Origin of the sequence: Paraburkholderia sp. A1RI_3L (assembly GCF_048957895.1) — a bacterium.
Taxonomy (GTDB): domain Bacteria; phylum Pseudomonadota; class Gammaproteobacteria; order Burkholderiales; family Burkholderiaceae; genus Paraburkholderia; species Paraburkholderia kururiensis.
The window spans coordinates 1,251,220-1,306,923 of record NZ_JARCHA010000001.1; the positions used below are offsets into that span (position 1 = coordinate 1,251,220).

The 55,704-nt window shown below is 67.4% G+C and carries 55 protein-coding genes (2 of these 55 cut by a window edge); 31 read left to right on the forward strand and 24 right to left on the reverse strand.

Features of this window, described 5'->3' with window-relative positions; genetic code table 11:
• The 4 genes from PXJ20_RS05780 to PXJ20_RS05795 all read left to right on the forward strand — a co-directional run.
• Positions 1–176 carry the 3' portion of a DUF2946 domain-containing protein gene (locus PXJ20_RS05780; protein ID WP_421030391.1) on the forward strand. It extends 421 nt beyond the left edge of the window, so only the last 176 of its 597 coding nucleotides appear in the window; its start codon lies off the left edge, out of view; the stop codon is at positions 174–176.
• 136 nt (positions 177–312) lie between these two features.
• Positions 313–885, forward strand: a complete 573-nt coding sequence (locus tag PXJ20_RS05785; protein ID WP_421030392.1) for a YcnI family protein — start codon at positions 313–315, stop codon at positions 883–885.
• A gap of 37 nt (positions 886–922) precedes the next feature.
• The gene (locus PXJ20_RS05790) at positions 923–3,064 is read left to right on the forward strand and encodes a TonB-dependent receptor family protein (protein WP_421030981.1); all 2,142 of its coding nucleotides are present in this window, start codon (positions 923–925) and stop codon (positions 3,062–3,064) included.
• Positions 3,065–3,193: 129 nt separating this feature from the next.
• Positions 3,194–3,622 carry a copper chaperone PCu(A)C gene (locus tag PXJ20_RS05795; RefSeq protein ID WP_421030982.1) on the forward strand — a complete coding sequence of 143 codons (429 nt, stop codon included), beginning with the start codon at positions 3,194–3,196 and terminating at the stop codon, positions 3,620–3,622.
• 89 nt (positions 3,623–3,711) lie between these two features.
• Here the strand turns inward: PXJ20_RS05795 and PXJ20_RS05800 are convergent, their stop codons facing one another.
• Together PXJ20_RS05800 and PXJ20_RS05805 are read right to left on the reverse strand one after the other, a co-directional pair.
• On the reverse strand, positions 3,712–4,188 hold the full coding sequence (locus PXJ20_RS05800; RefSeq protein WP_421030393.1) for a VOC family protein: 477 nt from the start codon (positions 4,186–4,188) through the stop codon (positions 3,712–3,714).
• Between the two features lie 170 nt (positions 4,189–4,358).
• Positions 4,359–4,823 (reverse strand): VOC family protein, encoded by a 465-nt coding sequence (locus tag PXJ20_RS05805; protein WP_277597410.1) that lies wholly within the window; start codon positions 4,821–4,823, stop codon positions 4,359–4,361.
• A 410-nt stretch (positions 4,824–5,233) separates the two neighbouring features.
• Between PXJ20_RS05805 and PXJ20_RS05810 the strand changes: the two genes are divergently transcribed.
• The gene (locus PXJ20_RS05810) at positions 5,234–5,614 is read left to right on the forward strand and encodes a DUF5594 family protein (RefSeq protein ID WP_126876850.1); all 381 of its coding nucleotides are present in this window, start codon (positions 5,234–5,236) and stop codon (positions 5,612–5,614) included.
• A gap of 240 nt (positions 5,615–5,854) precedes the next feature.
• Positions 5,855–6,487 (forward strand): hypothetical protein, encoded by a 633-nt coding sequence (locus PXJ20_RS05815; protein ID WP_421030394.1) that lies wholly within the window; start codon positions 5,855–5,857, stop codon positions 6,485–6,487.
• 125 nt (positions 6,488–6,612) lie between these two features.
• On the opposite strand, the gene PXJ20_RS05820 is transcribed toward PXJ20_RS05815, so the two are convergent.
• Complete coding sequence (locus PXJ20_RS05820) at positions 6,613–7,050, reverse strand: carboxymuconolactone decarboxylase family protein (RefSeq protein WP_126876852.1); 438 nt, start codon at positions 7,048–7,050, stop codon at positions 6,613–6,615.
• 353 nt (positions 7,051–7,403) lie between these two features.
• Here PXJ20_RS05820 and PXJ20_RS05825 point away from each other — a divergent pair, with 353 nt between their 5' ends.
• A complete protein-coding gene (locus PXJ20_RS05825) occupies positions 7,404–7,670 on the forward strand; it encodes a hypothetical protein (protein WP_017772951.1) in 267 nt (88 codons plus the stop codon).
• A 34-nt stretch (positions 7,671–7,704) separates the two neighbouring features.
• Positions 7,705–10,410: a penicillin acylase family protein gene (locus PXJ20_RS05830; protein ID WP_421030395.1), complete on the forward strand. Its 2,706-nt coding sequence runs from the start codon at positions 7,705–7,707 to the stop codon at positions 10,408–10,410.
• Positions 10,411–10,519: 109 nt separating this feature from the next.
• Here the strand turns inward: PXJ20_RS05830 and PXJ20_RS05835 are convergent, their stop codons facing one another.
• The 3 genes from PXJ20_RS05835 to PXJ20_RS05845 form a co-directional block, all read right to left on the reverse strand.
• Positions 10,520–10,714: a YXWGXW repeat-containing protein gene (locus PXJ20_RS05835; protein WP_421030983.1), complete on the reverse strand. Its 195-nt coding sequence runs from the start codon at positions 10,712–10,714 to the stop codon at positions 10,520–10,522.
• A 169-nt stretch (positions 10,715–10,883) separates the two neighbouring features.
• Positions 10,884–12,056, reverse strand: a complete 1,173-nt coding sequence (locus tag PXJ20_RS05840) for a DUF1501 domain-containing protein (RefSeq protein ID WP_421030396.1) — start codon at positions 12,054–12,056, stop codon at positions 10,884–10,886.
• A 5-nt stretch (positions 12,057–12,061) separates the two neighbouring features.
• Complete coding sequence (locus PXJ20_RS05845; RefSeq protein ID WP_421030397.1) at positions 12,062–13,603, reverse strand: DUF1800 domain-containing protein; 1,542 nt, start codon at positions 13,601–13,603, stop codon at positions 12,062–12,064.
• 263 nt (positions 13,604–13,866) lie between these two features.
• Between PXJ20_RS05845 and PXJ20_RS05850 the strand changes: the two genes are divergently transcribed.
• Complete coding sequence (locus tag PXJ20_RS05850; RefSeq protein WP_421030398.1) at positions 13,867–14,268, forward strand: GFA family protein; 402 nt, start codon at positions 13,867–13,869, stop codon at positions 14,266–14,268.
• 132 nt (positions 14,269–14,400) lie between these two features.
• Complete coding sequence (locus PXJ20_RS05855) at positions 14,401–17,058, forward strand: penicillin-binding protein 1A (protein ID WP_421030399.1); 2,658 nt, start codon at positions 14,401–14,403, stop codon at positions 17,056–17,058.
• Between the two features lie 96 nt (positions 17,059–17,154).
• Here PXJ20_RS05855 and PXJ20_RS05860 read toward each other — a convergent pair whose 3' ends face one another.
• The 5 genes from PXJ20_RS05860 to PXJ20_RS05880 form a co-directional block, all read right to left on the reverse strand.
• Complete coding sequence (locus PXJ20_RS05860; protein WP_421030400.1) at positions 17,155–17,700, reverse strand: periplasmic heavy metal sensor; 546 nt, start codon at positions 17,698–17,700, stop codon at positions 17,155–17,157.
• A complete protein-coding gene (locus tag PXJ20_RS05865; protein ID WP_421030401.1) occupies positions 17,697–18,143 on the reverse strand; it encodes a hypothetical protein in 447 nt (148 codons plus the stop codon). Before PXJ20_RS05865 ends, PXJ20_RS05860 begins: the two co-directional genes overlap by 4 nt.
• A 9-nt stretch (positions 18,144–18,152) precedes the next feature.
• Complete coding sequence (locus tag PXJ20_RS05870; RefSeq protein WP_413213833.1) at positions 18,153–18,737, reverse strand: RNA polymerase sigma factor; 585 nt, start codon at positions 18,735–18,737, stop codon at positions 18,153–18,155.
• A gap of 439 nt (positions 18,738–19,176) precedes the next feature.
• Positions 19,177–19,587 carry a YXWGXW repeat-containing protein gene (locus tag PXJ20_RS05875; RefSeq protein ID WP_421030402.1) on the reverse strand — a complete coding sequence of 137 codons (411 nt, stop codon included), beginning with the start codon at positions 19,585–19,587 and terminating at the stop codon, positions 19,177–19,179.
• A gap of 94 nt (positions 19,588–19,681) precedes the next feature.
• Positions 19,682–20,752, reverse strand: coding sequence for a LacI family DNA-binding transcriptional regulator (locus tag PXJ20_RS05880; RefSeq protein ID WP_421030403.1), 1,071 nt, complete (start codon positions 20,750–20,752; stop codon positions 19,682–19,684).
• 191 nt (positions 20,753–20,943) lie between these two features.
• On the opposite strand from PXJ20_RS05880, the gene PXJ20_RS05885 reads away from it, so the two are divergent.
• The 13 genes from PXJ20_RS05885 (at position 20,944) to PXJ20_RS05945 (ending at position 33,905) form a co-directional block, all read left to right on the forward strand.
• Positions 20,944–22,119 (forward strand): ABC transporter ATP-binding protein, encoded by a 1,176-nt coding sequence (locus tag PXJ20_RS05885; RefSeq protein WP_421030404.1) that lies wholly within the window; start codon positions 20,944–20,946, stop codon positions 22,117–22,119.
• Positions 22,120–22,208: 89 nt separating this feature from the next.
• Positions 22,209–24,215, forward strand: coding sequence for a beta-galactosidase (locus tag PXJ20_RS05890; RefSeq protein ID WP_421030405.1), 2,007 nt, complete (start codon positions 22,209–22,211; stop codon positions 24,213–24,215).
• A 100-nt stretch (positions 24,216–24,315) separates the two neighbouring features.
• Entirely contained in the window at positions 24,316–25,572 is a 1,257-nt protein-coding gene (locus PXJ20_RS05895) for an ABC transporter substrate-binding protein (protein ID WP_413213834.1), read from the forward strand.
• Positions 25,573–25,699: 127 nt separating this feature from the next.
• A complete protein-coding gene (locus PXJ20_RS05900) occupies positions 25,700–26,683 on the forward strand; it encodes a carbohydrate ABC transporter permease (RefSeq protein WP_421030406.1) in 984 nt (327 codons plus the stop codon).
• Positions 26,684–26,693: 10 nt separating this feature from the next.
• The gene (locus PXJ20_RS05905; RefSeq protein WP_114809064.1) at positions 26,694–27,545 is read left to right on the forward strand and encodes a carbohydrate ABC transporter permease; all 852 of its coding nucleotides are present in this window, start codon (positions 26,694–26,696) and stop codon (positions 27,543–27,545) included.
• 98 nt (positions 27,546–27,643) lie between these two features.
• Complete coding sequence (locus tag PXJ20_RS05910; RefSeq protein WP_421030407.1) at positions 27,644–28,936, forward strand: type II toxin-antitoxin system HipA family toxin; 1,293 nt, start codon at positions 27,644–27,646, stop codon at positions 28,934–28,936.
• Entirely contained in the window at positions 28,923–29,216 is a 294-nt protein-coding gene (locus PXJ20_RS05915) for a helix-turn-helix domain-containing protein (protein ID WP_017772969.1), read from the forward strand. Before PXJ20_RS05910 ends, PXJ20_RS05915 begins: the two co-directional genes overlap by 14 nt.
• 120 nt (positions 29,217–29,336) lie before the next feature.
• Positions 29,337–29,774 carry a DUF1924 domain-containing protein gene (locus PXJ20_RS05920; RefSeq protein WP_421030984.1) on the forward strand — a complete coding sequence of 146 codons (438 nt, stop codon included), beginning with the start codon at positions 29,337–29,339 and terminating at the stop codon, positions 29,772–29,774.
• A 44-nt stretch (positions 29,775–29,818) separates the two neighbouring features.
• Positions 29,819–30,331, forward strand: coding sequence for a diheme cytochrome c (locus tag PXJ20_RS05925; protein WP_126876865.1), 513 nt, complete (start codon positions 29,819–29,821; stop codon positions 30,329–30,331).
• Complete coding sequence (locus tag PXJ20_RS05930) at positions 30,297–31,079, forward strand: cytochrome b/b6 domain-containing protein (RefSeq protein ID WP_411828981.1); 783 nt, start codon at positions 30,297–30,299, stop codon at positions 31,077–31,079. The genes PXJ20_RS05925 and PXJ20_RS05930 overlap by 35 nt, the downstream gene beginning before the upstream one ends.
• 122 nt (positions 31,080–31,201) lie before the next feature.
• The gene (locus tag PXJ20_RS05935; protein ID WP_421030985.1) at positions 31,202–31,876 is read left to right on the forward strand and encodes a response regulator; all 675 of its coding nucleotides are present in this window, start codon (positions 31,202–31,204) and stop codon (positions 31,874–31,876) included.
• Positions 31,873–33,258 (forward strand): ATP-binding protein, encoded by a 1,386-nt coding sequence (locus PXJ20_RS05940; protein WP_421030408.1) that lies wholly within the window; start codon positions 31,873–31,875, stop codon positions 33,256–33,258. The genes PXJ20_RS05935 and PXJ20_RS05940 overlap by 4 nt, the downstream gene beginning before the upstream one ends.
• A 170-nt stretch (positions 33,259–33,428) precedes the next feature.
• Positions 33,429–33,905, forward strand: a complete 477-nt coding sequence (locus PXJ20_RS05945; RefSeq protein ID WP_017772976.1) for a hypothetical protein — start codon at positions 33,429–33,431, stop codon at positions 33,903–33,905.
• A 126-nt stretch (positions 33,906–34,031) separates the two neighbouring features.
• Here the strand turns inward: PXJ20_RS05945 and PXJ20_RS05950 are convergent, their stop codons facing one another.
• Together PXJ20_RS05950 and PXJ20_RS05955 are read right to left on the reverse strand one after the other, a co-directional pair.
• Positions 34,032–34,988: a cation diffusion facilitator family transporter gene (locus PXJ20_RS05950; RefSeq protein ID WP_421030409.1), complete on the reverse strand. Its 957-nt coding sequence runs from the start codon at positions 34,986–34,988 to the stop codon at positions 34,032–34,034.
• A 77-nt stretch (positions 34,989–35,065) separates the two neighbouring features.
• Positions 35,066–35,707, reverse strand: a complete 642-nt coding sequence (locus PXJ20_RS05955) for a hypothetical protein (RefSeq protein WP_199541581.1) — start codon at positions 35,705–35,707, stop codon at positions 35,066–35,068.
• A 248-nt stretch (positions 35,708–35,955) separates the two neighbouring features.
• Between PXJ20_RS05955 and PXJ20_RS05960 the strand changes: the two genes are divergently transcribed.
• Entirely contained in the window at positions 35,956–38,235 is a 2,280-nt protein-coding gene (locus tag PXJ20_RS05960; protein ID WP_421030410.1) for a heavy metal translocating P-type ATPase, read from the forward strand.
• 112 nt (positions 38,236–38,347) lie between these two features.
• Here PXJ20_RS05960 and PXJ20_RS05965 read toward each other — a convergent pair whose 3' ends face one another.
• Positions 38,348–38,827, reverse strand: a complete 480-nt coding sequence (locus PXJ20_RS05965; protein ID WP_421030411.1) for a ferritin family protein — start codon at positions 38,825–38,827, stop codon at positions 38,348–38,350.
• A gap of 220 nt (positions 38,828–39,047) precedes the next feature.
• Here PXJ20_RS05965 and PXJ20_RS05970 point away from each other — a divergent pair, with 220 nt between their 5' ends.
• Genes PXJ20_RS05970 through PXJ20_RS05985 form a run of 4 tightly spaced genes read left to right on the forward strand, consistent with a single transcriptional unit; the run spans position 39,048 to position 42,006 of the window.
• On the forward strand, positions 39,048–39,332 hold the full coding sequence (locus tag PXJ20_RS05970; RefSeq protein ID WP_017772981.1) for a PepSY domain-containing protein: 285 nt from the start codon (positions 39,048–39,050) through the stop codon (positions 39,330–39,332).
• Between the two features lie 2 nt (positions 39,333–39,334).
• Positions 39,335–39,958, forward strand: a complete 624-nt coding sequence (locus PXJ20_RS05975; RefSeq protein ID WP_421030412.1) for a cytochrome b/b6 domain-containing protein — start codon at positions 39,335–39,337, stop codon at positions 39,956–39,958.
• Positions 39,933–40,646: a response regulator transcription factor gene (locus PXJ20_RS05980; RefSeq protein ID WP_017772983.1), complete on the forward strand. Its 714-nt coding sequence runs from the start codon at positions 39,933–39,935 to the stop codon at positions 40,644–40,646. Before PXJ20_RS05975 ends, PXJ20_RS05980 begins: the two co-directional genes overlap by 26 nt.
• A 10-nt stretch (positions 40,647–40,656) precedes the next feature.
• Positions 40,657–42,006 carry an ATP-binding protein gene (locus PXJ20_RS05985; protein ID WP_017772984.1) on the forward strand — a complete coding sequence of 450 codons (1,350 nt, stop codon included), beginning with the start codon at positions 40,657–40,659 and terminating at the stop codon, positions 42,004–42,006.
• Between the two features lie 65 nt (positions 42,007–42,071).
• On the opposite strand, the gene PXJ20_RS05990 is transcribed toward PXJ20_RS05985, so the two are convergent.
• The 3 genes from PXJ20_RS05990 to PXJ20_RS06000 form a co-directional block, all read right to left on the reverse strand.
• Positions 42,072–43,022: a universal stress protein gene (locus tag PXJ20_RS05990; RefSeq protein ID WP_421030413.1), complete on the reverse strand. Its 951-nt coding sequence runs from the start codon at positions 43,020–43,022 to the stop codon at positions 42,072–42,074.
• Positions 43,023–43,447: 425 nt separating this feature from the next.
• A complete protein-coding gene (locus PXJ20_RS05995) occupies positions 43,448–43,831 on the reverse strand; it encodes an RcnB family protein (protein ID WP_017772986.1) in 384 nt (127 codons plus the stop codon).
• Positions 43,832–43,987: 156 nt separating this feature from the next.
• On the reverse strand, positions 43,988–44,122 hold the full coding sequence (locus PXJ20_RS06000; RefSeq protein WP_017772987.1) for a hypothetical protein: 135 nt from the start codon (positions 44,120–44,122) through the stop codon (positions 43,988–43,990).
• A 431-nt stretch (positions 44,123–44,553) separates the two neighbouring features.
• On the opposite strand from PXJ20_RS06000, the gene PXJ20_RS06005 reads away from it, so the two are divergent.
• Positions 44,554–45,135, forward strand: coding sequence for a hemerythrin domain-containing protein (locus tag PXJ20_RS06005; protein WP_421030414.1), 582 nt, complete (start codon positions 44,554–44,556; stop codon positions 45,133–45,135).
• A gap of 90 nt (positions 45,136–45,225) precedes the next feature.
• On the opposite strand, the gene adh is transcribed toward PXJ20_RS06005, so the two are convergent.
• Entirely contained in the window at positions 45,226–46,746 is a 1,521-nt protein-coding gene (adh, locus tag PXJ20_RS06010; RefSeq protein ID WP_421030415.1) for an aldehyde dehydrogenase, read from the reverse strand.
• A 514-nt stretch (positions 46,747–47,260) separates the two neighbouring features.
• Between adh and PXJ20_RS06015 the strand changes: the two genes are divergently transcribed.
• A complete protein-coding gene (locus tag PXJ20_RS06015) occupies positions 47,261–49,000 on the forward strand; it encodes a methanol/ethanol family PQQ-dependent dehydrogenase (protein WP_421030416.1) in 1,740 nt (579 codons plus the stop codon).
• An 80-nt stretch (positions 49,001–49,080) separates the two neighbouring features.
• Positions 49,081–50,379, forward strand: a complete 1,299-nt coding sequence (locus PXJ20_RS06020) for a c-type cytochrome (RefSeq protein ID WP_421030417.1) — start codon at positions 49,081–49,083, stop codon at positions 50,377–50,379.
• A gap of 255 nt (positions 50,380–50,634) precedes the next feature.
• Here PXJ20_RS06020 and pqqE read toward each other — a convergent pair whose 3' ends face one another.
• From pqqE to PXJ20_RS06050, 6 genes are all read right to left on the reverse strand, one after another.
• Entirely contained in the window at positions 50,635–51,831 is a 1,197-nt protein-coding gene (gene pqqE, locus PXJ20_RS06025) for a pyrroloquinoline quinone biosynthesis protein PqqE (RefSeq protein ID WP_421030418.1), read from the reverse strand.
• A 4-nt stretch (positions 51,832–51,835) separates the two neighbouring features.
• The gene (pqqD, locus tag PXJ20_RS06030) at positions 51,836–52,117 is read right to left on the reverse strand and encodes a pyrroloquinoline quinone biosynthesis peptide chaperone PqqD (protein WP_017772992.1); all 282 of its coding nucleotides are present in this window, start codon (positions 52,115–52,117) and stop codon (positions 51,836–51,838) included.
• On the reverse strand, positions 52,114–52,863 hold the full coding sequence (gene pqqC, locus PXJ20_RS06035) for a pyrroloquinoline-quinone synthase PqqC (protein ID WP_421030419.1): 750 nt from the start codon (positions 52,861–52,863) through the stop codon (positions 52,114–52,116). The genes pqqD and pqqC overlap by 4 nt, the downstream gene beginning before the upstream one ends.
• 2 nt (positions 52,864–52,865) lie before the next feature.
• Complete coding sequence (gene pqqB, locus PXJ20_RS06040; RefSeq protein WP_421030420.1) at positions 52,866–53,789, reverse strand: pyrroloquinoline quinone biosynthesis protein PqqB; 924 nt, start codon at positions 53,787–53,789, stop codon at positions 52,866–52,868.
• 74 nt (positions 53,790–53,863) lie between these two features.
• Entirely contained in the window at positions 53,864–53,938 is a 75-nt protein-coding gene (pqqA, locus tag PXJ20_RS06045; RefSeq protein ID WP_006410019.1) for a pyrroloquinoline quinone precursor peptide PqqA, read from the reverse strand.
• A 391-nt stretch (positions 53,939–54,329) separates the two neighbouring features.
• On the reverse strand, positions 54,330–55,704 hold the 3' portion of the coding sequence (locus PXJ20_RS06050) for a sigma-54-dependent Fis family transcriptional regulator (RefSeq protein WP_421030421.1). The gene runs 704 nt beyond the window's last position; the window shows 1,375 of its 2,079 coding nt (coding positions 705–2,079); its start codon lies off the right edge, out of view; its stop codon occupies positions 54,330–54,332.

Sequence of the window (55,704 nt, forward strand, 5' to 3'; positions counted from 1 at the left end):
CGTGCGGCTACTGCAATCTGCTCGCGCACGCGCCGCCCATCGGCGGCGCGGTCTTTGTCGCCGTCGTATCGCTCGTCGCTTCGCAGCGCGTCCTCGCACTTCGCGTGCGGCACGTGCTGCCCTTGCCGCGCTTCGCGCTTGCCACGCCGCGCGGCCCTCCGCAGACGGTTGCCTGAACGGCACTGAACACGCCGAACCCGATTTAGCGGCCTGCTTCGTCCTTCGACGCTTCCCTGCGCTCACGTTCACGCGCAACGCGCCGCGACGAACGCCGGCCACGTCATTCGACTTCGTTCTTCAAGGACAACCGTCATGCTCATCGCTTTCAACGGCCGTGCGCCGCGCCGTCGCGCGCTCGCCGTTTCCCTTCTCGTCGCACTCGCGTCCGTCGCCGGGCGCGCCGCTGCCCACATCACCACCGCGCCCAACGAAGGCGTGGCCGGCTCGTACTTCGAAACATCGCTCAAGGTGCCGCACGGTTGCGACGGCGCTGCCACCGTCGCCATCCGCGTGACGATTCCGGAGGGCGTGACCTCCGTGAAGCCACAGATGAAACCAGGCTGGACCGTGCGCATCGCGACGCGTCCCGTCGATCCGCCGCTTGCGGGCGAGAACGGCGCCGTCATCACGACCACGGTGCAGTCCGTGGAGTGGCGCGGCGGCCCGCTGCCCGATGCCTTCTATGACCGCTTCGGCCTCGTCATGAAACTGCCCGCCACGCCGGGCCGCACGTTGTTCTTCCCTGTCGAGCAGACCTGCGAGCGCGGCAACCGCGCATGGACCGAGATTCCTGCAGAAGGCGCGGACCCGCATGCGCTGCGCAGCCCCGCGCCGTTCGTGCGCGTGACGGCGCCCGAACCCGCTGCGCACGTGCACGAGCACTGAGGCACTGGCAACCAAAGAACAACCGTACAAAGAGACCATCATGGGCTACACATTCCAACCTCGGCGCCTCTTGCCGGGCCTTGCGGCCATGCTCGCGAGCCACGCCTTCGCGCAAGCCGCGCAGCCTCTGGCCACCACGACTGCCACGACTGCCACGACGGACGCGCCTGCCACAAACGTCTTGCCGGCCATCGTCGTGCGCGACAGCGCCTCGAAATCGCTCACTTCGTCCACCGTCGAAGAGCAACGCCGCACGCTCTTCGAGACGGCCGGCTCAGTCGGCTTCGTCGATAGCAGCACGTACGCGAACACCTACGCCTTCACGCTGCGCGACGTGCTGAAAGACGTGCCCGGCGTGTTCGTGCAGAACCGCTACGGACAGGAGCTGAGGCTCTCCATTCGCGGCTCGGGCATCGCGCGTTCGTATCACACGCGCGGACTCGAAATTCTTCAGGATGGCATACCGACCAATCTCGCAGACGGCAGCGGCGACTACTACCAGATCGATCCGCTCGCGTTGCAGTCGGTGGAGGTCTACAAGGGCGGCAACGGGCTTGCGTATGGCTCGTCCACGCTGGGCGGCGCCATCGACTTTCTCACGCCCACCGCCTACACCGCGCTTGCGCCGAACATCGTGCGGCTCGAAGGCGGCAGCTACGGCACGCTGCGCACGAGCGCGCAGTTCTCGCGCGTGATGGGGCCGCTCGATTTCCTCGCGACGTTTTCGGTGAATCACGCCGACGGTTTTCGCGCTCACGAGCGCGGCCAGTACGAGCAGTTCAATGCGAACGTGGGCTACCGCTTCAGCCCGCGCGTGGAGACGCGCTTCTATCTGGGCGCCTATGTCGTGGACCAGAAGCTGCCCGGCACGCTCTCGCTCACGGACGCATTGAACAATCCCACGAAGGCCGCCGCGAGCGCTATTTCCGGCGACCAGGCGCGCAACACGCGCACCGAACGCATTGCGAACCGCACGACGGTGAAGCTCGATGTGGGGCAGCTCGACTTCGATACGTGGGCTATCCACAAGAGCCTGTATCACCCCATCTTCCAGGTGATCGACCAGGACGGCTGGACCTACGGCTTCGCGCCGCGCTACACGGCCACGCTGGAGGTGGCCGGCATGCGCGACGACGTGATCGCGGGGGCGCGCGTGTTCGGCGGCAATACGCAGGCGAAGCAGTACGTGAACGTGAACGGCAATCGCGGCACGCAGACGCTCGATTCCACGCAGCGCGCGTACAACTACGAGGCTTACGTCGAGAACCGGCTGTTCTTCCTGCCCACGCTTGCGCTCATGACGGGCGTGAAGTTCTTGCACGACGTGCGCCAGTACATCGACCACGGCGGGCTCGCGGCTGATCCCACTTACAAGTCGGCGAGCCAGAGCTATAGCGGCGCGAATCCGAAGCTGGGTCTGCTCTGGCAACCGCGGCGCGACATTCAGGCGTTCGTCGATATCACGCGCAGCCAGGACGTGCCCGACTTCACCGACCTCACGCAGACGTTCAGCCGCACCACGCAATTCACGCCGCTCGCGGCGCAGCACGCGTGGACGCTCGAGATCGGTACGCGCGGCAGCAGCGGACGCGTGAGCTGGGACCTCACGGCGTACCGGTCGATGGTGCGCGATCAACTGCTGCAGTACACGACGAACCCCGACATTCCCGCGTCCACCTTCAACGCGAATCGCACCGTGCTGCAAGGCGTGGAGGCGGCGGCGTCCGTGGATTTGCTGCGCGATATCGTGCGGTCCGGCGCGGGCGATCGCATCACGCTCTCGGGGCTCTGGAATTACAGCGACTTCCGTTTCAGGAACGACCCGCAGTACGGCTCGAACCGCATCGCGGGCGTGCCGGTGAACGTGCTGCGCGCATCGCTCGGCTACGCACGGCCCGATGGTTTTCACATGGCCGCCACGGTGGACTGGGTGCCCGCCGGCGCGTGGGCCGACGACGCCAACACGCTGCGCGTGCCGGGCTACACGCTCGTGGGCCTCAACGCGGGCTACGACTTTCGCAATGGCGTGTCCGTGTTCGTCGACGCACGCAACCTCACGAACAAGCGCTACGTGAGCGACATCAGCACGGTGGCCGACGCCCGCACGGCATCGAGTCTTGCGATCTTTTATCCCGGCGAAGGACGCAGTGTCTTCGCCGGCATGCGCTACGCGTTTTGACGCGTTTTTTCATGGGTTCCATCACTTCAATCGTGAACGAGGAGGGCAGGTATGAAGGCTTCAAAGAGGAAGAGCAGCGGCGCGGTGTTCGCGCGCAAGGTGGCGCTCGCATGCTGTCTGGCAGGCGCAATGACAGGTGCAACGACAGGCGCACAGGCCGCGGGGCAGGCCGCCTCGCATGTCGAGGTGAGCGGCTGCTGGGTTCGCGCGATGCCGGCCTCGGTGCCGTCGTCGGGCTACTTCACGCTGAAGAACAGCGGCGACGCGGCCGCGTCTCTGACCGGCGTGGCCACGCCCGCGTTCGGCATGGCGATGCTGCACCGGACGGAATCGAACGGCAGCACGTCGACGATGGTGGCCATCGACTCCGCCGAGGTGCCCGCGCACGGCGAACTCGTGTTCGCGCCGAAGGGGTACCACGTGATGCTCGAACAGCCGGTGAAGCCGCCTGTGCCCGGCAGCCGCATCCCGATGACGTTCAACTTCGCCGACGGTTCGCACGCGAGCGCCACGTGTGACGTGAAGCCGGCTTCGTATGCAGGGCAGCCGGCGCGGTAGCCTTAGGCAGCTTCCGGAGCTTCCGGAGCTTCTGTCGCTTCTGAGGAGCGGATGAAACGGGGCGCTGCGCCGTGCGAAACGTGCGGCGTTCAGCGCCCTTCGTACGCCGCTTCCAATGCGGCGATGTCGAGCTTCACCATCTTCAGCATCGCCTGCATGACGCGCTTCGACTTCCCGGCATCTTTGTCGCGCAGCATTCTGCCGAGCGCTGTGGGCACGATCTGCCACGTCACGCCGAAGCGGTCGCTGATCCAGCCGCACTGCCGGGGCTCTCCGCCGCCTTCGCCGAGCTTTGTCCATAGCGCGTCGACTTCGTCCTGCGTCTCGCAGTGCACGAAGAACGAGATGGCCGGCGAGAACGTGAACGCCGGCCCGCCGTTGAGCGCAATGAACGCCTGACCTTCCAGTTCGAACGACACGGACATCACCGATCCCGTTTCGCCCGGTCCCGCTTCGCCGTAGCGCTGTATTTCCGTGATGCGCGAATTCCTGAAGATCGAGGTGTAGAGATTCGCGGCCTCTTCGGCCTGACCGTTGAACCACAGGAACGGGGCGATCTTTTGCATGGTGGATCCCTTCGTGAAGGGCCTGCGGGCAGGCGCGAGGGCGCCTTGCCGCGCGAGGCGCGTGGCTGGAGGGCGAAGCACGCGGCGCGGTGCCGTGTACCGGGTGTCGGTTACCGGTCAGGGGCAGGCGCGCGTGCGGCGATGCGTTTGCGTCGATTGACCGGCTGTCTTCAGCCGAACGCTTTCATCATCCCTTCGCGGATCTGGTCGGGCGTGAGGTCGCGCTTGTGCGTCGCAACGGACCATTGGTGTCCGAACGGATCTTCGAGCCGGCCGTAGCGGTCGCCCCAGAACATGTCGGCCGCGGGCATGGTCACTTTCGCGCCCGCGGCGGCGGCGCGGTCCATCACGGCGTCCGCGTCTTCCACGTACAGATGGATCGTGACGGGCGACCCCTTGAGCGAAACCGGGCTGTCAGAGCAGCCGGGCTGCGTATCCACCAGCATGACCGACGAGTCGCCGATGCGGATGCACGCGTGCGCGATCTTGCCGTTCGGCCCGTCGAGCCGGAACGCCTCCACGGCGCCGAACGCCTTCTTGTAGAACTCGATGGCCTCGGCGGCGCCCTCGCAGATGAGGTGCGGCGTGACGGTGTGCATGCCGGGCGGGATGGGATTCACAGCAGAACTGGACATGGTGGGCTCCTTGGGAAGGTTCGCGCGGGCGAGCGGCATAGAGGACGTATCGGACGTATTGCACGTCTTGCAGCCGTCTCGTAGCGACGACGAACGGGCTGGCGCGGAATCGACAACTGCAGCGGGATTTTTTCGCGTCGCGGGTGGTTTGGCGGGCGGCAGCTTCGTATCGGCTTGCATGGCTTCGTGCCGGAGCGGCGGAGCGTTGGAGCGGCCGCGATGACTCGCGGCGCTGTTCGCACATACCGACGCCGCGCCGGCACATGGCGGTGTACATTGCGTTTCTCTTCCTGCGTGCGACATGGGCACCGTGCTTGCGGGGCGCCGCTGCCGGCACCATCCTCGCACCACGCGGCACCATTAAGCATTTCCAACATCAGGACAGCGACATTCGACGGAGCAGTTCACGCATGGACAACGAAGCGGCGGACCGGTTCGAGCGGGCCTTTGTCCCGCGTATCGTGGAACGGCTGGGGCATCTTGTGGGCGACGCGGTGACGATCGAGGTCATTCCTCGCGAGGGCCGCGGGCACCCCACGCGCGTGCGGCTCACGGGCCATCCGGGGGAGCATCGGCATGTGTACGCGCATCCGCTCGACCTTTCGCTGACGTGGGACAGCGACGAAATTCTCCGTCTCATGGAGTCCGACGGCGAAGCCCGCTTCGACTGCTATCTGGATGCCATCCCGCGCAAGATGCACGCGTGGGAAGCCGCGCGCGAGGTCGATCTTTCGTCGCGTAGCCAGGGCGAACCGCACATTCTGATTGGCGGGCTCGACTTCGAGCCTTGACGCGCCGCGTGTGGTAGCGGTTCTGCGCGGCGACTCGCGCTGCGTTGGGGCGACCGCCGTTGCGCCGCAGTTGGCAGTCTCTTTCCGGTCCCTTTCCCGATTCTTCCCGCGCGTTACCGGCCGTCAAGCCCGCGCGCGAGCGGTCGATATAGCAACTGCCCGGCTCGTGATGGCGCCTGCGCCGGGCGCGCTGCGGCGTTCTGCGGGAGAGCGCATCAACGACGATGGGAGGACTCAGTCATGCAGGTTTCCGGTTCGGGCGGCGAGGCCGTCGATCCGGCGTTCTATCGCGCGGCGTCGGCGAAGCAGGGCGGTGGACAGCAGACGGATGCGGCGGCGCGTGTCAGCTCGGCTAACGCGGCGAACACGGGCGCATCCGGTGCCGATGCGCCCGCTTCCTCCGAAACCGGCGTGAAAGTGCGGCTGGGCGAACCGGCGCGGCGCACCGACGATTCGCCGTTGTACGGCGCGTCCGGGCGCCTCGCCAGCGAGACCCCGGCAGCCAGTACGCAAGACGCGAACGCACAGGTTGGTGGTCCACACGCAAGCGGCGAGGCAGGCAATGAAGCGGGCAATGCAGCGGGCAACGGAGCCGGCAACGAAGCCACAGCGGACCCGCAAAGCGGTGACGCACAGACCACCCGCGCGGCGTCCAACCACGACCTCCCGGCGAGCCAGTCCACCGATCCATCGACCGATGCATCCACGGGCAAGCCGGCCCAATCGTCATCGCCGATCAAGTCGTTCACCTACGGCACGCTGGGGCTCGAAAGCCCCGAGCAGCAATCCGAGCAGAAGGACAGCTACTACAGCGCGGGCCGGTGGCTGGCCGCGGCCGTCACCGTCGGCGGGATCATTTCGCTTCTTATCTGAGCGGGTTCGCTCCCGCATCAACAGGCGTTGAATCCCTCAGCCCGAAGCAGGCGGCCCGAATCAGTCCGCCGCGCCGGATAGACAGACGCTTATCGGCGCATTCGGGCCCGGCTCGGCCCGCCGCCTCATTCGGGCATCTTGCGAAACGCGATAGCGAAGCGGTTCCAGCCGTTGATGGCCGTGACGAGCAAGGTGAGGTCGGTCAGTTCTTCCTCCGTGAAGTGCGGCTTCACGGCCTCCCACACCGCGTCGGGCACGCGGTCGTGCGAGACGAGGGTGAGCGCTTCGGTCCATTCGAGCGCCGCGCGTTCGCGTTCGGTGAAGAACGGCGTCTCGCGCCACGCCACCACCGTGGCGAGCCGGCGTTCGGATTCGCCGCCTTTGCGCGCGTCCGTGGTGTGCATGTCTACGCAGAAGGCGCAGCCGTTGATCTGCGAAGCGCGCAGGCGCACGAGTTCGGCCAGCGGCTTTTCCAGCGACGAGCGCGCGATACGCTCTTCGAGTCCGAGCATGGCTTTGACGGCGTTGGGGCTGGCTTTGTAGAAGTCGAGACGAGCTTGCATGACGATTCTCCGTGAGTGCGCATCGGGTTGAGGTTTGAGACTGCGGTTCGGCCTGACGGCGAGCCTCGATGTGGACTGCCGGTAGCGCGACAGAGCCAAGGTTAGGCGCCGGAGTGGCTTCGGTGAATATCCGATTTTTGGTATTTTCAGGTAACCACTTTGGACCATGCCGTCCGCTGCGCAGAGATTCGAAAACCTGCCGGGCGAACCGGAAATCGCTGCGTCGCCGCAAGGCCGCGCCGCCGCGCGTCTGCTTTTGTCATCTCATTGTGCGAGACTGCGCGCGGGATCTTTCCCGCCGTGCCACCTTTCGGCCATTTCGCCACCCGTTCCCGCTACAACAGGTCAACGCTATGAACACGCCTTCCTGCACCGACGTCACGTTGCCCATCCTCTCCGACAACGCCACCGTGTGGTTCTCCGCCTACGGCTTCGGCTGGGGCTACCAGGCGTTCGCGTTGCCGGTGGAGACGGTCTGCGGGCAACTGGGCGCGCGCAACGAAAGCGATCACCAGCTCAAGCTCGCCTTCGAATTGAACCGGCCGCGCATTCTGCGCGCCGTGCAGAGCCGCGCGACGGTGCCAGGCGCACGCATCACGCTTTCGCCCGCGGATCTTTGACGGCTGCTTCGGTGCGCTCACTGCGCGCTCGCCGATGACCGATCTCGACACGTCCTCGCAGCGGCGCGATGCGTCGCCGGTGCGGTGTCGGCGTCGGTCGCGCTGGCGCACGACGCTCGTGGCTGCAGTCGTGCTCATTGCCGCCCTCGTAGCGAGCGTCGCGGTGGCGGGCTGGCTCGTGCTGCGCGCGAGCTTGCCGCAGCTTGACGGCGCCTGGCAGGCCAATCGCACGGCAGCGCTCACCGCGCCCGTCACCATCGAGCGCGACGCACTCGGCGTGCCCACCATCACAGGCCGTAACCGTGGCGACGTGGCTTACGCGACCGGCTTCGTGCAAGCGCAGGATCGCTTCTTCCAGATGGATCTGCTGCGTCGCGTGGCGGCCGGTGAAATGAGTGCGCTCGTGGGACCCGCCGCGCTCGATCTCGATCGGCGCAACCGGCTTCATCGGTTTCGCGAGCATGCACGCAGACTGGTGGAAGCGGCGCCGCTTGCGGAACGCGAACTGATCGACCGCTACACCGCGGGCGTGAACGACGGCCTCTCGTCGCTCGCGTCGCGGCCGCCCGAATACTGGCTGCTCGGCACGCGGCCCGCGGCGTGGCGGCCCGAAGACACGGCGCTCGTCGTCTACGCGATGTACCTCGATCTGCAGGTGCACGAGGCGCGCCGCATTCTCGCGCGCGCCGCGTTGCGCGAGCGCGTGCCGCCCGACCTGTTCGCGTTCCTGCTGCCCGAGGCGAGCCAGTGGGACGCGCCTTTCGATGCGGCGTCGGCGCCGACGCCGGCTGCGGATTCTCTCGCAGCGCCCGCTGTGCCATCCACGCGGCCGGACTGGCTGCGGTCTGCGCAGACCGCGAAAGCCTCGCAGGCTTCGCAGACCTCGCAGGTCTCGCAGACTTCGAAAGTCTCCCAGGCCTCCCAGGCGTCGCAGGCACCGCAGACCTCGCAGTCTTCGCATGCCTCGCAGGCTTCGCAGACCTCGACGACCATCTCGCCCTCCAACGCGCGAGCGTTGGCCTCGTTCGACGATCCGCTCGTAGCGGAAAGCGGCGCGGTGGGCAGCAACGGCTGGGTGGTCGATGGTGCACACAGTGCGGCGAGCACACACGGCGGCGCGATTCTCGCGAGCGACATGCACCTTGGCCTTTCGCTGCCGAACATCTGGTACCGCGTGGCGCTGCAATGGCCGGCTGCAAAGGAGGCCAACGCCGCGAAGAGCAGCAAAGGCGCGCTGCACCGCGTCGTCGGCGTGAGCCTGCCGGGCGCGCCGCTCGTGATTGCGGGCAGCAACGGGTACGTCGCGTGGGGCTTCACGAATAGCTACGGACGTTTCATCGACCTCATCGATCTCGAACGCGATCCGGCCGACCCGCTGCGTTACCGCGTGCCCGGCGGCTGGGCGCGCGCGACGGTGGTCCACGAACGTATCGACGTGAAGGGCGGCGCGCCCGTCGATCTGCCGGTTATCGAAACGCGCTGGGGACCGGAGTGGGTAGTCGGCACGCACGCATACGCGCTGCGCTGGGTCGCGCACGACCGCGAGGCGGTCAACCTGCACCTGCAAGCACTCGAAGACGCGCAGAACGTGGCCGACGCGCTGCACGTCGCGCAAACCAGCGGTATTCCCACACAGAACATCATGGTGGCGGATGCGCACGGCAGCATCGGCTGGACGCTTGCGGGACCGCTGCCGCGGCATGAAGCGACGTCGTCCGGCGCCGCGGCAAGCGACCTGCCGTTCAAGTCGTCCACCTACGTGGGCTGGCAGGGCTACCTGCCGCCCGACGCGTATCCCGCGCGAATCGATCCGCCGCTCGGGCGGTTATGGACGGCCAACAATCGCGCGCTGCCGCTCGACGAGCAGCGCCGCATTGGCGACGCGGGCGCGGACCCCGGCGCGCGTGCCGCGCAGATTCGCGACGACCTGCTCGCGCTGCCGCACGCCACGGAGCGCGACCTGCTCGCCATCCAGACCGACGACCGCGCACGGTGGACCGAACGCTGGCGCCGCGTGGCGCTCGACGCGCTGGATACCGATGCGTTGAAGGACCATCCGCAGCGCGCCGCTTTTCGTCGCCAGCTCGAACAGTGGAACGGCCGCGCCGATGCCGACGCCGTCGGCTACCGGCTCGTGCGCGGGTTTTTCTTTTCGATGTACGAAGGCTGGTTCGGCAAGCTCGATGCGAGTCTTGCCGCGAGTTTCGCCGACAGACTGCCAGGCGCCGCGCCGCAATGGAGCTACCGCATGGCGAGTTCGCGCTACGCGCCCGTGATGGAGACGCTCGCCGCGAACCACGCCTGGGTGCCCGACGGCGAGGCGAACTGGCGCGCGTTCGTGCTGGATCGCATCGACCACGCGATCGGCGAACTGCCGAAAGGCACCACCGTCGATCACGCCCGCTGGGGCGAGCGCAATCGCGCGTCCATCGAGCATCCGTTCGCGCGGCTCGTTCCCGCGTGGTTGCCGTGGGTGCGCGGCGCGCTTGGCGCGCCACACGATCCGCTGCCCGGCGACATCAACATGCCGCGCGTGCAGGCGCCGTCGTTCGGGGCATCGGAGCGCATGATCGTCTCGCCGGGACACGAGCAGGACGGCATCTTCGAGATGCCGGGCGGGCAGTCGGGGCACCCGCTGTCGCCGTACTTTCTGGCGGGGCATGAGGCGTGGGTGCGGGGGGAGGCGGTGCCGTTCTTGCCGGGGGAGACGGTGCATCGGTTGGTGTTGACGGGGCCGTGATCCGCGCTGAGAGCCAGGGCCGCGAGCCAGCTTGTGAGGCCGGGCTTTAAGCCCAGGCTATGACCCCAGGCTTGAGTTCAAGCCGTAATTCACGGCCGGCTCGCTCCCCTCAATACGTTCCCACCCAATGCCCCGGCACCCACTGCCAGTGGTTGCCTTCCCACCGGTAGTGTCCTTTGACCCAGTGATACGCCGGCCCCGGCGCAGCGGGCACCACTTCGACCATCGGCTCGGGCCGCGGCGGTCGCGCCGGTTCCACGATGCATGCGGAAAGCAGCGCAGCGCACGCCAACCCGACCGACATCGTCTGAAGACCGCCAAGGCCGAACGTTCCGAAGGTTCTTTTCATCATGAGCTCCCTTTGTTTGAGGTTGTGGTGAATCGAGTTACCGACACGGCACAAGCGCGGCACAGACACGACATGAGCCGCCAAAAAAACGGCAAAGCAACGCCAAAGCAACGCGGCAGACGCATCACGCACGAATCAATCCCGTCATCGGCCGCTGCGCGAGCGAACCCGCACCGCTCTGCGCGAACAGCGTGCGCGCCGTCCGCTCGGGGTCGAGCCGCAGACTTTCGCTCGCCGCGCCCACAATCAGCGCATCGAGCGATGCGGTCGGTTTAAGGTCGCGTGCTTCGTAGAGATCGTTCGGACGCAGCCCGGGCCAGTCGGCCACGACGCGGCCGCCCGCCACGGCGCCGCCGATCAGCATCGCCACCGACGCCGTGCCGTGGTCCGTGCCCGCCGTGCCGTTGGTTGCGGCGGTGCGGCCGAACTCGGTGGCCACCACCACGGTGGTCTTCGCCCACTGCGCACCGAGCCCGTCGCGCAGCGCGGCGAGCATCGTGTCGAGCGCCTTCAGCTGATTGGCGAGGCGCGGGTTCTGCGCGCTGTGCGTGTCCCAGCCGCCGGTCTCGATCATCGCGATGCGCGGGCCGTCGTCGCGGCCCAGAAAACTCGCTGCGAGCTTGCCGAGGCTCGCCGGGTCCTGGCGGGCGCTCGCGTCGCCTGCGAGTCCGCGCGCGGTCATGGCTTCCTGCCACAGCGGGTGGAGTTGCGCATCGCGTTCGTAAAGCTGCGAGACGCGTGTGAGCAGATCGTCGGGCGCGGGCGGCAAGGCCGAAGGCGCGTAGGACGTCACGTCGGCCTTGCCGCGCAGCGCCGCGGGCACGGTGGGCGCAAACGCAATCGCGCTCGCGTGTCCGGTCGCCTGTGAAGGCGGCAGCAGGCCGACGAGCCGGTTGAGCCAGCCGTCCTTCACCTGGTACGGCGCGCTGCCGCCCGTTTCCAGCACGTTCTGTCCGTCGAAGTGCGAGCGGTCGCGATAGGGCGAGGCCACGGCGTGCACGAAGAGCGCTTCCTTCGCGGCATACATCTGCGCGGTCTGCACGAGCGACGGATGCAGCGCGAATGTGCCGTCGAGCTTCGTGGCCGTGGACGCATCCACGGCGAGCGCGCCGCGCAGCGCGGCATACGCGGGGTCGGCGTAGGGCACGACGATGTGCAGGCCGTCGGCGGCGCCGCGCTGGATCACGAACACGAAGCGGCGGTCGGTTTCCACGCTCGCGAACGCGATGCGCGGCGCGACGAGGACCGCGCCCGCGCCGGCGGCGGCAAGGCGCATGAAGCGGCGGCGAGTGAGCATGGCGTTCATCTCCGTTGGAAGTCGGGTGAGACGAGCAGCAGTGCGATCGCCGTGGACGTGCTTTCCGCACGCGAGACGGCGAGCGCCGTGGGTTCGCTCAACGTGCCCGCGAAAAGCTGCTGGCCGAGCGTGCGCGGGTCAAGGTCAAGGTCGGGGCTCGCGTGCGCCGCGAACCGTTGCGCGGCTTCGACGCGGCGCACGAGCGCGTCGGGCGCGGCCCAGCTTGCCGCGATGTCGTCGTAGCCCGCGGGCGAGCCGGGCCGCCAGACAGGCTCGCCGAGTTGCGTGAGCAGCGGCGCGGCCTGGAAGGCGCCGAGGTCTTGCCAGCCGAGTCCGCGCATGGCCGAAACGGTCCACTCCCACGGCGACTTGAATTTCGCGGCATGGCGCGACCAGGCCTCGGGCGAGTCGATTAGCGCGCGGTAGACCGTGGGCAAGTCGCCGCCGCTTTGCATGAACGCATTCGCGAGGCGATCGACGACGGCGGGCGGCGGGTTGTCGGCCACGAAGTGGCGCGCGAGTTTTCCCGCGATGTGCCGCGCGGTGGCGGGCGATGCGGCGAGGTCGTGCAGGATCGCGAGCGCCTGCTGCTCGCCGGGTTCGCTGTAGCTGCGGCCCATCACGGTGCGTGTGCCGGGCTCGTGCAGCGCGGTGCGAAACACGAACGTGCCCGGCTGGGCGGGCGCCATGCGCGGGTTCTGGCGTGCGCCCGCCACGCTCCAGCCCGTGAGCGCGCGGGCGAACTCGGTCACGTCCTGCTGCGTGTAGCCGCTGCGCACGCCGAGCGTGTGCAGTTCCATGATCTCGCGCGCCAGGTTCTCGTTGAGGCCGCGCTTGTGCGTGGGGTCGCGCGCGTCGGCGCGCATCGCGGCGAGGCTGTCGGGACCCACCGAGCGCGTCTGGTCGAGAAAAACCTGCATCGCGGGATGCCGCTCGACGGCGACCAGCATGTCTTCGAAGCGGCCTAGCACATGCGGGCGGATCGCTTCGGCCTCGAAAGCGCCGGCGAGCACGGCGACCGCGGGCTTTTCCGTCGACACCGCGAAGTGGTTGGCCCAGAAGTGCACGAGCCGTTCGACGAAGGGCGTGGGCGTGACGAGCGCGCTCGTCACGCGCGCGTTGACGGCGGCGCGGTAAGTGCTCACCACGTCGGCGCGCAGGGCCTTTTCGGCTTGCTGTCTGTCGGCGAGCGGGGCAGTGGCGGGTGGGTTCGTTGCGTCGGTGGCGTTGGTTCCGTTGCGAGCGAGGCTTTGTTGAATTGCTGCGGTGCCGGCACGCGAGCTCGATGCGCCGGCGACAGGCGCGGCCTTGCGCGCCGCGGCCACCTGCTCGCGCCGCTGTGCGAAGTCCGTCGCGAGCGCCACGGATGACGGCAGCCCCGACCACGCGGCCGGCATCGGCTGATAAGCGCTCAGCTGTTCGACGAGCCACGCCTTCGGCTCGCGCGGCGGCGCGTCGCCGGGCCGCGCGCCCAGTCCGAAGCGGTTGAGCGCGATGGCGGCGGCATCCGTGGCGGGGGTGGCATTGAAGGCGGAGGACGTGACCATGCGGAGTCCCTCGTGCGATGACTGCGATGTCTCTTGAACGGCGCTCGCGGTGGGAATCCGTCGCTCGTCGGCGCGGTCGGCCCAAAAAAAGCGGATCGGGCGCAGCCGCCCGTGCCTGCCAACCAGGCCTAACCACACCAATCGGGCCTAACCGCACCCGATGGGCCCCAATCGGCCCCCCAGCAAGCGTTTCTATAATGCAAGGCACGCGCGCTGAGCCACACGGCGCGGGGCGCTCTTCAACGCGAAAGCCAGGAGGAACCATGCTGCTCAGAGGCGGTTGCCATTGCGGACAGGTCCGCTACGAAGTGCACGGCGAGCCCTTCGATTCCACTGTCTGCCATTGCGCCGATTGCCGGCGCGTGGCGGCGGCGCCCGTCGTCGCCTGGTTCAGCGTGCCGCGCACGGCGTTCCGTTTCGCGAGCGGCGAGCCGAAGCGCTATGCGTCGAGCGAGCCGGTGCTGCGCACCTTCTGCCCCGAATGCGGCACGTCGCTCACCTACCAGCACCGCGACTTTCCCGATGAAATCGACGTCGCCACCTGCAGCCTCGATGCGCCTGCGCGGGTGCCGCCGATGCATCACACGTGGACGTCGGACAGCTTGCCGTGGGTCGTGGTGGCCGATGGCCTGCCGCGCTATCCGCAGGACGCCACAGACGCCTGAGCGCGGTCTGGCGCGAGCATGCCGCGCGCCACCGGCTCCCGCCGCGCATCCAGCCGCACGTCCAGCCGCACGTCCCGTTGCGTTTGACACTTTTGGTACGATGCACGCTTTTCCAGCCGCTCCCCTTTCCGCGTGAACCGCCGATTCGTTTCCCTTGTCCGCGAGCGCTGCGCTCGCTGGTTGGCCCACGCCAAGCCTGCCGTGGCGAAGACGAGGTCCATTGCGGCGCCGCTCGCCGCCCGTGCACTCGCCACGGTGCGCTTTCTGGCCGGTGCCGCGTGGTTCCATCTGCGGCATCCCACGCGTCGCGGTGTCGCGCTCACGGTGGCCGCCGTGCCCGCGCTCTTCGCGCTCTACGTGCTCGTGCTGATTCCATTCACGCCGAGCATCAGCGACATCCGCAAGGCGCGCGTGGACCAGCCCGCGCAGATTCTTTCCGCCGACGGCAAGCTGCTCGCCGAGTTCAAGCCCTCCAACCGCGAGTGGGTGCCGCTCGCCGAGATTTCGCCGCACATGGTGGATGCGCTCATTTCGACCGAGGACCATCGCTTCTACGAGCACCACGGGCTCGACTGGCGGCGCACGGCGTCCGCGGCGCTGCACACGTTTTCGGGCGACCGCCAGGGGGGCTCCACCATCACGCAGCAGCTTGCGCGCAATCTCTATCCCGACCAGATCGGCCGCGCGCCCACGCTCACGCGCAAGCTCAAGGAAGCCATCACTGCGTTCAAGATCGAAGCGGTCTACAGCAAGAGCCAGATTCTCGAAACCTATCTGAACACGGTGCCGTTCCTCTACAACGCCTACGGCGTGGAGATGGCCGCGCGCACCTACTTCAACAAATCGGCGAGCGAACTGGACGTGCTCGACGCCGCCACGCTCACGGGCATGCTCAAGGGCAACAGCTACTACAACCCTGTGCTCAACCCCGAGCGCGCGCTGGAGCGGCGCAACACCGTGCTCGCGCAGATGGTGAAGTACGGCAAGCTGAGCCCCGCCGCGTTCCAGAGCCTGAAACGCAAGCCGCTGCGTGTCGACTTCGAGCGGCAGACCGAGCCGCCCGGGCCCGCGCCGCATTTCGCGCAGCAGTTGCGCAAGTGGCTGATCGCGTGGGCCGATCGCAACGACTACAACGTTTATTCGGACGGCCTCGTGGTGCGCACCACGATCGATTCGCGCCTGCAGGCCATGGCGACCCAGGCGCTCGCGCGGCAAGGCAACCAGTTGCAGGGCATCGCGAACGGCGCATGGAGCGGACGCGACGGCTGCTCGGCCGGCAGCGACCCGTTCCGCGCCTTCATGCGCGAGAGCCCTGACTATCGCGCCGCGCGCGACGCCGGGCAGGCCGACGAAGCGGCGCTCAAGCAACTCGCCGCGGACCGCTCGTTCATGCGCGGTCTGTGCAAGGACAAGACGCGTATCGAAGCGGCCTTTCTCGCCATCGACCCGCGCAACGGCCAGATCAAGGCGTGGGTGGGCAGCCGCGACTTCACCGACGAGCCCTTCGATCACGTGCAGCAGGCGCGCCGTCAGCCGGGTTCCACGTTCAAGCCGTTCGTCTACGGCGCCGCGTTCGAACAGGGCGCAAAACCGACCGACACCTTCATCGACCAGCCCGTCGAGATCCCGCTGGCAGGCGGCGAGGTCTGGCGCCCCGACGACGACGTGCCGCCAACCGGCCGTCCCATGACGCTGCGCGACGCGATCGCGTACTCGCGCAACCGCATCACCGCGCAGTTGATGCAGACGGTGGGGCCGGAGCGCGTGGCGCGTCTCGCACGCGCCATGGGCGTGCGCGACAGCCGGCTCGAAACGGTGCCGTCGCTCGCGCTCGGCACGAGCCCGGTCACGCTCAAGGAGATGGTCTCGGCCTACGCGACCATCGCCGACGACGGTGCCTATCACGAGCCGCGCATGGTCACGCGCATCGAAGATCACGACGGCAACGTGCTGGCCGAATTCGAGCCGGCCTCGCCGGAGCAGGCGCTGCCCGAGGCCGCGGACAAGACGCTCATCGACGTGATGCGCGACGTGGTGAACCGCGGCACGGGCGCGGCGATTCGCACGCGCTTCGGCATTCGCGCCGACGTGGCGGGCAAGACCGGCACGACGCAGGGCAACACGGACGGCTGGTTCATCTTGATGCATCCGCAACTGGTGGCGGGCGCGTGGGTAGGCTTCGACGACGGACGCGTGACGCTGCGCAGCGACTACTGGGGGCAGGGCGCCCACAGCGCGTTGCCGATTGTCGGCGACTTCTTTTCGCGGGCGCTGTCCACCCGCATCGTCGATACGCGTGCGAAGTTCACGACCGAGGTGCAGCCAGGCTGGTTCGACGTGTTCCGCGAGAAGCTGCGCGCGTGGATCGAGCATCTGTTCCCGTCGACGAAGAAGACGGAAGTGGTGGCGCCGGTGAAGCGGACGCCGCCGCGGGCGGTGCCGGCGTCGGAGGTGTCCGGGGCATCCGGGGCTTCTGGCGCGATGGCCGCTTCGGCTGCCTCGGCTGCACCCGCTGCTTCGACATCGGTTGCTTCGGGTGTGCCGGCTTCGGGGGCTGTTGCGGCTTCCGGCGCCGTGGCTGCGTCGGGTGCGGGCGCACCGACGTTCCCGTTCGGCGTGCCGCCCATCATTCGTGCGCCGGGCGCGTTGCCGTCGGAGCAGCCGCCGTCGTCGCCGACACCTACGCCCGATGTGACGGAGCCTGGCGCCGGAGCAGGCACGAGCACAGGCACGAGCTCAGGCTCGAGTTCAGGCACAAGCGGCGAAGCGGCGCAGGGGCAGAGTCAGTAGGGGCACTGAGTCTCGCGAGCGCGCCTGCCCTGGCTTGGGGCTGGCCAATACGCAGCGGTAGTCAGAAGCAAGAGGCCCAAGGGCTGAAAGGCCACTTCACTCGCTGGCCGCCAGCCCTTCCTGCGCCTTGCCTTGTTCGCTGCCTTGTTCACTCTCCTGCTGCTTTTTCTGCTGCTGCAACGGTAGCCGCCATTGCCCACGGCGCTTGAGTCCTTCGGCGAACTTCGCGCGCTCGTCGGGCGTGAGCGTCGCGGCGAAGTCGGCCACGCCCTGCTCGATGTGGGTGCGCAGCGCAGTGTCCGCGGCGCGCGTGCGGGCGAGGGCGGCGTCGAGTGCCGGCCGATCCAGTTGCGGTGCCGCGAGCAGTTCCAGCACCTGATGCCGCGCTTCGCGGCCTTCGAGTGCGAAGTCGCGGCCTTCGCGCCGCGCACGCTTCAACGCATCGAGAAACTGCTGCTGACGCTCGGGCGACAATTCGCTGGCGGCAAAGCGCAGCGCCGTCGGCGGTTGCACGCGTGCTGCCGCGTGGGTTTCTCCGCGCGTGCTGAACCATTGAATCGCGCCGCCGCCAATCGCGCCCAGCAGGAACGCGTTGAGCACGAGCGAGCCCACCAGCGCCAATTTCCAGGACCGCTCGCTCATTCGCCGCTCCAGTCCGCGGACGATCCGCCGAAACTCGTCGTCATGGAAGGCCCGCTCGCTTCGTGCATCGGCTCGCCAGTCACGAGGAAGAACGACACGGCGAACGCGCCGGCCAGCCCGCCCGCGAGCCCCACGCCCGCAATCGCGGCGCCCGACCACCAGAGCGGCGAGCGCTGCCAGAAGAAGCGCGGCCGCCCGCGTTTTCGATTGCCCGCAGCCGTAGGCGCGGAGGCCATCACGCGTTCGTAAAGCGCGTGGTCCGGCGGCGCGACGAGGTGGCTTTCGAGCCACGTGTCGAGGCTCGACTGCTTCGCGAGCAGCGCATCCGCTTCGGCACGGTGTCTGTCGGCCCAGGCTTGCGCGTCGGCGCGTTCGCTGGCGGGCCAGCGGCGCGGCTCGGCGCCGTATGCCTCGACGATGGCCCGGAATCTCTCAGGTGTCATGGCATGTCCTCACGTTGTTTCGGGGCCGCTGCCGGCCAGTTGTGCGCGCAGGTTGCGCCGTGCGCGCGCCAGCAGGCTCTCCAGCGCATCGACCGAAATGCCCATCACGGCCGCTGCCTCGATGTTCGAGAGTTCCTGGTAGTAGTTGAGCACGAGCGCCTCGCGCTGGCGCGGCGGCAGCGCCGCCAGCGCGGCCTGCACGCGCGCGTCGCGCGCACGCGCTTCGAGCCGCGCGTCGGGCAGCGGAGCGGGGTCGGGCTCGTCCGGTATCTCGTCCACGGGGTCCTCGCGATGGCCGCGCAGCCGGTCGTAGCAGAGGTTCATCGCGACGCGGTGCAGCCACGTGTCGAAGCGCGCCTCGCCTTCGCGCCAGCGCGGCGCCTGCTTCCAGATGCGCACGAACGCTTCCTGCGCGACGTCCTCGGCTTCTGTGCGGTCGCCCAGCATGCGGGTGGCGAGCGCAAGCAGCCGCGGCAGCTTGCGGGCCACGAGGGCGCGCACGGCCGCAGGCTCTTCCCGGCCGACCCGCGCAAGGAGGTCCGCGTCGGGATCGCGTTCAGGGTCACGCGTATCGAAGCGGCCCGCTGCGCTCAAGGGCCGCTCTTCGCTCGACGGTCGCTTTTCGCTCAAGGGGCGTTGTTCCGTGCGGTCCGGCGTTGAGCCCGTGAGGTCGCCGAAGCGTGTCTGCGGGCACGAATCGTTTTCACCTGGAGTGGCTCCCTGCGGATCGGATGGTCCGTTGGCGGTGCCGGCACGCGGCATGGCTTGCGTCTGCGCTGCGCGGGGCGCAAGCGGCGAACGTGCGGGCGTTTCGGTTTCGACCTGCATTGCTTCGGCAGCGGCGTGTGCCCCGTTCGGTCGTCAATATACGACGACCGCGGGACGGTAATACGCGGGCCGCGCCGGCACGACCACACAGCCGGCGAGCGTGGCCGCGGCGAGCGTCAGGATCAGAAGTGTCTTCATGGCTTCACCGTTCGCGCTGGGCGGGTCGCTTGATCGGATAACTGCGTCCGTCGAAGGGCGAGAGACCTCAACGCGCCCAATGTCCTTCCACCCAACGCCAGTTCGGCCCGCGCCGCACCCAGTGGCCCGGCACCCACCGATACCCCACGCGCACGGGCTGCCAGTGGCCGGGCACCCAGACGTACTGGCCGTGCGCCCAGCGCCAGCGGCCCTGGTCCCAGACGTAGCCGGCCCGCGGCGCCGGCATGACCTCCACGCGCGGAGGCGGCGGCGCGACCGGCGCGATGATGACGGCCTGCGCGAAGGCGGCCGGGGCGACCAGCAGGACGGCGGCCGCGGCGGCGAGGCGGACGCGGCCTGCCGAGCGTGCAGGAACGCGTGCAGGAAAACTTGCAGTGGAACGCGTGGCGGACCGTGCGGCAAAACGCGTGGCAAAACGTGTGGCGCAAAGCGCGCGAAGGACGTCAAGGAACTTCATAAGAGGTTTCTCCCGTTCAAGACAGCGGATGGGTTCCGTTTCTGTTTGAACGGGCGCCGGGCGGGAATCCGTCGCGCGCGGGCGTTACGGCGAATTACGCGATGAATGACGCCAGGCGCGGCGGCGCCGTGGAGGCCCGCACGACGAGCTTCGGCGCCGAGGCAAGACACATGCGCGGCGCGGGCTGGTCGGTGCCGGCCTGGTCGGTTCCCGTTATCACCTCGCGCGGCGCACCTTCGATCAACTCGCGCAGCAGCGTGACCGCCAGTTCCGCCGCTTCCACCGTGGGCACCGCGACGGTCGTCAAAGCGGGCCGCGATTCGCGCGCCGGCAGGATGTCCGTGATGCCCACCACCGAGAGATCGCGCGGCACGTCGAGCCCGAGGTCCGCCGCGGCTTGCATGGCACCCAGCGCGGGCAGGTCGTTGGTGGCGAAGATCGCCGTGATGGACGGGTCGCCTTCGAGCAGATCGCGCGTAGCCGTATAGCCGCCGTGGACCGTGTCCGCGGCCTGGCGCACGTGCGCCGCGGGCACTTCGATGCCGGCGGCGCGCGCGGCATCCACGAAGCCGTCGTAGCGGGCCGCGTGAATGCCCGAGACCTTGCTGCCCACGATCACGCCAATGCGCCGGTGCCCCAGTTCGATCAGATGCGCGCCCGCCAGTTGCCCGGCCAGGCGGAAGTCCACCGCCACGCAGGGCAGCCCGGGCGGCTCGTTCGGCCGCTCCCACATGCAGAGCACGACGGGCGCGCCGCGCGCTTCGGTTAGGCGCAGGTCGGCGAAGTCGAGGTTCGCATTGGTGACGAGCACGCCTTCGGAGAGCGTGCCCGCGATCTGCTCCAGGTACGCGCGGCCCACGACCGGGTCTTCGTTGGTGTTGCAGATGATGAGGAAGTGGCCGCTCGCGCGCGCCGCGCGCTCCACGGCGAGCGCGAACTCGGGATAGAACGGGTTCGCGATGCTCGACACCATCAGCGCGATGGTGGGCGCGCGGCCTTCGGCCAGCGCGCGTGCTGCCAGGTGCGGCCGGTAGCCGAGCGTCTCCACGGCTTCCAGTACGCGCCGGCGCGTTTCTTCGCCCACGCGGCCCCGGCTGCGCAGCACGTTGGAGACGGTGGCGGGCGTCACGCCTGCATGGCGTGCGACTTCGCTGAGTGTGGGCATGGGGTTTCCATTATTTGGGACGCCTGTTCAATGTTTGCGTCATCGCGGTTTGGACGGCACTATTGCTCCACCCAAAAACGATATCGGAGACAACAGCCGGCCATTGATCGCACCCGCGGTCAATTTTTTTCGGACGGTTGATTAAGCGCTTAATCTCCGACTTCGAGCGATTAAATCACGGAGTCGATGCAATGGCGAGCATTTCGTTGAGAGGCGTGCGCAAGGCCTATGACGGCGCCGCGCCCGTCATTCGCGATGTCGATCTGGACATTGGCGAAAACGAGTTCTGCGTGTTCCTCGGGCCGTCGGGCTGCGGCAAGTCCACGCTGCTGCGCGTGATCGCGGGCCTGGAAGACGCGACGGACGGCGAGGTGTGGATCGGCGGGCGTGCCGTCAACGACGTGCCCGCGGCCCAGCGCGGCGTGGCCATGGTGTTCCAGAGCTACGCGCTCTTTCCGCACATGACCGTGTTCGAGAACATGGCCTTCGGTCTCAAGATCGCAAAGACGCCGAAAGACGAGATTGCCCGCAAGGTCAACGAAGCCGCGCGCATTCTCCAGCTCGACGCCTTGCTGCAGCGCCGTCCGAGGGAGCTTTCGGGCGGCCAGCGTCAGCGCGTGGCGATTGGCCGCGCGATCGTGCGCGAGCCCGGCGTGTTCCTGTTCGACGAGCCGCTTTCCAACCTCGATGCCACGCTGCGCGGCCAGACGCGCATCGAGATCGCGCGTCTGCATCGGCAGTTCGCGAAGGCGAGCGTGGTGTACGTGACGCACGACCAGATCGAAGCCATGACGCTCGCCGACCGCATCGTGCTGCTGCACGCGGGCGCCGACGCCGAGCGCTACGGCAGCATCGCGCAGAGCGGCGCGCCGCTCGAGCTGTATCACCGTCCCGCCAGCCGCTTCGTGGCGGGCTTCATCGGCTCGCCGCGCATGAATTTCCTGCCGGGCACCGTCGCCGGCATCGGCCCCCAAGGTGTCACCGTCGCGCTCGCGCAGACGGGCGAACGCGTGAGCGTCGCCGTGGAGGGCAGCGGATTGCAGCCTGGCCAGCCGGTCACGTTCGGCGTGCGTCCCGAGCATCTCGAACTTGTGCTGGGCGAGTCCGCTGCGGGCCATGAAGCCGGCCACGACGCGCAAGGCGTCACGCTCACACGCGGCGTCGCGCTCGTGGAGCGCCTGGGCGAGCACAGCTACGTGCACCTCGATCAGCCCGGCGGCGATGTGCTGATCGCTAAGGTGCCGGGCGGCGCGCAGATCGACCGCGGTCATCGCGTCACGTTCCGAGCCAGTGCCGCCGCCTGCCACCTGTTCACCGAAGACGGCCGCGCCGTGCCGCTGCTCCAGACCGCCGAGCACGTGGCCTAGCCGCGCCGCACTGTCCTTGATCGTCCCTGATCGTCCCACAACGCACACACCTGCCAACCAGCACACAGAACACCCAGGAGACAAACGCAATGCGCCTTGGAGTCTGCTACTACCCGGAACACTGGCCCGAATCGATGTGGGAAGACGACGCCCGTCGCATGAAGGCGCTCGGCATCAGCCAGGTGCGAATCGCCGAGTTCGCCTGGAGCCGCATGGAGCCGAGCCCCGGCGAATACGACTGGGGTTGGCTCGACCGCGCCGTGGACGTGCTCGGCAACGCGGGCCTTCAGGTCGTGATGTGCACGCCCACGGCAACGCCGCCGAAGTGGCTCATCGACCGGCATCCCGACATCCTGCCCGTAGGCGCCGATGGTCGCGTGCGCGGCTTCGGTTCGCGCCGTCACTACGACTTTTCGTCACCGTCGTACTACGAAGCGTCGCAGCGCATCTGCACGGCGGTGGCCGAGCGCTACGGCAAGCATCCCGCCGTGGCGTACTGGCAAACCGACAACGAATTCGGTTGCCACCAGACCGTGGTCAGCTATTCGCCTGCTGCGGTGGCGCGTTTTCGCGAGTGGCTGCGCGCGCGCTACGGCACCGTCGACGCATTGAACCGCGCCTGGGGCACCGTGTTCTGGAGCATGGAGTACCGCAGCTTCGACGAGATCGACGCGCCCATCGGTACGGTCACCGAAGCGCATCCGTCGCACCGGCTGGACTATCGCCGTTTCGCGTCGGACGAAGTGGCACGCTACAACCGCATGCAGGTGGAGATCATCCGTGCGCATTCGCCGGGGCGGCCCGTTGCGCACAACTTCATGCAACTCTTCACGGAGTTCGATCACTACAAGGTGGCCGCGGATCTCGACGTCGCGACGTGGGACAGCTACCCGCTCGGCGCGCTCGAAGAACTGTGGTTCGCGCCGGAACTGAAGGCGCGCTGGTTGCGCACGGGGCATCCCGATTTCGCGTCGTTCAATCACGACGTGTATCGCGGCATGTCGAAGCTGCCGTTCTGGGTGATGGAGCAGCAGCCCGGTCCCGTGAACTGGGCGCAGTGGAACCCCGCGCCGCTGCCAGGCATGGTGCGTCTCTGGAGCTGGGAAGCCTTCGCGCACGGCGCGGGCTGCGTGTCGTACTTCCGCTGGCGCCAGGCGCCGTTTGCCCAGGAGCAGATGCACGCGGGCCTCAATACGCCCGACAACCGTCTCGACCTGGGCGGCAACGAAGCCACGCAGGTGGCCGCCGACATTCGCCGCGTGCTGGACGCGCATGCCGATGCTACGCACAACGTGCAGGCCGACGTCGCGCTCGTGTTCGACTACGAGGCGAAGTGGCTCTTCGAGGTCCAGCCGCAAGGCGCGGACTTCCACTACCCGCGCTTCGCGTTCGAGTACTACTCGGCGCTGCGCTCGCTGGGGCTCGACGTCGATATCGTGCCGGCTCACGCGCCGCTCGACGGCTACAAGCTCGTGGTGGTGCCGCCGCTGCCCGTCGTGCCCGACGACTTCGCTGATCGCCTCGCGCGCTCCGGCGCACAGGTGGTGCTCGGGCCGCGTACGGGATCGAAGACGCGCGATCTGCAGATTCCGTCGAACCTTCCGCCGGGTGCGCTCGCCGACTTGCTGGGTGCGCGCGTGTGGCGCGTGGAATCGCTGCGGCCGAACGTGGACGTGCCGGTGGTGTCGAGCCATGCCGCAGCCGGCGCGAAGCCGTTCGCAGGTGTGGGCCGCCACTGGCGCGATCTGATCGATACGGGCACGGACGGCGAACGCTACGTGTCCGGCGCCGAAGTGCGGGCCACCTTCGGCGATGGCCATCCCGCCTGGGTGCGCCGCGGGCGCGTGAACTACCTGGCAAGCCTGTTCGACGATGCGCTCACCGCGCACGTCTTCGCACAGATCGCAGGCGAAAGCGGGCTCAACGTGACCGCGCCTGGCGAGAGCGTTCGCGTGAGCCGTCGCGGCGGGCTCACCTACGTGTTCAATTACGGCGAAGCGACGCACACCGTCGACGGCGTGGACGCCTCGGCCTTCGTGCTCGGCTCGCGTGATGTCGAACCGCAAGGCGTGGCGGCTTATCGCACGCCGGCCTGAGCACGCTCTTTTCGCCACGGGTCGAAACAACCGAAACAACCGAACCAATCGCGCAGTACCAGTCGCAGCAAACCTAAAAACCAAGGAGACAGACATGACGGTGAAGGCACGCAGGTTCCGCATCGGGCTCGCAGCCGCCACACTCGCGGTGGCAACGGCCGCATCGTGGATCGCGAACTCGGCTCACGCGGGCACGCTCGCGGTGAACGTCGCGTTCAAGGGCGCAAGCCAGCGCGCGGTGTGGCAGTCGGTATTCGACGACTTCCACAAGGCGCATCCCGACATCGACGTGAAGGCGTCGTTCATCGACGAGGAAGCCTACAAGGTGCAACTGCCTGGCTGGCTCACCACCGTCGCGCCCGACATCGTGAACTGGCACGACGGCGAGCGCATGGCGTACTACGCGAAGCGCGGCCTGTTCGAAGACCTCACCGCCGACTGGGCGAAAAACGGCTGGAACGACATGTATGCGTCGACCAAAGAGGCGTCGTCGTATGCGGGCAAGCAGTACGCGGCGCCCACGGTGTACTACGCGTGGGGCATGTTCTATCGCAAGGACCTGTTCAAGAAGGCCGGCATCGACGCTGAGCCGAAAACGTGGGACCAGTTCCTCGACGCGTGCCGCAAGCTGAAGGCCGCGGGCATCACGCCGATTGCCGTGGCGGGCCGCGACGCCTGGACGCTCGCGGGCTGGTTCGACTATCTCGACCTGCGCCTGAACGGCAATGCGTTCCACCAGAAGCTGATGGCAGGCGAAGTGCCCTACACCGACGCGCGCGTGAAGAAGGTCTACACCACGTGGAAGCAACTGATCGACGATCACGATTTCATCGACAACTCGCTTTCCTACGATCTGGACTCGGCGCAGCCGTTCCTGTTCCAGGGCAAGGCCGCGATGATGCTGATGGGCACGTTCATCACGGGCGGCTTCCCGGCGAGCGTGAAAGAGGAGATGAGCTTCTTCCGCTTCCCGATCATCGACCCGAACGTGCCGACTGCGGAGGACGGCCCGGTGGAGTCGCTGCACATTCCGTCGAAGGCGAAGAACAAGGCCGACGCACGCACGTTCCTCAAGTTCGTGGAAACGCCGGAGATCGGCGCGAAGATCGCGGCGGGGCTCGGCTCGCTTTCGGCCAACAGCAAGTCGCCTGAGCCGGAAGATCCCATCTCGCGCATCGGCTTTCAGATTCTGTCCACCACGCGCGGCGGCATCGCCCAGTTCTACGACCGCGACATGACCAAGGAAATGGCCGACGAAGGCATGAAGGGCATGCAGCAGTTCGTGGCGGATCCGACGAAGCTGGACGCTGTGCTCGCGCAGCTCGAAGCCACGCGCAAGCGGATTTATCACAAGTAAGCTCGAAGCGAGTGTGGGTGGTTGAAGGGCGGTCCGGCGTGTAGAGTCGGGCCGCGCAGGTTGGGCCGCGCAGCGATGGCCACGCAGCCTCTTACCGGAAGCCACCCGCCTCGCGAGGAGAATCGCCGTGTTGCATTCCATCACACGTCAGAGCGTCCAGCCCGTGCCGGGCGGACCCGCGTCGGGTCTGCCGCCTTCGTCCGCCTCGCGTGGCGATACGGGCGGAAATACGGGCGGCAAGCCGTCGCGCCGGCCTTCGCCCACCGCACGCCGCCAGCGCCGCGCTGCGTTTCTGTTCCTCGCGCCGGCCTGCGCGATGGTGGCCGTCTACGTGATCTGGCCGATTCTTTCCACCATGACGCTCAGCTTCTACAGTTGGGACGGCATGAGCGAGCGCACCTTCGTGGGCCTTGCGAACTACGTCGAACTGTTTCAGGCGCCCACCTTCTATACGGCGCTCAAGAACAACCTGATCTGGCTCGTGCTGTTCCTGCTCGCGCCGCCGGCGGGCCTTGCAGTGGCGCTCTATCTGAACCAGCGCGTTGCGGGCATCCGCTTCGTGAAGTCGCTGTTCTTCGCGCCGTTCGTGCTCTCGGGCGTGGTGGTGGGGCTTGTGTTCTCGTGGTTCTACGACCCCACCTTCGGCCTGCTCGCGATGATGCTGGGCCACGGCGTGCCCGTGCTCGGCGACGCGCACTACGCCACCTTCGGCATCGTGTTCGCCGCGCTCTGGCCGCAAACGGCGTACTGCATGATCCTGTACCTCACGGGGCTCACGTCGCTCAACGCGGAACAACTGGAAGCGGCGCGCATGGAAGGCGCACGCGGATGGTCCATGCTCTGGCACGTCGTGCTGCCGCAACTGCGGCCTACCACGTTCATGGCGATCGTGGTCACGGTGATCGGCGCGCTGCGCAGCTTCGACCTGATTTCCGTGATGACGGGCGGCGGCCCGTTCGAAAGCTCCACCGTGCTCGCGTATTACATGTACGACCAGGCCATCAAGTACTACCGCCTCGGTTACTCGGCCTCGATTGCCGTCGTGCTGTTCGCGATCATGCTCGTCTACATCGTGTGGCATCTGCGCCGGATGCTGCGCGCGGAACACTAAGGAGGCCGCCATGTATCCGCTGCCCGTCGAAAAGTGGAAGCCCGTCAATCGCGGCCTCTACAAGCTCACGCTGCCCGTTGCGCTCGTCATCTGGCTCTTGCCGATGATCGCGGTGCTCGTCACTTCCGTGCGTTCTTCCGAGGAACTCAGCGAAGGCAACTACTGGGGCTGGCCGAAGCACATCACGTTGCTCGACAACTATCGCGAGGCGCTGACCACCTCGCCGATGCTTCACTACTTCTGGAACAGCGTGCTGATCACGGTGCCCGCGGCGGTGGGCGCCATCGCGCTGGCGGCAATGGCAGGCTTTGCGCTCGCCACCTATCGCTTTCGCGGCAACACGGCGCTCTTCGCCACATTCGTGGCTGGCAACTTCGTGCCGATCCAGGTGCTGATGATTCCTGTGCGCGACCTGTCGCTCGCGCTGGGCGTGTTCAACACGGTGCAGGGCTTGATCCTGTTTCACACGGCGTTTCAGACGGGCTTCTGCACGCTGTTTCTGCGCAACTTCATCAAGCAGTTGCCGTTCGAGCTGATCGAAGCCGCGCGCATCGAAGGCGCGGGCGAGTGGACGGTGTTCTTTCGCATCGTGCTGCCGCTGATCCGGCCCGCGCTCGCGGCGCTCGGCATCCTCGTCTTCACGTTCGTCTGGAACGACTACTTCTGGGCGCTCTGCCTCACGCAGGGCGACGACGCAGCGCCCATCACCGTCGGCGTTGCGGCGCTCAAGGGGCAATGGACGACGGCGTGGAACCTGGTGTCGGCGGGCTCCGTGCTCGCGGCGCTGCCTTCGGTCGCCATGTTCTTCGCCATGCAGAAGCACTTCGTGGCAGGGCTCACGTTTGGGGCGACGAAGGGGTAGGGGGCACCGGTTGTGCGCTGAAAAGCATCGTATAAGAGGCGTATAAGGGGTAGGTGGAGCGATTGTGCTACATTTATGAAGCACAACGGAGCCGCTTGATGGATTGCACCCTACAGATATTCCTCGACGACCGCTGGGTGGATTGCGCCCAGATCGAACTCGACGGCCGACTTTGCCAATGGAATTACCAGGTCATGTATGCCGTCGAGCATACGGATGCCTCGTTGTCTCTGGCCGAGCCGGTGGACATGGATATTCGCGCCGCCCGCACCATGCCCGCCTTCCTCTACGATCTGGTCCCGCAGGGCGCCGGTCGTCGGTTCCTGCTGGGCGAACTGGAACTCGCGGATGGCCCCGACGCAGATTTCCCGCTCATCTGCACGGGCGCGTTCAATCCGGTGGGCCGCATTCGGGTTGCCGAGGCGGTCCGCTACTTCGAGACGCACGTCGCGCGGCATCCGGCCTCGCGCGGCCTGCCGGGCCTCACCATGGACGACGTCATGGCCCGCAGCGCCGAATTCGCGGAACGGATGCGCCTGCACGGCATGTTGGGCACGGGCACCACGGGTGTGCAGGGCGCCGCGCCGAAATATCTGCTGACGCGCGATCGGGCGGGTCTGCTGCACGGCGATGCCGTACTGCCCGATGCCGATGCCACGCAGCACCTCATTGCGAAATTGCCGCGTGGCAAGACGGCCGCCGACGAAAAGGTCCTGCGCAACGAGGCGGCGTATATGCGGGTGGCCGCCGCACTCGGTATTCGAACGCACGCGGATTTGCCGACGCTGCATGGCGACGTGCTGCTGATTCCGCGCTTTGACCGGATCGCCCGCAACGGGAGCGTCGTGCGTCTTCATCAGGAAAGCGTCGCGTCCATTCTGGGGTTGTCCGGCTTTGATCGGCGCCCGAGTCTGTTCGAGGTTGTCGCCGGCATTCGCCGTGTCGTGACCGATCCCGCGGCCGAGACGCTCGAATTCCTCAAGCGCGACGTGCTGAATCTCGCCATGCGCAACACCGACAATCACGCACGCAATACGGCGGTACAACTCGTCGACGGTACGGTCAGGCTCACGCCGTTGTTCGACTTCGCACCGATGTACCTGGACCCCGAAGGCGTGGCCCGCACGCTGCGGTGGTATCACCCGGACACCCAGGTCGAACTGGGGGAATGGGGCGACGTTCTTGCCGCGCTGTCTCTACCTGACGATGAGCGCCGCGCACTCGCCCGCGCAATGAGCCGATTCGGCGCGCAGCTCGAGCGCCTCGCCGGCATCATGGAAAAGCACGGCGTCGATCACGACATCGTCGAATTCCTGACGCCGTCCATCGACGCGCAGGTCCGGCAACTCAAAGCGCTTCAACCGCCGGAGTCTCCCCATGCCGCGCCGTAACCCGCCGACCCGTGACGAGCAGAACGCGCTGCGTCGCGCGTTCTACGAAAGCATCGAGCGCGGCGATATGAGCATTGCCGAGACCATGAAAACGATGCGCGAGATGACGGGTCTCACGCAGGAAGAATTCGCCGCGCACCGGGGCGTGAGCCGTCGGGTGATTCAGGACATCGAGCGCGGCACCGGCAACCCGACCGTCGAATCGCTCAATAGCATTGCGAAGCTTTTCGGCCTGCAAGTCGGGTTCGTTCCGATCCGGCGAAAGGTCCCGGCCTCGTAGGGCCGCAGTCCACCGCACTCCACCGTTAAGAAAGCGGTAAGGAACCCTGCCGAACATGGGAGGCATCCACTGGGAGAACCCACGATGCCGACCTTCGGAAGTCCTCGCCCATCTCGCGTGATGCACGCGCTGCGTGTCCGCACGGGCATCGCAAACGCAACGGCAATAGCGGCCATCACCGCCATCGCCACGCTCGCCGCCGCCACGCTGGCCCCGCAGGCGCATGCCGAGACCCCGGCACAAATCCTCAGTAGCTACGCCGCGCAAGCCGGCACCGCGCCGGCGCCCGCGCGCGGCCAGCAGTTCTTCACGAGCCGGCACGGGCACGAATGGGCCTGTGCGAGCTGCCACGGCGCCATGCCCACCGGCAACGGCCAGCATGCGGCCACCGGCAAGACCATCGCGCCGCTGGCACCGGCCTTCAATCCCGCGCGCTTCACCGATACCGCGAAAGTCGAGAAGTGGTTTCGCCGGAATTGCGGCGACGTCGTGGGCCGCGAATGCACCGCCGCCGAAAAGGCCGATGTGCTGAGCTGGTTGATATCGATCAAACCCTGACCGGCCGGCCAACCGTATACCGGTCCAATCGAGGAGACAGGCACATGGATTTTCCATTCCCGCTTGCAGCGCGTACTGCGCGTCCTGCCGTCGCTCGTGCGCTGGCCGCCGTCGCCATGACGGCGCTCGCTGGCTTTGCTTTCGCAGACGACGAACCCTACGTGAGCGCCGTGGCGCCCCTGCCCAAGTACCAGCAGGAATGCGCGGCATGCCATATCGCCTATCCGCCCGGCATGCTGCCCGCGCAGTCGTGGCAGCACATTCTCGGCAACCTCGAGCATCACTTCGGCACCAATGCGTCGCTCGACGCGGCCTCGGTCAAGCAGATCGAAGGCTGGCTCGTGGCGCATGCCGCGCAGGGCGGCACGGCGGCGAAGGCGCCGCCCGAGGACCGCATCACCCGCAGCCGCTGGTTCGCCGCCGCGCACGACGAAGTGTCGCCCTCGGTGTGGCGGCTTGCCGCGGTGAAGAGCCCGTCCAACTGCGCCGCGTGTCACCGGCGTGCAGATCAGGGGAATTTCGATGAACGATACATCCGCATCCCGTATGGAAAATGAGTCCATGTCGCCGGCCGACGGCACTTCTGCGAGCGGGCGTCCTGCCGGCACCGTCCGCATTCTGGTCTGGGACGCGCCCGTGCGCGTCTTCCACTGGCTGATGGTGGTCTCGTTCGCGCTCGCCTGGCTCACGGCGGAAAGCGAACGGTGGCGCCTCGTGCACGTCACGCTCGGCTACACGATGGTGGGCCTCGTTGCATTCCGGCTGATCTGGGGGCTCGCCGGCACGCGCTACGCGCGCTTTGCCTCGTTCGTGCGGGCGCCGGGCGCGGTGGTGCGGTATCTCGCGAGTCTGGTGAAGCGGCACCCGGAGCCGCATGTCGGGCACAACCCTGCGGGCGCTGTCGCGATCGTGGTCATGCTGCTGCTGACGCTCGCGATCGGCGCTACGGGCTGGGCCGCCTACAACGACGTGGGCGGCGAAGCCTTCGAGGAACTGCACGAGGGCGCGGCCAACGCGATGCTCGCGCTGGTGGCCATTCACGTGGCGGCGGTCCTCGTGAGCAGTGTCTTGCACCGCGAGAACCTGGTTCGTTCGATGGTGACGGGATACAAGTCCGGGCGCGTGCGCGACGGCATTCGCAGCGCGCGATGGGGCGTGGCTGCGCTCCTGATCGTCGCCGTGCTCGCGTGGTGGGGCTCGCAATGGCAGGCGGCGCCGCGGGCAGGCGCATCGTTGACGGAGCCTGCGGCGGGCGCCGCGCATCGGTCGGGCCAGGGCAACGATAGCGATCACGACAGCGATTGATTCGTGAGCATCCCGCGACTCACGAGAAACACGAGAAACACGAGAAACACGAGAAACACGAGAAACACGAGAAACACGAGAAACACGAGAAACACGAGAAACACGAAAGGGCCCTGTTGGACGTGCGAATCCTGCTGATAGAAGACGATCCCCTGCTGGGCGACGGCATTCGCGCCGGCTTGCGCCAGCAGGGTTTCCAGGTGGACTGGGTCCGCGACGGCGACGCGGCGCAGCGCGAGCTGCGCGCGCATCCGTATGCGGCGGCGGTGCTCGACCTCGGCCTGCCGCGCATGGATGGGCTGGAAGTGCTGCGCGTGGCGCGCGATGCGGGCGTGGAGCTGCCCATTCTCGTTCTGACCGCGCGCGATGCCGTGCCGGATCGCATCCGCGGACTCAATGCCGGCGCGGACGATTACGTGGTGAAGCCCGTCGATCTGCACGAGCTGGCGGCGCGTCTGCATGCGCTCGTGCGCCGCGCGCACGGCCGGCCCGGCGAGCGGCTCGAAGCGCAGGACATCGTGCTGGAGCCCTCCTCGCGCACGGTGTATCGCGCGGGTGTGCCGGTTGCGCTCGCCACCCGCGAGTTCGACCTGCTGCACGTGCTCATGCTCAACGCGGGGCGCGTGCTTTCGCGCGAGCAGATCGAGCAGCATCTCTACAGCTGGGGCCAGGAAGTGGAGAGCAACGCCGTGGAGGTGCACGTGCATCGCTTGAGAAGCAAGCTGGGCAGCGACCTGATCCGCACCGTGCGCGGCGTGGGCTACGTGCTGCTGCGCGAACCCGCGGGGCCGGCATGACCCGGCCGCGCTCGCTCCAGGGCCAGCTGCTTCTGCTCGTTGCCGGCGTGCTGCTCGCCGTGTGGCTGGTGGCCGCTGCCTTCACCTGGCACGATGCGCGGCACGAGATCGACGAACTGCTCGACAGCCATCTCGCCCAGGCCGCGGCGTTGCTCGTGATGCAGGAGACCCGCGCCGTGGACGACGACGAAGACGCCATGGACGCGCCCACCCTGCATCCCTATGCGCCCAAGGTGGCGTTCCAGGTGTTCCACGAGGGGCGGCTCGGGCTGCGCTCCGCGAACGCGCCCACCGAGCCGATGATGAGCGCCGGCCGCTCGCATGCGGCGGGCTTTTCCACCGTGCGCATCGACGGCAAGACCTGGCGCGTGTTTGCCGCGCGCGGCGCGCAGCACGACGTCGAGGTCTACGTGGGCGAGCAGGTGGATTCGCGCCGGGCGATTCTGCTGGCCGTGATGCGCGGCGCCTTCTGGCCGATGGCGCTGGCGTTGCCCGTGCTGCTGCTCGCCACGTGGTGGGCTGTGCGGCGCGGCGCGAAGCCGCTGCGGGAGTTGGGCAGCACGCTCGCGCGGCGCGATCCGCGCGCGCTCGACGCCGTGCGCATGCAGCATGCGCCGCTCGAAATGGTGCCGCTGCTCGATGCGCTGAACCGCCTCTTCGATCGCATTCGCGTCGTGCTGGACGCCGAGCGGCGCTTCACCGCCGACGCCGCGCACGAACTGCGCACGCCCATCGCGGCGATCAAGGCGCAGGCCCAGGTGGCGATGGCCGAAGACAACCTCGAGTTGCGCCGGCATGCACTGGGCCGCTTGCTGGAGGGCTGCGACCGCGCGGCTCACCTCGTCGATCAATTGCTGTTGCTCTCGCGCCTCGAAGCCGGCGCGCCGATGGATACCGCCGAGGTCGCGCTCCCCGCGCTCGCGCAACAAGTGGTGGCCGACATTGCGCCGCAGGCGCTCGGCAAGCGCCAGCAACTCGAACTGGAGGCGAGCGATGCCTGCGCTGTCGAGGGCAACGAGGTGCTGCTCGCGTCGCTGATTCGTAATCTCGTGGACAACGCGGTGCGCTACAGCCCCGCGCTTGCGCACATTGCCGTGTGGGTGCGCAGGCGTGGCGAGCGCGTGGTGCTGGGTGTGGAAGACAGCGGCCCGGGGCTTGCCGACGAACAACTCGAGCGCCTGGGCGAGCGGTTCTTTCGCGGTGGCTTCTCGGAGGAAGAAGGCGCCGCGCCGAGCGGCAGCGGGCTCGGCTGGTCTATCGTGCGGCGTGTTGCCGCCGTGCACGGCGCGCAGGTCGAGGTGGGGCGCTCCGCGGCGCTGGGCGGGTTGCGCGTGACGGTGTCGTTGCCGCGCGCCCGTTCCGGAGATTCGGTACGCCGCTGACCGCTGTCGAGCGCCGTTGACATGTGTCAAGCCCGCAGCCGTCTTGCCGCGACAGCATGGAACCTGTGCGTCGCTCAGCGCCGGCACCTGCCATTGCAGCGTGCCGTTGTGGGCGACGAGGTCGCTGCGAAGCAAGGGGCTTCGCGTCGCGACGCATCGATGGAGGCACCATGCAAAAGTTTCGATTCCTGATGATTCCCGCGGTCGCACTGTTCATGGCCGCGTCGGTTTCCGCCCATGCGGCCCAGTTGGACCGCAGCGTCACGAAGAACGGCATGACGATCCACTTCGGCATCGTGCCGGCCGAGCGCGCCCAGGCCGTGGAAGGCAGCGCCAGCGCGCCGACAGAGGCCGTTTCGGCGCCGGCGCGGGGCAGCTATCACCTCGTGGTCGCGTTGTACGACAAGGCCAGTGGCGCGCGCATCGACGATGCCGCGGTGACGGCGAAGGTGACGCGCCCAGGTCCGAAGTCGGGCCCCAAGGTGCAGGTCAAGGCGCTGCAGCCGTTGAAGGTCAACGACACGGTCACCTACGGCAACTACTTCGACATGCCGTGGCAAGGGCGCTATCGCATCGATCTGTCGATCAAGCGCAAGGACAGCATCGACGCGACGAAAGTGCGCGTGACCTACGATCAGCAGTTCTGACGGCGCCACGCGGGCCGGGCCACGCGGGCCGGGCCGCGCGGGCGTCGACGGTTGTTTCAACGACGCCCGCTTCAACGCTTTCCCTGCTTCAACGCTTCCGTTTCAACACGTGCTTTAACGCCGGCTTCACCGCTCCGCCGCCACCACGGCGGATGCATCAGGCGCCGTCGCCCTGCGCGGATCGACGTGCGTCATCACGTTGAGCACGCGGTGGCGCGACAGCACGCGGCGCCGCGCTTCCACGGCGATGTCGTGCCCCGCTTCCACGGAGATCGCGCCCGCCACCTCGATGTGGACGTCCACCACGACCATGTCGCCCATCTTGCGCGTGCGCAGGTCATGAACGCCGATCACGCCGGGTGAACTCACGAGCGTCTCGCGAATGGCGTCCACCTCGTGATCGTCGGCGGCACGGTCCATCAGATCGTGAAGTGCTTCCCAGCCGAACTGCCAGCCCATCTTGAGCACCAGCAGACCCACGACGAGCGCCGCGATCGGGTCGAGTATCGGGTAGCCCGCCAGGTTGCCGATAATGCCCACGCCCACCACCAGCGAGGACGCCGCATCAGAGCGCGCGTGCCACGCGTTGGCCACCAGCATGCTCGACTTCACGCGCTTGGCCACGGCCAGCATGTAGCGGAACAGCAGTTCCTTTGCCGCGAGCGCGCCACCGGCAACCCAGAGCGCGATGACATGCACGCGCTGCACGGACGCAGGGTCTTCGAGCTTGTGCACCGCCGACCACAGCATGCCCACGCCCACCGCGGCGAGCAGCGCGCCCAGCGCTAGCGACGCGCCCGTTTCGAAGCGTTGGTGGCCGTACGGATGCGCTTCGTCCGCGCCCTTCTTGCTGTGATGGCTCGCGAAGAGCACCACGAAGTCGGCAATCAGATCGGATAGCGAATGAATGCCGTCCGCCACCAGACCCTGCGAGCCCGAAAGCAGACCGGCGAGCACCTGGCCCGTGGTCAAGGCGAGGTTGACCACCACGCTCACCCACGTGCTGCGCGACGCCGCGGCGGCGCGTTCGGCAGGCGTGTGTTCGTTGTTCTCGGTGTCGTCAAAGAGTTCTTCGGTCTTCATGTCGTTGCTTCGTTCGTCAAAGGAAAGGCTTCAGGCGGCGCGACAGGGCTGCGGACACAGCGAAGGCCGTGTGCCATTCAACGCTGCGCATGGCGACTGCTTTTCACACCCTTGGGTTGTTTTGCCGGCCGCCGCCACGCGAGCCTGCGCTGCTCGACCAGCATTTTCCAGTCGAGTTTCGTGAGTGTATAGATAAGCCCGAGCAGCGCGAGCTGCGTCACGATGAAATAGCCGCTGAGGTAGCCGTCTTCCAGCTGCGCCTCGGGGTCGATGTACGACGAAGCAAGGCGGCCCAGCTGCGCCCAGAGCGCGTAGCTCGCCACGCGCCCCGCGAAGAACGCCGCGCCGATAAAACGCAGCGGCAACCCCGAAAGCCCATAGGCAATGAAGAGATAGTTCGACGGAAAAGGGCTCAACGCGTAGACGAAGAACGCGCTGACGGTGGTCTTCTGATGCTTTGCGAGCCACGCGGTGACCACGTCGATGTTCTCGCGGTCGGCGTCGCGCATCAGCTTGCCGCGCACGAGCGAGCGTGCGAACGTGGCCAGAATCAGCCGCCCGATGGTGGCGGCGCTCGCGGCGACCAGGGCGAACACGAACGGACTGCCGTCCGGCACATTGAAGCCGACCCACGACATCGCCATCCAGGTGGGCGGCGCGAATGCCGGCATGAGGTTGATGAGCAGTACCACGACGAACAGTGTGGACAGCGTCGCCACGATGGACCTCCCGGCCGATGCGCTTGCAGCGGTTTGCAGCATTCCATTCTGCGGCGGCGGATGCCGCTGCGGTTGACACACGTCAAGCCGGCAAAGAACGCGGCGCGACCGCTTTCATCCGGCAACGTTTGACGCGAGTCAACGGACCCGCGATACCGCTCCATACACTCGTGAACAGCACCCGCTATCCCGTCGCTGCCCATTCCCATACTTGTGCCATGCCACGCTGGCTGTCTTTCCTCGATCGAATGCCGTGGATCACGTTCGTTCCGCTGCTCACCTCGGCCCTGAGTCTCACGGCAGGCCTCGGCTTCGCGGCATTCGGACGAACCGCCGTGGCGCATGCGCTCTGGACGCTCGGCGCCGTGCCGGTGCTGCTCGTGCTCGCGGTGTCCATCGTGCGCGCGCTGCGCCGTCACGAAGCCGGCGTCGACGTGCTGGCGCTGGTGGCCATCGGCTTTGCGCTCGCGCTGGGCGAATCGCTCACCGCGGCCGTGATCGCCTTGATGCTCGCAAGCGGCCGGGCACTCGAACACTATGCCCACGCACGCGCCCAGCGCGAAATGACGGCACTGCTCGCGCACGCGCCGCGCCACGCCAACCGGTTCGAAGCGGGCGAGTGGCGCCGCGTGGAACTGGACGACGTGCAGGCCGGCGACCGCCTGCTCGTGCGCACCGGCGAATTCGTGCCGGTGGACGGCAGCCTCACCGACCCCGCGGAACTCGACGAATCCACGCTCACGGGCGAGGCCGCCATCCAGCCGCGCCGGCCGGGCGAAGCGGTGCAAAGCGGCGTGTTGAACGTGGGTCCGGCGTTCGAGATGGTGGCGGCCGCGAGTGCGGGCGACAGCACGTTCGCCGGCATCGTGCGCATGGTGCAGTTCGCGCGCGAGGCGCGCAGTCCCGCCGAACGGCTCGCGGACCGCTACGCCGTGCTCTTCATGCTCGCTGCGCTGTTCTTTGCCGGCGCGAGCTGGCTCGCCGTGGGCGACCTCACGCGCGTGCTCGCGGTGCTCGTGGTGGCCACGCCGTGCCCGCTGATTCTCGCGGTGCCCGTGGCCATCGTGTCGGGCATGTCGCGGTGCGCGAAGCGCGGCGTGCTCGTGAAAGGCGGCGGCGCGCTGGAGCGGCTTGCGCAGGCAGGCGCGCTCTTCTTCGACAAGACGGGCACGCTCACCGGCGGGCACGCGCGGCTCGTGGCCGTGGAAAGCGCGCCGGGCACGGCGCCCGACGCTGTGCTGCGGTTCGCGGCGTCGCTCGGCCAGGCGTCGGCGCACGTGATATCCGAGGCGGTGACGATGGCCGCGCGCGAGCGCCATCTCGCGCTCGCGGTGCCCTCGCACGTGGTGGAGCGTGCAGGGGCCGGCGTGACGGGCGAGGTGGACGGCCGCGCGGTGGCGATCGGGTCGTTCGCTCATGTGTCGGAGGTCGCCGCGCCCCAGCCGTGGTGTACGGCGTTCCTGCAGCGCGTGGCCTATGAGGGCGCGTCTGCCGTATTCGTGGCCGTGGACGGCGTGATGATCGGCGCCGTGCAACTGGCCGACCAGATCCGGCTGGAGACGCCGCGTGCGCTGCGTCTCTTGCGGCAGGAAGGTATTCGCCGGCTCGTCATGCTGACGGGCGACCGGCGCGACGTGGCCGAAACCGTGGGCGCCATGCTGGGCGTGACCGAGGTGATGCCCGAGCAGACACCCGCGGACAAGCTCGCCGCCATTCAGGCTGCGCGTCGCGACGACACGGTGGTCATGGTGGGCGACGGCGTGAACGATGCCCCGGCGCTCGCTGCCGCCGACGTGGGCGTGGCGATGGGCGCGCGCGGCGCGGCGGCGTCGTCCGAGGCCGCCGACGTCGTGCTGCTGGTGGACCGGCTGGACCGCCTCGTCGACGCATTGCGCGTGGCACGCCGCACACGGCGTATCGCCATGGAAAGCGTGGTGGCGGGCATGACGCTCTCGTTCGCGGCGATGGCCGTGGCCGCGGCCGGCTACCTGCCGCCGCTGGCGGGCGCGCTGCTTCAGGAAGTCATCGACGTCGCCGTGATCCTCAATGCGCTGCGCGCCTTGCGCATACGCCCCGGCACCGCGCCGGGCAGTCTCCCGCGCGACGACGCGGACCGCCTGAAAGCCGACCATGCCGAACTGGGACCGGTGATGGAGCAGATTAGAGCGCTCGCGGACGAACTGCCGCGCATGCCGCCGCAGTCCATTGCCGGTGCGCTCACGCGCATGAACGAATCGCTTGCGCAGCAGCTCGTGCCGCACGAGCTGCACGACGACATCGAGCTTTATCCCGGCCTCGCGCAACTCATGGGTGGAGACGACCCCATGGCCGCGATGAGCGGCACGCATCGCGAGATCTTTCGCCTTGCACGCATGCTCAGACAGATGACGGCGCACGTGCCGCCCGAAGGGCCGGACGCCGCGAGCCTGCGCGAATTCCAGCGTCTTCTCTACGCGCTCGACGCCATCGTGCGGCTGCATTGCGCTCAGGAAGACGAACTGTTTCATGCGCTGGCGGAAAACGGGTAATGGAGCAGGCGAAGCGGCCCGGTGGCCGCCTCGCGCACGCCAACGCGATGCCGCCACCGATGCCACGTTCGAACGCACGCAGCCCGCGATGTGCGTGGGTGACGTGCCCGCGTTACTTGCTGCCGGCCCGCAGCTTTTCGGCGGCCGTCTTGTACGCGCTGTAGTGATCGCCTTCGTCGGCGGCAATCTGGCGGAACATGGCCGCCACCTTCTTGTCGCCGGCCGCGTCGGCCTGCTCCGCGTATTTGACGTACATCTTCGTGTTCTCGTAGTGCTCGCCGGCCATGCCGTCGGCCAGGTTGGCTTCGTCGGACTTCGCGAGGTTCAGCGCTTCCGCTTCGCGTGCGAAGTGCTCGTTGGCCTCTACGTTCGCGCTTTCGTCGAAGAGCTTCGCGAGTTCCGGGTGGCCGCTCTTGCGGGCATGCTCGGCGTAGGCGAGGTACTTCAGGTGCGCGTAGGCCTCGCCGTGCATGGCGGCCTCGAGGTTCTGCTTCGTCTGGTCTTTCAGCTGGCCCTCGGCGAGCGCGGGCGCCGCGGCGAACGAAAGCGCCGCCAGCGCGGCCACGGGAACCAGTTGCGTGAAGAGTTTCATGATCAGCATTCCTTTTCGGGGACGTCGCCGACCGTGGCGACAGCGACCATGTTGTCGTGCGGCATTGACAATGTCCTGACGTCTGCCGCGCGTCGGAACAACCGTTTGCGCGGCACGGCGAGCATTGACGCAGGCCCGTCAGGACTCGGTCAGAAGGCGTCTCTAACCTTGGCAATGAGCGTGTCTTGCGCTCGTCATCTCAAGTAAGAGGAGTCGCAACATGAATTGCAAACGCATTGGACGCATCGCCGCTATCGCCGTGCTGGGCGCCATCGCGGGTCACGCCGTCGCCAGTCCTACCTGTACGCGTCAGCCCGAATCGCAGTGGCTGAGCGAAGCGGACATGCAGAAGAAGATCAGTCAGATGGGCTACAAGGACATCAAGGTGTTCAAGAAAACCGCTTCCGGTTGTTACGAGATCTACGGGCGCACCGGCGACGGCCGCAAGGCCGAGGTCTACTTCAATCCGGTGACGGGCGCGGTTGTTCAAAGCAACGTGGACTAGCCATGCTTCCCCCGCATCCTCGCGAAACGCTGATTGCGCCCGCCGCTGCCGTACGTCACGCGAAGCCGCGTTCGGTCCGCGTGTGGGACCCCGTCGTGCGCGTCTTTCACTGGACGGTTGTAGCGGGCGTGCTCGCGAACTATCTGTTGCTCGAAGCCGGTAAGGCGCCGCACCGTTACGTGGGCTACGCGGTGGCGGGCGCGCTTGTCGTGCGCGTGGTCTGGGGCTTTGTCGGCAGTGTGCACGCGCGGTTTGCCGACTTCGTGGCGAGCCCGCGCGCCGCGCTGGCGCATCTCGCGCGAGCCGCGGCGGGGCGTGATCGCCGCTACGTCGGTCACAACCCGGCGGGCGGTCTCATGATGCTCGCGCTGATGGCGCTGCTGGCCGCGGTCTGCATCACGGGCTGGATGCAGGGACTCGACGCGTTCTGGGGCGAGCAATGGCTGCAGACCACGCACGCGCTGCTCGTCGATGCCGTGCTCGCCATGGCGGCGCTGCACGTGATGGCGGCGCTGGTGGAGAGCCGGCGGCATCGCGAGAACCTTGTGCTCGCCATGGTGACCGGGCGCAAACGGGCCGCCTCGGGAACGGATGTGGATCATGCGGCTGCTGCTCGTCGAAGATAACGGCAGGCTTGCCTCGCTCATTGCCGATGGGCTTTCGAAGGAAGGCTTCGCGGTGGACGGGTGCGCGACGCTCGATCTCGCAAGGCGCGCGTTCGCCTCGAACACCTACGACCTCGTGCTGCTCGATCTCGGCCTGCCGGACGGCAACGGCGTGGAGTTCGTGCAGGCCATGCGCCGCGGCGGCCACACCGTTCCTGTGCTCATCATCACGGCCCGCAGCAGTCTGGACGACCGCGTGATCGGGCTCGACTCGGGCGGTGACGACTACCTCGTCAAGCCATTCGAGCTGCGCGAACTCGCGGCGCGGTGCCGCGCGCTGCTGCGCCGGCCGGGTTCGTGCCTCGGCACCACGCTTGCCGTGGCCAATCTCGAACTCGATACGGCGGGCCGGGAGGTGCGCGTCTCGGGCCGCGTCGTGCCGGTGCCGCCGCGCGAACTCGATCTGCTCGAACGGTTGATGCGGCGGGTGGGGCACGTAGTGACCAAAGGCGCGCTCGAAGATTCGCTCTACGCACTCGAAGCCGAGGTCACGCCGAACGCGCTCGAAGCGGTGGTGTCGCGCCTGAGGCGCCGCCTCGCCGCCGCGGACGCACAGGTGGTGATGCATACCGCACACGGCATCGGCTACATGTTGACCGCCGCGCAAGCTTCGGACGGGGACAGCGATGAGCCGCAGCCCCATAGCTGACGGAAGCGGCATGCGCGCGCCGCGGCGCCGTCGCCGCACGCTCTTCTTCACGATCTCCGTGCGGCTCGCCGTGGTGGGCTGCGCCTTCATGCTGGCCCAGCTGCTCGCCGTCGTGTGGATGTACGTGCGCAACCCCAATGAACTCGATCAGTTGCTCATCTCGGCCGAGGCGGCCCGCATTGCGCGGGAGATTGCTCCCGGCGGCGCGGGTGCCGGCATCGCGCTATCCGAGGATCTCGCGCGGCCGCTCGCGCCCGATACTCGCCGCGCCTTCGTGATTCACGAGAAGGGCGGCGCGATCATCGCCCGCCACGACGACGGCGATCTGCGCATCGACCAGGAGCCGCCCATGTCGTTTCTCGTCATCCGGACGCAGCGCGAGACGTGGGGCGACCGCTTTCTGCTGACGGGCACACGCCGCGTGTCCGTGGCCGACCGTCCTTACTGGATCACCGTCGCGATTGCCGGCCGTGGCTTCAAGCCCTTCGTTCCCGTGATCTTCGACGAGGTCCGCTTCCATGTCGTACTTCCGCTCGCACTGCTTTCAGGCTTGCTGCTGCTCTTCAACTTCAGCGTGGTGCGAAGCACGCTCAAGCCGCTCGACGAAACCATTGCCGCCGTGGACCGCATCGATCCGGCGCAGATTGCCGCGCGCATCGAGGCTTCCACGCCGCTCTGGGAGGTGCAGGCGCTGGTCGGGTCGGTGAACCGCATGCTCGACCGGCTTGAGCGGTCAGTGCAAACGCTGCGGGAATTCGCGGGTAACGCGGCGCACGAGTTGCGCACGCCGCTTGCCATCCTGATGCTCGGCATCGGCAATCTGCCGGACGGAGAGACGAAGACGAAGCTCACGCGGGACGCCCAGCGCATGAAGCGGCTCGTGGACCAGATGCTGGACATGGCGCAGGCCAGCACGATAGAAATTGCCGCAGACGACCGCGTCGATCTCAACGCGCTGGCACGCGACGTTTCCACCGATCTGCTGCCGCTTGCTGTGGCACGCGGGCGTTCCATCACCTTTGTCGACGCAGGCGGCGCCACCGTTCGCGGCCACGCGGAAGCCATTGGCCGGGCGCTGCGCAACGTGATCGAGAACGCGCTGGAGCACACGCCGAGAGGAACGGCGGTGGAGGTGGTGAGCGGTCCGGGCCGCTGTTGCTCGGTGCGCGACCACGGGCCTGGTATTCCCGCGGATCAGCGCGCGAGAATTTTTGATCGCTTCTATCGGCTCGACCGCAGCCGTAATGGCGGAGCGGGCCTTGGGCTCGCCATCGCCGCGACGATCATGGAAGCGCACGGCGGCAGGATCGAAGTGGACGACGCGCCCGGTGAGGGCGCGTTGATGCGCCTGCGGTTCTAGCGCCGGTTTGCGTGAGCCGCCATGCGGGCGATGTTCAATACGCTTCGCACGCCGCCGCAAAGCCCTCACGCCTCCTGCGAGTGAACCAGCAGAAGCGGCACGCTGGTGAGCTGCGCCACACGCTGCGCCACGCTGCCGAGCGCCCAGCGCGCCATGCCGCGCCGGCCGTGAGTGCCCATGACCACGAGTTCCGCGTGCCAGTGGTCGGCCGCGCGCACGATGGCGTGAGCGACATCGTCGCCGGCGATTTCGGTTTTCAGAAGCGCCGTGGTGGCCGACGACGTGGCGCTGCTGAGAATGGGCTCCGCATTGGCCAGCACCGCCTTGCCTTCGTCGATGAACGCGTTTTCGAGCATGTCGATGGGCACGAGGTCGCTCAGGCGCACCGCGCGGTCCACCACGTACACGGCATGCACATGAGCGTTGCGCGTGGCGAAGCGCATGCCGTAACGCAGCGCCTGCAATGCCACGTGGCTCGCATCGAGCGCAAAGAAGAGGCGTGTGGGCACCTGGCCGGGCTTCACTTCGAAGCGCTCCGGCACGACGAGAATCGGGCACCGCGCGAGTCGCGCAAGCGGCTCGGACACCGTTCCCTCCACCCAGCGCATCACGCCGTGATGCTGGCGCGCGCCCACCACGAGCAGATCCGCCTGCCAGGCGTTCGCTTCGGCCATCAGCGCATCGACCACGCTGCCGCCGTGCTGCGAGAGGTCGATAACCTCGGTTTCGATCGCGGCGTTGCTGGGCGCGAGCAGCGCTTTGGCGTGGCTCAGCGCGTCTGCCGCGTCGCGCCGCAACTCGGCGCGAGCTACGTCGAGCGTGGTGCCGACGAACCCGCCGGTCGGCACGAGCGTGCGCGGGTTCTCCGCCACGCTCACGAGGCGGACCTGGTTCTCGGGCCGCAGCAGGTTTTGCACGTAGGCAAGCGCCTGCTGGGAGGCGGCCGACGCGTCGACGGCGATGAGTACGCGGGTTGGCAGAGCAAAGGGCGTGTCGGTGGAGGCGGCGGCGTTCACGGTGGGTGTCCTGCGGAAGGTTGAAGGGAGTGTGTAAGCGATTCTGTAATCCACCCGCCTGCCGTTTCTTGACCACGATCAAGCGCCCTTGGTAACGCGGCCGACCGTGGCGGCGGACATCTCCCGCTTACCTGCCCCTCATGCACGGCTCACATCCGCGCGGCTTGCGTGAGGTGTTGTCGTTGTCGGGTGGGGAGGGGCGCGTTGCCTGCACGGCGGCCGGGAAGGCGCGGTCGCGTACGCGAGCGTGTCGGCGTGCGACAGATACGTTGGGTACGAAGCGGAGGGGATGAGGCGCCTTCGTGCGAGGGCGCCTCGTGCCGCGCAGGCGACGTGCGCAGGATTAGCGGGAAGAGAAGGGGACGTCGACTGGTCGGGGCGTGTCGGATCAGGGCCCGGGATCCGCGGCCCTGACTCGTGCCGGTCTAGGGCCCCACGCGTAGCACGATGCCGGAGGAGATCTGCACCAGCAGGTAATCGCCGCCCACGCCGATCCACGTGTAGCCGCGCGGCGGCGGCCCGAGACGGTAGGCGCGCCAGTCGTCGATCACGTACTGGCGGTCGCGGTATTCGGGCGGCAGGCGATCGCCTTTGCGCCAGTGGCCCGGCGCGTAGGCGGACGCGCCCGGACCCTCGGGGCTGTGGCCCGGCGGCATGCGCTCGGGGCCATGCCCCCGGCCGTGACCCTGCTCGCCTTTGCCGTGATCGCCTCTTCCGTGGTCGTCGTGCGGCGGTTGCGCGCTGACGGCCGACGCAGCCAGCATGCCGGTGACGATCAGCGACCCGAGAAACACGCGCGATTTCTTCATTGCTTTCTCCTGTGCGGGGTGGTGATTGCCGGAGTGGCAGAGGCAGGCTAGCACCCGATGCGCCATTGCGCCATCGAACGGGTCAGTGGGGGTCAGTGCGGGGTCAGTGCGACCCGCCGCGCATGAACTGCCGCTATCGTCGACAAGCGGCTGCCCTCAAGGGCGCAGCAGATCGAGCCCGGCAAACACGATGACGCCGCTTAGTGCCATGAAGGGCACCGAGTGCCGGCCCAGATAGAGCGTGGCTGCTGCCAGCCAGCTCGCAACGAAAAACGCTCCGATTCGCTTCATGTCGTGTGCGCGCCGTGAAGGGCGCGTTCCCGATGGTGATTGAGTGGGCCGGCGATGCCGATCGTGCGAGGACTTCGCCGCCGTGGGTGGTCCGGCGTTCGCCGTGCTTGCCGGTTCACTCGCGAGGCGCCGTGTGCCGGGGGGGCTCCCGCGCTGCGGGCCGCGTGATGGCGATTGCCCGCCGGAGAAATGCCAATTATAGGGTTTTCCCTTGGTCGAGGACGGGCGCGCCGCCAGGCCAGGGACACGGAGCGGCTCATCGGCGTGCGTGGAAGTGTCTCGTGCAACGCCCCGTGTGCGGATTGATTGCGGTCAAGGCTGGCTTTCGTGGCGGCACGATACTTTTCGAAGGACGTCAGCCGGTTTGCTGCGGGCCGTCCGTCGTCCGCGAATTGCCACGAATTGCCGCGATTGCCGCGAGGAGAAACATCATGGTGCCGTCCGCCATGCATACGGCCGTGCAGGCCATCATCAGGGAACACCAGCAGCTCGCCGTGGTGGTCGGTGGCATGCAGCGTTTCATCGAGCTTGTCGATGCCCACGCGCAAACGCCCGACGCCATCGTGTTCCGCGCGATGCTTTACTACATTCGCGAATATCCCGAGCAGATCCATCACCCGAAGGAAGACTGCTATCTGTTCGCGCGGCTGCGCATGCGCACGGCGGATCTCGACGAGATCATCGAGGAACTGGAGCACCAGCACGCGCAAGGCGAAGCGAAGGTGCGCGAACTGGAGCGCGCGTTCACGCGCTACGAACTCGCGGACGAGGCGGCCTTCGCGGCATTGCGCGACAGCGTCTACGAATACGCGCGGTTCTTCGCGGAACACCGCCGCCTCGAAGAAGAACTGATCCTGCCGGCCGCGCTGCGTTTCCTGACCCGCGAAGACTGGATCGAGATTGACGCCGCGTTCGGCGCCAATCGCGACCCGTTCGAAGGCATGAAGACGGAGAGCGACCTCGACCACCTGTTCGAGATGGTGGTGAAGGCTCTTCCCGATCTTGGGGGGTGAAGGGCTGCGTCTCCTTGTATGGAGTCGCGGCGGGCGGCGTGCATTTCTTCCGCCCGCCGCCCGTCTTTCACCAACGCATCAAGCCACCGCTCAGAAGAACCCCAGCGGCTGCTCGCTGTAGCTCACCAGCAGGTTCTTGGTCTGCTGGTAGTGGTCGAGCATCATCTTGTGCGTTTCGCGGCCGATACCCGACTGCTTGTAGCCGCCGAATGCCGCATGCGCCGGATACGCGTGGTAGCAGTTCGTCCACACGCGGCCCGCCTGGATCGCGCGCCCGAAGCGATACGCACGCGTGCCGTCGCGCGTCCACACGCCGGCGCCCAGGCCGTACAGCGTGTCGTTGGCAATCTCCAGCGCTTCTTCCTCGGTCTTGAACGTCGTGACCGACACCACCGGCCCGAAGATCTCTTCCTGGAAGATGCGCATGCGGTTGTGGCCGCGGAACACCGTCGGCTTCACGTAGTAGCCCTTCGCAAGTTCGCCCGCCAGCACGTTGCGCTCGCCGCCCGTGAGGCACTGCGCACCTTCCTGACGGCCCAGGTCGATGTACGAGAGGATCTTTTCCAGCTGCTCCTGCGAGGCCTGCGCGCCGATCATCGTCTTCGGGTCCAGCGGGTGGCCCTGCTGCACGGCGGCTACGCGCTTGAGCGCACGTTCCATGAAACGGTCGTAGATCTTCTCGTCGATCAGCACGCGCGACGGGCACGTGCAGACCTCGCCCTGGTTCAGCGCGAACATCGCGAAGCCTTCCAGTGCCTTGTCGAAGTAGCCGTCGTCGCGGTCCATCACGTCGGCGAAGAAGATGTTCGGGCTCTTGCCGCCCAGTTCGAGCGTCACCGGAATGATGTTCTCGCTCGCGTACTGCATGATCAGGCGGCCCGTGGTGGTCTCGCCCGTGAAGGCGACCTTCGCGATGCGCTTGCTGGTGGCGAGCGGCTTGCCGGCTTCCAGACCGAAGCCGTTCACGACGTTGAGCGTGCCCTTGGGCAGGATGTCCTGGATCAGTTCCATGAGGACCAGGATGGAAGCGGGCGTCTGCTCGGCGGGCTTGAGCACGATGCAGTTGCCGGCGGCGAGCGCCGGGGCGATCTTCCAGGCGGCCATCAGGATCGGGAAGTTCCACGGAATGATCTGGCCGACCACGCCGAGGGGCTCGTGGAAGTGATAGGCGACGGTGTCGTGATCGACCTCGCAGACCGAGCCTTCCTGGGCGCGGATGCAGCCGGCGAAGTAGCGGAAGTGGTCGATGGCGAGCGGGATGTCGGCGGCCAGGGTTTCGCGCAGGGGCTTGCCGTTGTCGATGGTCTCGGCCACGGCGAGGCGCTGCAGGTTGGCTTCCATGCGGTCGGCGATGCGGTTCAGCACGCTCGCGCGCTCGGCGGGCGAGGCTTTGCCCCAGGCGTCCTTCGCGCGGTGCGCGGCATCGAGCGCGAGTTCGACGTCTTCGGCGCGCGAGCGCGGAATCGAGGTGAACGGCTCGCCGGTGATGGGCGAGACGTTATCGAAATACTCGCCGCCGACGGGCTTCACCCACTCGCCGCCGATGAAGTTTCCGTACTGCTTTTTGTAGGGGTATTCGGTGGTCAGGAACTGCATTTCCGCGTGGTTCATGATGTCTCTCCTCCATGGATGGGACGGCATCCGTGCCTGCATGTCCGGCAGGTTCCGCACTGAATCCGCACTGAAGCGCCGGAAAACACGGATGCGTTGATCTGATGTGCGCTTCGCGCTGGGCACCCGTTCAGCGAGAACCATGCCATTGCGAGTTTGCGTGGGCCACATGGGGCGCGTGCAACGCGAGGCGCCGTTCAACACGCGATTGAGCACACGATCCAACGCTTCATCCCGTTCGTTAGGAACGCCCCCGACTCAAGGGACTGTTCCCTCCGGCAACACACGCGGCCTGCGGCTGTACCAGACTGCAACACCTCGAACGCGCGACCTGCGTTCCGCGTCGCCGGACGTTTCGCGCTTCATCCCCTGCCACGCAAGGCAAATCGCTAAAGAAGGCTTGAGGCAGATCAATGGCATGCGACTTGCAAAAAGCGGCGCGCTGCCATTGACGCTTACCGGACGATGGCGCCGCAACCGGGCATCGCCCTCGATAAATCGACAGGAGACAAGGATGAAAGCACGTTTAGCAACGGCTACGCGGCCCACGGCGCTCGCCCTGGGCGTCGCGCTGGCCGCGAGTCTTGGCCTGGCCGCCATTGCCGCCACGGCCGCGAATGCCGACGAGTATCCGGCCGTGACCTACGACCGCCTCGCGTCGGCGCAAGACGATCCCGGTTGGCTCACCTACTACCGCACCTACAACGGTCACGCGCATTCGCCGCTCAAGCAGATCGACACGTCCAACGTGAAGACGCTCAAGCAGGCGTGGACCTACAAGTTTCCCGCCGAACTGCAACAGGGCTTCGAAGCGACGCCCATCGTCAACGGCAACTATCTGTTCGTGACCACGCCGAAAGACAACGTCTACGCGTTCGACGCGACCACCGGCAAACAGCTCTGGAAATTCGAGCCGAAGCTGGGCGCCGAGTCGTTCAAGACGGCGTGCTGCGACGTCGTGAATCGCGGCGTGGCGCTCTACGGCAAGAACGTCTATGTCGCGATGCTGAGCGGCGAAGTGGCGGCGCTCGATGCGCAGACGGGCGCGCTCGTCTGGAAGAAGTCGATGTTCGAGCCGGGTCTCGGCTACGCGTTCTCGCTTGCGCCGCTCGCCATCGACGGCGCGCTCGTGGTGGGCAGCGCAGGCGGCGAGTACGGCGCGCGCGGCTTCATCGCGGCGCTGAGCCCCGACGACGGCAAGGTGCTCTGGAAGCGCTTCACGATACCCGGCGCGAGCGAGAAGAACGGCAACACGTGGCCCGACGGCATGCAGGAACACGGCGGCGCGCCGGCCTGGCTCACGGGCACGTACGACGCCGATTCGCGCACGCTCTACTGGGGCGTGGGCAATCCGGGGCCGTGGCTCGCGGATCTGCGTCCCGGCGACAACCTCTACTCCGACTCGCTGCTCGCGCTCGACCCGAAGACCGGCGACCTCAAGTGGCACTACCAGTACACGCGCCACGACACGTGGGACTACGACGGCGTGAACACGCCCGTGCTCGCGAAGATCAAGTACGAGGGCAAGGACTACGACGCGATCATCCACGCGGACCGCAACGGCTACTTCGATGCGATTGACCGCGGCACCGGCAAGCTGATCTACGCGAAGGCGTTCGTGAAGGCGACCTCGGTAACGGGCTACACGCCCGAGGGCGCGCCCATCCAGGACCAGTCGAAGTACCCGAAGGTGGGCACGACGATCGAAACCTGCCCGAGCTTCCTGGGCGGCAAGAACTGGTGGTCGCTCTCGTACGACCCTGAGCGCCATCTCGCGATCGTGCCCGCGCTGCATGCGTGCATGACGCTCTCGGGCAAGTCGGTGAACTTCATGGAAGGGCTGCCGTATCTGGGCGAAGGCTTCGAGATCAAGCCTGAGCCGGGCAGCAAGGGCTTCGGCGAGTTGCAGGCCATCGACGTGAACACCGGCAAGAAGGTGTGGAGCCACTGGAGCAAGCTGCCGTGGAACGGCGGCGTGGCGACGACGGCGAGCGGCATCGCGTTCAGCGGCGCGCTGGACGGCCACCTCTACGCGTTCGACGAAGCCACGGGCAAGGTGCTGTGGCAGAGCCCGAAACTCGCGAGCGGCATCGTCTCGCAGCCTGCGGTGTTCGAGTCGGGCGGCAAGGAGTACGTCGCGGTGCTCGCGGGCTACGGCGGCGCCAACCCGATCTGGGGCGGCCCGATGGCCAAGGCTGCGGAGAAGGTACCGCGCGGCGGCACGCTCTACGTCTTCGCGCTCGGCGGCGCGTGATCTAACCCGGCGCAGCGCGACGCGGCGGCTTTCGTCCGCCGTGCGCGCGGCTGCGCCGGTGCTTACCGGAAAGTACTCTCATGAATACCCGACTTCATTGCCTGGCTTCGCTGGCTTTCACGAGTGCGCTGCTCGCAGGCACCGCACTTTCGTCCGCCGATGCCTTCGCCAGCGTGCGCGTCTGCACGTTTCCCGGCAGCCCCTCGGCGCCGCTCGACCGCGCCGTCGCACGCGAAGCCTTCAAGGCCGCGCACATCGAGGCCACCGTGCTCGAAGGCGCATTCGGCGCAAGCGACGACGACGGCGTCTCGCTCAAGGAACTCAACGCGGCGCTTGCGCGGCACTGCGACGTGATTGCGGGCTTCCCGCGCTCCACGGCGGCGGACGCCTCCGACAGCAAGCTCAAGTTCTCGCGCGGCTATCTGCGCTCGGGCTACGTGAGCGTGACCACCGACGCCGCGGCTGCGTCCGCGAACACCGCAAACGTGATTGCGGCCACCTATGCGAGCCCGGGGCAACTCATCGCGGTCCAGCAGAAGGGCGCGCGGCTCGTGCTCGAAAACACCTCGGAGTCCACCGTCGATGCGGTCGTGGCGGGTCACGCCGGACGCGCCATCGTCTGGTATCCGGCGCTCGTGGCGTATCGGCTCGCGCATCCGCAGCAGCGGCTCGCCGTGGCGGGCACGTCGTCGCCGTACGCGGACTGGCATCTCGTGTTCGCGTTCGGCGCGAAGAGCGCCGCGTTGCAGCCGCGCGTGGATGCGGCGCTGGCGGCGATGTCCGCGAACGGGCGGCTTGCGGCCATGACGCAGCAATGGGCGCTGCCGAAGACGGCTGTGGCGGCAACCTCTGTGGGCGAGTTGGCCACGTCCCATACGCAGGCCGATGCGTTCGCCTACCGCGACGGTCCGGCACCGACGCATGGGCCGAACGCCTACGGCGCCGCATTGCTGTCTGCGGGATTGTCGTCTTCCGCGCAGGGTGGCGGTTTCATCAAGGTGGATGCGAGCACGGCCAGTGCGCCTTCGTTCGTCAGCGCGCAGGTCGCGCACGGCAAGAAGCTTTATGCGGGGGCGTGCGCGAAGTGCCACGGCGCGAATCTTGAAGGCCTCAACGCGCCTGCGTTGAAGGGCCCCGCGTTTGCGCCCGCGTCGGGCTCGCATCTCACCATTGGCGGCGTGTTCACCTACATGTTCACCAACATGCCCGCCGACAACCCCGGCAAGCTGAAGCCCCAGGACTACGCGGACCTCATGGCGTACCTGCTCAACTCGAACGGCTACGCAGCCGGCGCGACGAAGCTCACGGCGGACGCCGCGAAGGCGTCGGCGACGCCGCTCAACGCGGGGTCGGCCGTCACGGTGGGGGCGTCGCAGTAATCAACGCAATTGCAGTAGAGAGGGGTCTCCGGCCCAACCGCAAGGTCGGTCCGTTGGCGGCCGCGCGGCAAGCTCCGTGTGTTTAGGGGGGAAGCCGCGCGGTCGCATTTTTTTGCGTGCTGCCTGCGCAAGACACGCGACAACGAAAATGCCGCACGTTTGCTTCGGCAAAACGTGCGGCATTTCGTGCGGCATTTTTCTATCGGCCTGTGTTGAGTGCTTCGGTCCGGCCAGAACTGAACCGTACTCGGGGCCTCACCCCGCCTTCAATGAATTCTCGCGGCTGCGAAACACGAGCGGCTGCACCGCCGTGTCATGCGCCTGCTCGTGCTGCCGCGCGATCTTCACCGCCTGCTCCACCACGCCGTGATGCGCGGACTTCGAGCAGACCGGATCTGCGTCAGCGGCGTCGCCTGCGAGCTGATAGGCCTGGCAGCGGCAACCGCCGTGATCCGTGTGGCGCTCGTCGCAGTCGCGGCACGGTTCCTTCATCCAGTGCTCGCCGCGATACGCGTTGAACGCGGTGCTTTCGTACCAGATGTCTTTGATCGACGTATCGCGCACGTTCGGAAACGTGAGTCCCGGCAGCGAACGCGCGGCGTGACACGGCAGCGCCGTGCCGTCGGGCGATACGGCGAGAAACACCGATCCCCAGCCGTTCATGCACGCCTTGGGGCGCACCTCGAAGTAGTCGGGTACCACGAGCAGGATGCGGCAGCGCTCGCCCACGCGCGCACGGTAAGCGTTGACCACGTCTTCCGCTTCGCGCAGCTGTTCGGCGGTGGGCATGAGTTGCGTGCGGTTCAGGAGCGCCCAGCCGTAGTACTGCGTGTTCGCGAGTTCGAGATACTCGGCGCCCATGTCGAGCGCCATCTCGATGATCTGCGCCACGTGCGGCAGGTTGTAGCGATGCAGCACGCAGTTGAGCACCATCGGGTAGCCGTGCGACTTGATGAGCCGCGCCACGCGCTGCTTGAGTTCGAACGTGCGCGTGCTGGTGAGGAAGTCGTTGAGTTCGCGCGTGGAGTCCTGAAACGAGAGCTGGATGTGATCGAGGCCCGCGTCCTTGAGCTTGCCGATGCGTGCTTCGGTCAGGCCGATGCCCGACGTGATGAGGTTCGTGTAGAAGCCGAGTCCGCGCGCGTAGCCCACCAGTTCTTCGAGGTCGTCGCGCAGCAGCGGCTCGCCGCCCGAGAAGCCGATCTGCGCGGCACCCAGCGCGCGTGCCTCGCGGATGACGTTGCGCCAGCTCTGCGTGTCGAGTTCGGCCTCGTGGCGCGCGAAGTCCACGGGGTTGTAGCAGAACGCGCAATGCAGCGGACAGCGCCACGTCAGTTCGGCGAGCAGCCAGAGCGGCGGCGCAGCGGCTTCGCGCGGCGCGGGCGCCGCCCCGCCATGAGCGTGATCGAACGTCACAGGTGCGGGTGCTGAGGCTTGCATCTCGTCGTTCATGCGTTCAATCGACCCAGCCGCGTTGCCGTGCGTGCCAGAGGAAGCGATGCACGTCCGGCGCGAGGTCGGAGGCACTGAAGAGCTCTTCGAGTTCGCCGATGATGTCGTCGAGTTCGCGCGTGCCGTCGCAGCGCGCAAGAATGGCGCCGGCGCTCGGATTGAGCTTCACCATGCCTTCGGGGTAGAGCAGCACGTAGCCGTCCTGCGCGGGCTCCCATTGCAGCCGGAACATGCGGCGCAGACACGGCCGCGGGTTCACGCCGAGGTCGGAATCGACGGTGTTCATACGGGGTACGCCTTTTCGATGGCATCGAGCATCGACCACAGAATGTCGAGCTTGAACTGGAGAATTTCCATGGCGCGTTGCTGGGCTTTCGGCGTCGTGAAATACGCGAGCGTGACGGCGAGGCCATGTTGCACGTCGCGCTGCGCGAGCGGAATGCGGCTGCGGAAATACTGCAGGCCGTCCTGTTCGATCCACGGGTAGAGCGTGGGCCAGCCCGCGAGCCGGTCGCGGTGAATCTGCGGCGCGAACATTTCCGTGAGCGACGAGCACACGGCTTCCTGCCACGGCGCGCGACGCGCGAAATTCACGTAGGCGTCCACGGCGAAACGCACGCCGGGCAGCACGTGCTCGAGCGACCAGAGTTCGTCGCGATTGATACCCACGGCGTCGCCCAGCCGCGCCCACGCTTCGATGCCGCCTGCGTGCTCGCCGTAGCCGTCGTGGTCGTGCAGCCGCTCGATCCAGAGCCGGCGCGTTTCGCGGTCCGGACAGTTCGAGAGAATGGCCGCGTCCTTGAGCGGAATGTTGATCTGGTAGTAGAAGCGGTTCGCCACCCAGCCGCGGATCTGCTCGGGCGAGCACCCGCCGCTGTTCATCTTCACGTTGAACGGGTGGTAGATGTGATAGCGCGCACCGAGCGCGCGCAACTGCGCCTCGAATTCCTCTGCGGGCCACGGCGCATCGTGTGGCGTGGCGGTGGACGTCGACGCGGAGGCTGGCGAAAAAGCGGGCAAGGCTGCGTTCATGATCAAACCTCGAATTGCATGCCGTCGCGCGCCACTTCGATGCCGCGCGCACGGATCGCCGCGTACTCGGCCGAATGCGGGTCGAGTATGGGGTTGGTGTTGTTGATGTGGATGAGCACCTTGCGCGTGGCGCGTGGCAGTCCGTCGAGCAGTTGCACCATGCCCGGTTCACCCTTGTAGCCGCACTGCGCGAGATGGCCCATGTCGATGGCGAGCTTGTCGGCGAGACCCAGGTCGATCATTTCGGTCTGCGACCAGAACGTGCCGTCCACGAGTACGAGCTGCGCCGAGTTCATGGCTGCCAGCACGGCAGGCGATGCGCCTGCGAGACCCGGCGCGTAGAACATGCGCGCACCGCTGGCCACGTTCTCGATCACGAGTGCAATGTTGTCGCCGGGCACGCCGGACTCGCGTCGCGGCGAGTAGGGCGGCGCCTTGCTTTGCACGGCGATGGCCGTGAAGCGCAGCCCGCCCGCGTGCGCAATCTCGAACGGTTCGTCGAGCACGATGTCGTGACGGTCCACGCCGCAGTAGTGCGTGAGGAGCGGCACGAGCGGCAGGCCTGTGGAAAGGTCGTCGAAGACGGGCGGCGTTGCGTAGAGCGGCAGCGGCGTCGTGCGTTCGCGCAGCATCAGAAGGCCCGTGACGTGATCGATCTGTGCGTCGATCAGCATCACGGCCACGATGCCGGTGTCTCGCACCGACCGTGCAGGCTGCAACTCGGGATGCGAGCGCAACTGCGCGAGCAGGTCGGGCGAGGCGTTGATCAGAACCCAGTCCGTACCGTTGCCGCTCACGGCGATCGAGGACTGCGTGCGCGGCTGGATGTCGCCGGTATAGCTGCGGGCGTGAGTGCAATTGGCGCAGTTACAGTTCCACTGCGGCAGGCCGCCGCCCGCGCCCGAACCCAGAATCCTGATCTTCATGATGTTGCGTGGCGGGCGCCGTCAACGCATGCGTGGCCCTTCGGCCCGCATGCGCGCGGCGCGTCGCGTTCCGTTTAGCGGTTGGCGATGTACATCGTGATTTCGAAGCCGAAACGCAGGTCGGTATAGGCGGGGGTGGTCCATTGCATGGCTGTCTCCTTGAGTTGGATGGGATGTAGACCGCAGCAATGCTGGCGGTCGGGGCTTTCATTGCAAGGTCCATGCCGGTGGCGAGTGCGCGTTGCCGCTGCAAAAGCGAGCGGCGAACGCGGGCCGCGACGCGCGTTTCGAACGCGTCATCGGGGCAGGCGGGCGGGAATCTGGCTGAATTGGGACTGAACTCGGGGCTTTTGTCTGGCCTTTCGTGTTGCCTTCGCAGTGGAGCGCATCGAGGCGGGGCATGGGCACGCTATCGGCTCGTCATCGAGCCGCGGTCCGCTGCGTGTGCTGTTCCGTTGTGCCACATCGGGTGTTCCAGAACGGAACAGCACGGAAGAACAGCACGGTGAAGCAGCACACAAGCGAGCGCCGCCGCACGCGTTATGAATTCACGGCGTTGTCGTCTTCGCCTGCGCCTTCACCCTGGCCCTCGTTCGAAAGCGACGGCAGCTTGCGATAGATCGTGTTGCGCGAGACGCCGAGCGCGCGCGCCGCGGCCGACACGTTGCCGCCGTGCTGTGCGACCGCTGCCGCGATCGCTTGCGCTTCCACGTCCTGCAGACGCGCGCCGCGCAGCGGCATGACCTGCGCGATGCCTTGGGGTTGTCCCTGGGATGATGCGACGCACGGGCGCGGGTTGCGCAGGTCGTCGAAGAAATCGTCGGGCAAATGCTCGCGGCGAATCTCGCCGTCTTCGTCCACCATCGCGGCGGCCGTGCGCAGCAGGTTGGCGAGCTGGCGGAAGTTGCCGGGCCACGTGCATTGCGTGAAGAGCGTCATGACGTCGTCGGCCACGGTGAGCGGGGCGTCGGTGGCCGCGCGCCCTGCCTGTTGCGACTCGTGGTGCAGCATCTTGAGCACCACGGCTTCCAGATCGATGCGCTCGCGCAGCGGCGGCAGCTTCACGACGAGGCCGTTCAGGCGGTAGTAGAGGTCTTCGCGGAAGCGGTTTTGCGCAATCATCTCGCGCAGGTCGCGGTGCGTGGCGCAGACCACGACGATGTCCACGGGAATCGAACGCGCCGAGCCGAGCGGGTTGACCTGGCGCTCCTGGAGCACGCGCAGCAGCCGCACCTGGAGCGGATACGGCATGTCGCCGATTTCGTCGAGAAACAGCGTGCCGCCGTTGGCCTGCAGCAGCTTGCCGACAGCGCCTTTGCGCCGCGCGCCGGTGAACGCGCCTTCCTCGTAGCCGAACAGTTCCGATTCGATCAGCGTTTCGGGAATCGACGCGCAGTTCACCGCGACGAACGGCCCCGCATGGCGCGGCGAGTCGTTGTGAATGGCGCGCGCGAGCAGTTCCTTGCCGGTGCCGGTTTCGCCGTTGATCAGAATCGGCACGTCTTTGCCGATCACCTTGCGCACCTTGCCGATGACCGCCGACACCTGTGGATCGCCGGTGTCGAGATAGGCGAGGCGCGAGAGCATGGTGGAGCGGGCATGAGCGGTCGCGCCGCCGGTGCCCGCCGTCGCGGCGTTTGCGGTTGCGGGGGCCGGTTGTGCCGTGCCGTCGTGCTCTGCCGCATCGGCCTGCAAGGCGCGCGCTGTGGAGGCGGGCAGCGCCGGCCGGCGGAAGTCCACTTTCGCGCAGACCGTGGCGCCGGTGTGCAGATTCAGCGCAATGTACTGGCCAGGGCTCGCGCGCAGCCGTTCGAGCAGTTGCGCGCTGCCCACGCCAAAGAGCGACGAGAGCGTGTGCGCGCGCAGCGCCGAAAGCGGCAGCCCGAGCTGGAATTGCGCGCTGCGGTTCGCGGCG

Excerpts from the sequence above, each read along its gene's own strand:
- PXJ20_RS05875 (WP_421030402.1), bottom strand. The coding sequence starts at position 19,587 with ATGAAGTTCCTTGACGTCCTTCGCGCGCTTTGCGCCACACGTTTTGCC.
- PXJ20_RS05925 (WP_126876865.1), top strand. The coding sequence starts at position 29,819 with ATGGATTTTCCATTCCCGCTTGCAGCGCGTACTGCGCGTCCTGCCGTC.
- pqqD (WP_017772992.1), bottom strand. The coding sequence starts at position 52,117 with ATGAACACCGTCGATTCCGACCTCGGCGTGAACCCGCGGCCGTGTCTG.
- PXJ20_RS05965 (WP_421030411.1), bottom strand. The coding sequence starts at position 38,827 with ATGAAACTCTTCACGCAACTGGTTCCCGTGGCCGCGCTGGCGGCGCTT.
- PXJ20_RS05860 (WP_421030400.1), bottom strand. The coding sequence starts at position 17,700 with ATGAGCGAGCGGTCCTGGAAATTGGCGCTGGTGGGCTCGCTCGTGCTC.
- PXJ20_RS05905 (WP_114809064.1), top strand. The coding sequence starts at position 26,694 with ATGTATCCGCTGCCCGTCGAAAAGTGGAAGCCCGTCAATCGCGGCCTC.
- PXJ20_RS05810 (WP_126876850.1), top strand. The coding sequence starts at position 5,234 with ATGGACAACGAAGCGGCGGACCGGTTCGAGCGGGCCTTTGTCCCGCGT.
- PXJ20_RS05840 (WP_421030396.1), bottom strand. The coding sequence starts at position 12,056 with ATGCTCACTCGCCGCCGCTTCATGCGCCTTGCCGCCGCCGGCGCGGGC.
- PXJ20_RS05830 (WP_421030395.1), top strand. The coding sequence starts at position 7,705 with ATGACCGATCTCGACACGTCCTCGCAGCGGCGCGATGCGTCGCCGGTG.
- PXJ20_RS05950 (WP_421030409.1), bottom strand. The coding sequence starts at position 34,988 with ATGAAGACCGAAGAACTCTTTGACGACACCGAGAACAACGAACACACG.
- PXJ20_RS05795 (WP_421030982.1), top strand. The coding sequence starts at position 3,194 with ATGACAGGTGCAACGACAGGCGCACAGGCCGCGGGGCAGGCCGCCTCG.
- PXJ20_RS06000 (WP_017772987.1), bottom strand. The coding sequence starts at position 44,122 with ATGAAGCGAATCGGAGCGTTTTTCGTTGCGAGCTGGCTGGCAGCAGCC.
- PXJ20_RS05995 (WP_017772986.1), bottom strand. The coding sequence starts at position 43,831 with ATGAAGAAATCGCGCGTGTTTCTCGGGTCGCTGATCGTCACCGGCATG.
- pqqE (WP_421030418.1), bottom strand. The coding sequence starts at position 51,831 with ATGAACGACGAGATGCAAGCCTCAGCACCCGCACCTGTGACGTTCGAT.
- PXJ20_RS05820 (WP_126876852.1), bottom strand. The coding sequence starts at position 7,050 with ATGCAAGCTCGTCTCGACTTCTACAAAGCCAGCCCCAACGCCGTCAAA.
- PXJ20_RS05920 (WP_421030984.1), top strand. The coding sequence starts at position 29,337 with ATGCACGCGCTGCGTGTCCGCACGGGCATCGCAAACGCAACGGCAATA.
- PXJ20_RS05980 (WP_017772983.1), top strand. The coding sequence starts at position 39,933 with ATGCGGCTGCTGCTCGTCGAAGATAACGGCAGGCTTGCCTCGCTCATT.
- PXJ20_RS05970 (WP_017772981.1), top strand. The coding sequence starts at position 39,048 with ATGAATTGCAAACGCATTGGACGCATCGCCGCTATCGCCGTGCTGGGC.
- PXJ20_RS05890 (WP_421030405.1), top strand. The coding sequence starts at position 22,209 with ATGCGCCTTGGAGTCTGCTACTACCCGGAACACTGGCCCGAATCGATG.
- PXJ20_RS05885 (WP_421030404.1), top strand. The coding sequence starts at position 20,944 with ATGGCGAGCATTTCGTTGAGAGGCGTGCGCAAGGCCTATGACGGCGCC.
- PXJ20_RS05960 (WP_421030410.1), top strand. The coding sequence starts at position 35,956 with ATGCCGTGGATCACGTTCGTTCCGCTGCTCACCTCGGCCCTGAGTCTC.
- PXJ20_RS05805 (WP_277597410.1), bottom strand. The coding sequence starts at position 4,823 with ATGTCCAGTTCTGCTGTGAATCCCATCCCGCCCGGCATGCACACCGTC.
- pqqB (WP_421030420.1), bottom strand. The coding sequence starts at position 53,789 with ATGAAGATCAGGATTCTGGGTTCGGGCGCGGGCGGCGGCCTGCCGCAG.
- PXJ20_RS05975 (WP_421030412.1), top strand. The coding sequence starts at position 39,335 with ATGCTTCCCCCGCATCCTCGCGAAACGCTGATTGCGCCCGCCGCTGCC.
- PXJ20_RS05930 (WP_411828981.1), top strand. The coding sequence starts at position 30,297 with ATGAACGATACATCCGCATCCCGTATGGAAAATGAGTCCATGTCGCCG.
- PXJ20_RS05845 (WP_421030397.1), bottom strand. The coding sequence starts at position 13,603 with ATGGTCACGTCCTCCGCCTTCAATGCCACCCCCGCCACGGATGCCGCC.
- PXJ20_RS05785 (WP_421030392.1), top strand. The coding sequence starts at position 313 with ATGCTCATCGCTTTCAACGGCCGTGCGCCGCGCCGTCGCGCGCTCGCC.
- PXJ20_RS05945 (WP_017772976.1), top strand. The coding sequence starts at position 33,429 with ATGCAAAAGTTTCGATTCCTGATGATTCCCGCGGTCGCACTGTTCATG.
- PXJ20_RS05835 (WP_421030983.1), bottom strand. The coding sequence starts at position 10,714 with ATGTCGGTCGGGTTGGCGTGCGCTGCGCTGCTTTCCGCATGCATCGTG.
- PXJ20_RS05915 (WP_017772969.1), top strand. The coding sequence starts at position 28,923 with ATGCCGCGCCGTAACCCGCCGACCCGTGACGAGCAGAACGCGCTGCGT.
- PXJ20_RS06020 (WP_421030417.1), top strand. The coding sequence starts at position 49,081 with ATGAATACCCGACTTCATTGCCTGGCTTCGCTGGCTTTCACGAGTGCG.
- PXJ20_RS05880 (WP_421030403.1), bottom strand. The coding sequence starts at position 20,752 with ATGCCCACACTCAGCGAAGTCGCACGCCATGCAGGCGTGACGCCCGCC.
- adh (WP_421030415.1), bottom strand. The coding sequence starts at position 46,746 with ATGAACCACGCGGAAATGCAGTTCCTGACCACCGAATACCCCTACAAA.
- PXJ20_RS05825 (WP_017772951.1), top strand. The coding sequence starts at position 7,404 with ATGAACACGCCTTCCTGCACCGACGTCACGTTGCCCATCCTCTCCGAC.
- PXJ20_RS05850 (WP_421030398.1), top strand. The coding sequence starts at position 13,867 with ATGCTGCTCAGAGGCGGTTGCCATTGCGGACAGGTCCGCTACGAAGTG.
- PXJ20_RS06015 (WP_421030416.1), top strand. The coding sequence starts at position 47,261 with ATGAAAGCACGTTTAGCAACGGCTACGCGGCCCACGGCGCTCGCCCTG.
- PXJ20_RS05910 (WP_421030407.1), top strand. The coding sequence starts at position 27,644 with ATGGATTGCACCCTACAGATATTCCTCGACGACCGCTGGGTGGATTGC.
- PXJ20_RS06005 (WP_421030414.1), top strand. The coding sequence starts at position 44,554 with ATGGTGCCGTCCGCCATGCATACGGCCGTGCAGGCCATCATCAGGGAA.
- PXJ20_RS05865 (WP_421030401.1), bottom strand. The coding sequence starts at position 18,143 with ATGACACCTGAGAGATTCCGGGCCATCGTCGAGGCATACGGCGCCGAG.
- PXJ20_RS05940 (WP_421030408.1), top strand. The coding sequence starts at position 31,873 with ATGACCCGGCCGCGCTCGCTCCAGGGCCAGCTGCTTCTGCTCGTTGCC.
- pqqC (WP_421030419.1), bottom strand. The coding sequence starts at position 52,863 with ATGAACGCAGCCTTGCCCGCTTTTTCGCCAGCCTCCGCGTCGACGTCC.
- PXJ20_RS05985 (WP_017772984.1), top strand. The coding sequence starts at position 40,657 with ATGCGCGCGCCGCGGCGCCGTCGCCGCACGCTCTTCTTCACGATCTCC.
- PXJ20_RS05815 (WP_421030394.1), top strand. The coding sequence starts at position 5,855 with ATGCAGGTTTCCGGTTCGGGCGGCGAGGCCGTCGATCCGGCGTTCTAT.
- PXJ20_RS05800 (WP_421030393.1), bottom strand. The coding sequence starts at position 4,188 with ATGCAAAAGATCGCCCCGTTCCTGTGGTTCAACGGTCAGGCCGAAGAG.